49 protein-coding genes and 1 pseudogene (1 of these 50 only partly in view) are annotated in these 57,671 nt (G+C 62.4%); 22 read left to right on the top strand and 28 right to left on the bottom strand.

Going from position 1 to position 57,671, the window contains the following annotated elements:
• Both HT585_RS15720 and HT585_RS15715 read left to right on the top strand, forming a co-directional pair.
• Positions 1-538: the 3' portion of a hypothetical protein gene (locus HT585_RS15720; protein ID WP_176353806.1), read on the top strand. Its footprint begins 65 nt before the window's first position; 538 of the gene's 603 nt are visible here — the last part of the coding sequence; its start codon lies beyond the left edge, outside the window; it ends in the stop codon at positions 536-538.
• Between the two features lie 129 nt (positions 539-667).
• Positions 668-1,153 (top strand): pyridoxamine 5'-phosphate oxidase family protein, encoded by a 486-nt coding sequence (locus HT585_RS15715; RefSeq protein WP_176353805.1) that lies wholly within the window; start codon positions 668-670, stop codon positions 1,151-1,153.
• Between the two features lie 110 nt (positions 1,154-1,263).
• Here HT585_RS15715 and HT585_RS15710 read toward each other — a convergent pair whose 3' ends face one another.
• From HT585_RS15710 to HT585_RS15695, 4 genes are all read right to left on the bottom strand, one after another.
• Complete coding sequence (locus tag HT585_RS15710) at positions 1,264-1,626, bottom strand: hypothetical protein (RefSeq protein ID WP_176353804.1); 363 nt, start codon at positions 1,624-1,626, stop codon at positions 1,264-1,266.
• Between the two features lie 168 nt (positions 1,627-1,794).
• The gene (locus tag HT585_RS15705; protein WP_176353803.1) at positions 1,795-2,814 is read right to left on the bottom strand and encodes a Gfo/Idh/MocA family protein; all 1,020 of its coding nucleotides are present in this window, start codon (positions 2,812-2,814) and stop codon (positions 1,795-1,797) included.
• 12 nt (positions 2,815-2,826) lie between these two features.
• A complete protein-coding gene (locus tag HT585_RS15700; RefSeq protein WP_176354201.1) occupies positions 2,827-4,044 on the bottom strand; it encodes an adenosylhomocysteinase in 1,218 nt (405 codons plus the stop codon).
• Between the two features lie 17 nt (positions 4,045-4,061).
• The gene (locus tag HT585_RS15695) at positions 4,062-4,988 is read right to left on the bottom strand and encodes a LysR substrate-binding domain-containing protein (RefSeq protein WP_176353802.1); all 927 of its coding nucleotides are present in this window, start codon (positions 4,986-4,988) and stop codon (positions 4,062-4,064) included.
• 249 nt (positions 4,989-5,237) lie between these two features.
• Here HT585_RS15695 and HT585_RS15690 point away from each other — a divergent pair, with 249 nt between their 5' ends.
• The 6 genes and pseudogenes from HT585_RS15690 to HT585_RS15665 all read left to right on the top strand — a co-directional run bounded on the left by HT585_RS15690 (position 5,238) and on the right by HT585_RS15665 (position 11,443).
• Positions 5,238-6,188 carry a GGDEF domain-containing protein gene (locus tag HT585_RS15690; RefSeq protein ID WP_176353801.1) on the top strand — a complete coding sequence of 317 codons (951 nt, stop codon included), beginning with the start codon at positions 5,238-5,240 and terminating at the stop codon, positions 6,186-6,188.
• A gap of 318 nt (positions 6,189-6,506) precedes the next feature.
• Positions 6,507-6,818, top strand: coding sequence for a hypothetical protein (locus tag HT585_RS15685; protein ID WP_176353800.1), 312 nt, complete (start codon positions 6,507-6,509; stop codon positions 6,816-6,818).
• A gap of 586 nt (positions 6,819-7,404) precedes the next feature.
• On the top strand, positions 7,405-7,926 hold the full coding sequence (locus HT585_RS15680; RefSeq protein ID WP_176353799.1) for an RNA polymerase sigma factor: 522 nt from the start codon (positions 7,405-7,407) through the stop codon (positions 7,924-7,926).
• Positions 7,927-8,076: 150 nt separating this feature from the next.
• A pseudogene (locus HT585_RS32260) lies at positions 8,077-8,181 on the top strand (FecR/PupR family sigma factor regulator); the annotation flags it as partial.
• A gap of 117 nt (positions 8,182-8,298) precedes the next feature.
• Positions 8,299-9,015, top strand: a complete 717-nt coding sequence (locus tag HT585_RS15670; RefSeq protein WP_176353298.1) for a FecR domain-containing protein — start codon at positions 8,299-8,301, stop codon at positions 9,013-9,015.
• Positions 9,016-9,199: 184 nt separating this feature from the next.
• Entirely contained in the window at positions 9,200-11,443 is a 2,244-nt protein-coding gene (locus HT585_RS15665) for a TonB-dependent receptor (protein WP_246707697.1), read from the top strand.
• Positions 11,444-11,541: 98 nt separating this feature from the next.
• Here the strand turns inward: HT585_RS15665 and HT585_RS15660 are convergent, their stop codons facing one another.
• The 3 genes from HT585_RS15660 to HT585_RS15650 all read right to left on the bottom strand — a co-directional run bounded on the left by HT585_RS15660 (position 11,542) and on the right by HT585_RS15650 (position 13,600).
• On the bottom strand, positions 11,542-11,838 hold the full coding sequence (locus tag HT585_RS15660) for a DUF6894 family protein (RefSeq protein WP_176353798.1): 297 nt from the start codon (positions 11,836-11,838) through the stop codon (positions 11,542-11,544).
• Between the two features lie 223 nt (positions 11,839-12,061).
• Complete coding sequence (locus tag HT585_RS15655) at positions 12,062-12,370, bottom strand: putative quinol monooxygenase (protein ID WP_176353797.1); 309 nt, start codon at positions 12,368-12,370, stop codon at positions 12,062-12,064.
• A 216-nt stretch (positions 12,371-12,586) separates the two neighbouring features.
• On the bottom strand, positions 12,587-13,600 hold the full coding sequence (locus HT585_RS15650; protein WP_176353796.1) for a zinc-binding alcohol dehydrogenase family protein: 1,014 nt from the start codon (positions 13,598-13,600) through the stop codon (positions 12,587-12,589).
• A 100-nt stretch (positions 13,601-13,700) separates the two neighbouring features.
• Here HT585_RS15650 and HT585_RS15645 point away from each other — a divergent pair, with 100 nt between their 5' ends.
• The gene (locus HT585_RS15645; protein ID WP_077501117.1) at positions 13,701-14,054 is read left to right on the top strand and encodes a winged helix-turn-helix transcriptional regulator; all 354 of its coding nucleotides are present in this window, start codon (positions 13,701-13,703) and stop codon (positions 14,052-14,054) included.
• 56 nt (positions 14,055-14,110) lie between these two features.
• Here HT585_RS15645 and chrA read toward each other — a convergent pair whose 3' ends face one another.
• From chrA to HT585_RS15600, 9 genes are all read right to left on the bottom strand, one after another.
• A complete protein-coding gene (gene chrA / locus HT585_RS15640; protein WP_176353795.1) occupies positions 14,111-15,517 on the bottom strand; it encodes a chromate efflux transporter in 1,407 nt (468 codons plus the stop codon).
• 1 nt (position 15,518) lies between these two features.
• Complete coding sequence (locus HT585_RS15635) at positions 15,519-16,340, bottom strand: chromate resistance protein ChrB domain-containing protein (RefSeq protein WP_176353794.1); 822 nt, start codon at positions 16,338-16,340, stop codon at positions 15,519-15,521.
• 209 nt (positions 16,341-16,549) lie between these two features.
• A complete protein-coding gene (locus HT585_RS15630; RefSeq protein WP_176353793.1) occupies positions 16,550-19,786 on the bottom strand; it encodes an efflux RND transporter permease subunit in 3,237 nt (1,078 codons plus the stop codon).
• A gap of 2 nt (positions 19,787-19,788) precedes the next feature.
• Positions 19,789-20,844, bottom strand: coding sequence for an efflux RND transporter periplasmic adaptor subunit (locus HT585_RS15625; RefSeq protein WP_246707765.1), 1,056 nt, complete (start codon positions 20,842-20,844; stop codon positions 19,789-19,791).
• Positions 20,845-21,146: 302 nt separating this feature from the next.
• A complete protein-coding gene (locus HT585_RS15620) occupies positions 21,147-23,033 on the bottom strand; it encodes a bifunctional sugar phosphate isomerase/epimerase/4-hydroxyphenylpyruvate dioxygenase family protein (RefSeq protein WP_176353791.1) in 1,887 nt (628 codons plus the stop codon).
• Between the two features lie 25 nt (positions 23,034-23,058).
• Positions 23,059-23,919, bottom strand: coding sequence for a shikimate dehydrogenase (locus tag HT585_RS15615; protein ID WP_176353790.1), 861 nt, complete (start codon positions 23,917-23,919; stop codon positions 23,059-23,061).
• Positions 23,920-23,981: 62 nt separating this feature from the next.
• Positions 23,982-24,998 carry a TRAP transporter substrate-binding protein gene (locus HT585_RS15610; protein WP_176353789.1) on the bottom strand — a complete coding sequence of 339 codons (1,017 nt, stop codon included), beginning with the start codon at positions 24,996-24,998 and terminating at the stop codon, positions 23,982-23,984.
• Positions 24,999-25,064: 66 nt separating this feature from the next.
• Positions 25,065-26,345 (bottom strand): TRAP transporter large permease, encoded by a 1,281-nt coding sequence (locus tag HT585_RS15605; protein WP_176353788.1) that lies wholly within the window; start codon positions 26,343-26,345, stop codon positions 25,065-25,067.
• Between the two features lie 10 nt (positions 26,346-26,355).
• Positions 26,356-26,919 carry a TRAP transporter small permease gene (locus HT585_RS15600; RefSeq protein ID WP_176353787.1) on the bottom strand — a complete coding sequence of 188 codons (564 nt, stop codon included), beginning with the start codon at positions 26,917-26,919 and terminating at the stop codon, positions 26,356-26,358.
• Positions 26,920-27,198: 279 nt separating this feature from the next.
• On the opposite strand from HT585_RS15600, the gene HT585_RS15595 reads away from it, so the two are divergent.
• Positions 27,199-27,837 (top strand): TetR/AcrR family transcriptional regulator, encoded by a 639-nt coding sequence (locus tag HT585_RS15595; RefSeq protein WP_077501126.1) that lies wholly within the window; start codon positions 27,199-27,201, stop codon positions 27,835-27,837.
• 22 nt (positions 27,838-27,859) lie between these two features.
• On the opposite strand, the gene HT585_RS15590 is transcribed toward HT585_RS15595, so the two are convergent.
• Entirely contained in the window at positions 27,860-28,351 is a 492-nt protein-coding gene (locus HT585_RS15590; RefSeq protein WP_176353786.1) for an Lrp/AsnC family transcriptional regulator, read from the bottom strand.
• Positions 28,352-28,474: 123 nt separating this feature from the next.
• Here HT585_RS15590 and HT585_RS15585 point away from each other — a divergent pair, with 123 nt between their 5' ends.
• Positions 28,475-30,874, top strand: coding sequence for a transketolase-like TK C-terminal-containing protein (locus HT585_RS15585; RefSeq protein WP_246707696.1), 2,400 nt, complete (start codon positions 28,475-28,477; stop codon positions 30,872-30,874).
• Between the two features lie 60 nt (positions 30,875-30,934).
• On the opposite strand, the gene HT585_RS15580 is transcribed toward HT585_RS15585, so the two are convergent.
• The 7 genes from HT585_RS15580 to HT585_RS15550 form a co-directional block, all read right to left on the bottom strand.
• Positions 30,935-32,896, bottom strand: coding sequence for a glycosyltransferase family 2 protein (locus tag HT585_RS15580; RefSeq protein ID WP_176353785.1), 1,962 nt, complete (start codon positions 32,894-32,896; stop codon positions 30,935-30,937).
• Positions 32,897-32,904: 8 nt separating this feature from the next.
• Entirely contained in the window at positions 32,905-34,113 is a 1,209-nt protein-coding gene (locus HT585_RS15575; protein ID WP_176353784.1) for a hypothetical protein, read from the bottom strand.
• Positions 34,114-34,169: 56 nt separating this feature from the next.
• Positions 34,170-35,507 carry an HlyD family secretion protein gene (locus tag HT585_RS15570; protein WP_176353783.1) on the bottom strand — a complete coding sequence of 446 codons (1,338 nt, stop codon included), beginning with the start codon at positions 35,505-35,507 and terminating at the stop codon, positions 34,170-34,172.
• A 450-nt stretch (positions 35,508-35,957) separates the two neighbouring features.
• Entirely contained in the window at positions 35,958-37,082 is a 1,125-nt protein-coding gene (locus HT585_RS15565; protein ID WP_176353782.1) for a DmpA family aminopeptidase, read from the bottom strand.
• A 2-nt stretch (positions 37,083-37,084) separates the two neighbouring features.
• Complete coding sequence (locus tag HT585_RS15560; protein ID WP_176353781.1) at positions 37,085-37,915, bottom strand: ABC transporter permease; 831 nt, start codon at positions 37,913-37,915, stop codon at positions 37,085-37,087.
• A 9-nt stretch (positions 37,916-37,924) separates the two neighbouring features.
• Complete coding sequence (locus tag HT585_RS15555) at positions 37,925-38,824, bottom strand: ABC transporter permease (RefSeq protein WP_176353780.1); 900 nt, start codon at positions 38,822-38,824, stop codon at positions 37,925-37,927.
• A gap of 1 nt (position 38,825) precedes the next feature.
• On the bottom strand, positions 38,826-39,917 hold the full coding sequence (locus HT585_RS15550; protein WP_176353779.1) for an ABC transporter ATP-binding protein: 1,092 nt from the start codon (positions 39,915-39,917) through the stop codon (positions 38,826-38,828).
• A 165-nt stretch (positions 39,918-40,082) separates the two neighbouring features.
• Between HT585_RS15550 and HT585_RS15545 the strand changes: the two genes are divergently transcribed.
• The 8 genes from HT585_RS15545 to HT585_RS15510 all read left to right on the top strand — a co-directional run bounded on the left by HT585_RS15545 (position 40,083) and on the right by HT585_RS15510 (position 49,772).
• Positions 40,083-41,162 (top strand): polyamine ABC transporter substrate-binding protein, encoded by a 1,080-nt coding sequence (locus HT585_RS15545; protein WP_176353778.1) that lies wholly within the window; start codon positions 40,083-40,085, stop codon positions 41,160-41,162.
• A 102-nt stretch (positions 41,163-41,264) separates the two neighbouring features.
• Positions 41,265-42,119 carry a MurR/RpiR family transcriptional regulator gene (locus tag HT585_RS15540; RefSeq protein WP_176353777.1) on the top strand — a complete coding sequence of 285 codons (855 nt, stop codon included), beginning with the start codon at positions 41,265-41,267 and terminating at the stop codon, positions 42,117-42,119.
• Positions 42,120-42,571: 452 nt separating this feature from the next.
• Positions 42,572-43,408 carry a MurR/RpiR family transcriptional regulator gene (locus HT585_RS15535; protein ID WP_176353776.1) on the top strand — a complete coding sequence of 279 codons (837 nt, stop codon included), beginning with the start codon at positions 42,572-42,574 and terminating at the stop codon, positions 43,406-43,408.
• A 28-nt stretch (positions 43,409-43,436) separates the two neighbouring features.
• A complete protein-coding gene (locus HT585_RS15530) occupies positions 43,437-44,555 on the top strand; it encodes an ABC transporter substrate-binding protein (protein WP_425513761.1) in 1,119 nt (372 codons plus the stop codon).
• Positions 44,556-44,609: 54 nt separating this feature from the next.
• Positions 44,610-46,358: an ABC transporter permease gene (locus tag HT585_RS15525; RefSeq protein ID WP_246707695.1), complete on the top strand. Its 1,749-nt coding sequence runs from the start codon at positions 44,610-44,612 to the stop codon at positions 46,356-46,358.
• On the top strand, positions 46,355-47,455 hold the full coding sequence (locus tag HT585_RS15520) for an ABC transporter ATP-binding protein (protein WP_176353774.1): 1,101 nt from the start codon (positions 46,355-46,357) through the stop codon (positions 47,453-47,455). The genes HT585_RS15525 and HT585_RS15520 overlap by 4 nt, the downstream gene beginning before the upstream one ends.
• The gene (locus tag HT585_RS15515; RefSeq protein ID WP_176353773.1) at positions 47,452-48,057 is read left to right on the top strand and encodes a histidine phosphatase family protein; all 606 of its coding nucleotides are present in this window, start codon (positions 47,452-47,454) and stop codon (positions 48,055-48,057) included. The genes HT585_RS15520 and HT585_RS15515 overlap by 4 nt, the downstream gene beginning before the upstream one ends.
• 29 nt (positions 48,058-48,086) lie before the next feature.
• The gene (locus HT585_RS15510) at positions 48,087-49,772 is read left to right on the top strand and encodes a Na/Pi cotransporter family protein (protein WP_176353772.1); all 1,686 of its coding nucleotides are present in this window, start codon (positions 48,087-48,089) and stop codon (positions 49,770-49,772) included.
• 171 nt (positions 49,773-49,943) lie between these two features.
• Here HT585_RS15510 and HT585_RS15505 read toward each other — a convergent pair whose 3' ends face one another.
• The gene (locus HT585_RS15505) at positions 49,944-50,195 is read right to left on the bottom strand and encodes a hypothetical protein (RefSeq protein WP_176353771.1); all 252 of its coding nucleotides are present in this window, start codon (positions 50,193-50,195) and stop codon (positions 49,944-49,946) included.
• A 379-nt stretch (positions 50,196-50,574) separates the two neighbouring features.
• Here HT585_RS15505 and HT585_RS15500 point away from each other — a divergent pair, with 379 nt between their 5' ends.
• Positions 50,575-50,997: a RidA family protein gene (locus HT585_RS15500; protein ID WP_176353770.1), complete on the top strand. Its 423-nt coding sequence runs from the start codon at positions 50,575-50,577 to the stop codon at positions 50,995-50,997.
• Between the two features lie 127 nt (positions 50,998-51,124).
• Here the strand turns inward: HT585_RS15500 and HT585_RS15495 are convergent, their stop codons facing one another.
• Positions 51,125-52,138 (bottom strand): GlxA family transcriptional regulator, encoded by a 1,014-nt coding sequence (locus HT585_RS15495; protein WP_246707694.1) that lies wholly within the window; start codon positions 52,136-52,138, stop codon positions 51,125-51,127.
• 118 nt (positions 52,139-52,256) lie between these two features.
• Here HT585_RS15495 and HT585_RS15490 point away from each other — a divergent pair, with 118 nt between their 5' ends.
• Positions 52,257-52,733 (top strand): SRPBCC domain-containing protein, encoded by a 477-nt coding sequence (locus HT585_RS15490; protein ID WP_176353769.1) that lies wholly within the window; start codon positions 52,257-52,259, stop codon positions 52,731-52,733.
• Between the two features lie 230 nt (positions 52,734-52,963).
• A complete protein-coding gene (locus HT585_RS15485; protein ID WP_176353768.1) occupies positions 52,964-53,935 on the top strand; it encodes a 3'-5' exonuclease in 972 nt (323 codons plus the stop codon).
• Between the two features lie 255 nt (positions 53,936-54,190).
• Here the strand turns inward: HT585_RS15485 and dinB are convergent, their stop codons facing one another.
• Entirely contained in the window at positions 54,191-55,300 is a 1,110-nt protein-coding gene (gene dinB / locus HT585_RS15480; RefSeq protein ID WP_176354196.1) for a DNA polymerase IV, read from the bottom strand.
• A 31-nt stretch (positions 55,301-55,331) separates the two neighbouring features.
• On the bottom strand, positions 55,332-57,398 hold the full coding sequence (locus HT585_RS15475) for a UvrD-helicase domain-containing protein (protein ID WP_176353767.1): 2,067 nt from the start codon (positions 57,396-57,398) through the stop codon (positions 55,332-55,334).
• Positions 57,399-57,671 lie beyond the last annotated feature (273 nt).

Below are 57,671 nucleotides of genomic sequence, written 5' to 3'. Positions count from 1 at the left end.
AGCCTCGGGTATCCCGGATGGTGATGTCAGCATGGTCGCAAGCAATGCTGAAGGCCGGTACAAGAGCGATGACGCCGAAGGTGCCGCAGAAGGCGCTGGTGCCGGTGCAGGCATCGGTGCGGCCGTGGGCGGCGCAGGCGGTCTTCTGACCGGCCTCGGGCTGATGGCGATCCCAGGCGTCGGTCCGGTTGTCGCGGCCGGTTGGCTGGCGGCAACAGCCGCGGGCATGGCTGCCGGCGCGGTCGCCGGTGGCGCAGTTGGCGGTATCGTCGGCGCATTGACGGATTCCGGCGTGCCGGAAGAAGACGCCCACGTTTACGCCGAGGGCGTTCGCCGTGGCGGCACCCTGGTGACGGCGCGCGTTGCAGATGGTGACGTTGCGCAGGCAGAGGCTATCCTCAAGCGCTCCAACTGGGTCGATCTGGAAGACCGCCGTTCGGCTTACCGCGAGGAAGGCTGGAGCAGGTTCGACGAGACGCTTGATCCCTATAGCCCGACTGAGGTCGAAGAACAGCGGACACGCTACGCAAACCGCTAGCCGCACGGGATGAGTACTGCAGGTGGCCGGCCGATCGGTCGGCCCCTGTTTTTCGTTTCACGCCTGCCCCGGAGGTCATCCTGCAAGATGAGCCGTTCCGGCGCGATGAACCGTCAAGGAGACAGGACAGTGGCAAGCCCCGAAGAGCTCAAACGCAAATTCTGGAAAACGTTGAAATCGGACATGACCGTGATGCTTGGTCTGCCTGAAACAGAGCATGGGCACACACGCCCAATGACCGCGCAGGTCGAGGGCGAGCAAGGTCCGATCTGGTTCTTCACCGTTCGCAGTGCCGCCGTCGCCCAGAATGTGCGCACGGACACGCCGGCCATGTTCGCCTTCGCTTCGAAGGATCATGAGCTGTTTGCGACCGCTCACGGCACGCTTCGCCTCGACAATGACCGCGCCGTGATCGACCGGCTGTGGAACCAGTATGTCGCCGCCTGGTATGAGGGCGGCAAGGACGACCCCGAACTCGCCCTTTTGCGTTTCGAGCCGAGCGAAGCCGAAATCTGGCTCAATGAAACCAGCCTGTTCGCTGGCATCAAGCTGCTTTTGGGTAGCGATCCGAAGGAGGCGTACCGGGAGAAAACCGCGAAGGTGGAGCTCTCCTAGCTTCTCGCTAAAGACGCCTGCGTCGGGCAAATTACCGTCGCAGGCGTTTTGCTTGAGCGGCGAGGATTTCGTCCTCGCTCGTTTCCCACACGGCCATCCTGCCGTGAAGGCTACTTCGCTTCTGTCAGAGTTTCCGTACCGGCTCCATCCTTGCCGGTGATCGTCCAGGTGCCGTCCAGCGAGCCGTCGCCGTTGACCTTGTAGACGATGAGGCCGAGGGCATCACCGAGCACATAGGCTGCGGCAAAGGCATCCCCGTTCAGCATGCAGACACCGGTGGATTTCACCCCGGCCGTGTCCCATTCGATGACGCAGGTGGTTTCGCTGGCAAGCGTGATTTCCGCAGTCCCGGAATAGCTGGATCCGTCCAGGTTGGTGCCTTCGACGGTGTATTTGCCGGCGTTGACCGTCTGGGCGTTCCCGGCCGCGGCCGCGCCGAGAAACAGCGCCGCAGTGAGCAACAATCTTTTCATCAAGTCCCCCAATAGAACCGCGCGCCCCTCGCGCGGTTCGCAATTGTTACGCACAAACCATGACGGTTGGAACGGTCCGCAAGGTGGCCCCGCATTCATTTTTGGTGGCGTCGCCCGGTACCTGGCCGGGGCTACTGAGAATCGGCAGGCTGTGCGCCTCCACCATGATCAGGAGGAGCGCTGCGGGTCGTTTCCGCCGCCTGACACTCGTGCCTGCTCATCCCAGGTCGACAGCAGCGACATGATCTCCAGCGAATCGGATAGGCGTGGCGCCGGGCGCGACGCTTCCTTCACCCCCGCCTTCAAGCAGTTCTCGACCAGCCGCACCTGATGGCCGAAGGCGTCGTGATCGGAAGGCACGACGATCTCTTCGGGCGGAAGACCGTATTCGCAAAGCTCCATCCGGTTTTCACCCGCCGCCGGCAGCCAGGGGTTGGTGAGAAACCGCAGGCTGCCGCGCTCTCCGTGAATGGAGAAAGCGAAAGACATGCCGAAGCTGTCGGTCGATTGCAGCGTGGCGAGAACACCATTGTCGAAACGGACCGACAGGCTTGCATCGCAGATATTGCCGTCATGCGGCGAGACGTTGCCGAAAGCGCTGGTCACCCGTCTTGAAAAGGCATCCGGTCCGCAGGTCGTCTGGATCACGTAATGCAGCAGCGAGGCCGGGTAGCAGCCGAGATTGAAGATCGTGCCCTTACCCATCGGGTTGACGAATTTCCAGATGTCGGCGGCGTAGAGGCCCGAAACCGAGCGGATCGAGCCGAGCCGACCGGAGCGCAGGATTTTGCCGGCCTTGGCCATCAGTGGATGGCAAAGATACATCAGGCCTTCGAGAAAGAAGATGCCTGTGTCGCGCACCACCTGTGCCAGAGCATCGGCTTCGGCCATCGTCGTGGTCAGCGACTTCTCCGACAAAACTGCCTTGCCCTTTTGCGCGGCGCGGATCACCGCCTCATGGTGCATGTTGTTCGGCAGGCCGACATAGACGACATCGATGGCAGGGTCGTCGAGCAGGGCGTCGTAGCCGGAATAGTGCTTGGCAATACCGTGCCGGGCGGCAAAATCGGAACAACGCTGCGCATCGCGCCCGGCCACCGCCTCGATGCGTGAACCATCGCTTGCGTCGATAGCCTCGGCCATGGTGTCGGAAATGAAGCTCGTTCCAAGAATTCCCCAGCGCAGCATGTGTCGTTTCCCTCAGCGGTGCAGTTCGAGATAGGCAGATGCGACCATGGCGTCGATGTCCCCGGGGACCGGCACAACGCACATCGAAGCGTCGAGCGTCCGGCTCGCGACCCTCTCCAGGCAGCGGGCCTGGAGCGCAAAGCCGAGATCCATCGATTCGACCGAATTGCCAAGGGCCCTTGGCCCGGCAAGATTGGCCATGTGGCCCGCGCCAAGACTGTGGATGCGCCGTCCATCGGCAAGGGCGAGCGTCTCGATGCCTTCGTCCACGTAGCTTTCCGGCGACACCACCGCGGCGTCGGCGCGCATGCCGGCGATGTCGATCTCGTGCGGGAAATGCCCGCCGTTGAGGAGAATGACGCCGTCCTTGAGTGCTGCAAGGTCGGAAGCCGTCAGGATGTTCGCGGATCCGGTGACCGTGACGATGACGTCGGCCGAGCGGATGGCGTCATCGCGCCTGGGGGTCGAGAAGCCGTCGAGGTGAGCTTCGAGTGCGGAGATCGGGTCGATGTCGACGACGCTGACGGCGCTGTAGGCATTGCGGAAGCAGGCGGCGGTGCCCTTGCCGCAGGCGCCATAGCCGAAAACGGTGACGCGCTTGCCATTGGTCGAGCGATTTGTGAACCGCATGTAGCTTTCGAACAGGCTCTGGCCAACGGCATGGCGGTTTTCCGCGAACTGTTTGATGGGGCTGTCGTTGATAACAAGCACGGGCAGGCCAATTGCGCCGCGCATCGGCTGCAGCCGGGCCCGGCCGGACGTGGTCTCCTCCGTACCACCGAGCAGGCTCCCGTAAGGCCGTTCGGCGACGCGGGCGAAAAGGTCGCCGCCGTTGTCAAGCAGCAGGTCGGGCTGATGATCGAGCAATTGGTTGATGAAGCCGGAATGCGCGGCTTCATCCGTGGTCTGCCCACCGATGACGGTGATGCCCTCCCGTCTCAGATAATCGACCGTCGCCGGCTGGGTGCTGTTCAGATTGCCGGTCGCCACGAGTTTCGCGCCGCCGGCCTTGAGCGTCATCAGCAGCGCCACCGTCTTAGGCTCCAGATGGATCGCCGTTCCGATCGTCAAACCGTTAAACGGACGCGTTGTCTCGAACTCGGCGGCAATGGCGCGCAGCAGCGCGCAGCTTTGCCCGACCCACTCGATGCGGGAGAGGTGGCTGGAAGGGGTCATGGTGAGGGTCCTGACTGTCTGTCTGTGGTGCCGGCAGCTTAGTCCCGGCGCCATGCCCACGGGCAGAGACATTAAACTGCGGCGGAGGGCAGTTTTCCTTCCGGGTTCCGCCCCTCTGCGAGAAGCCAGGTCCGAAGCGCCGAGATCGGTTTGCGATCCCTGTCGGCGATGCGACAGCAGAAACGATAGCCTGTCGGCCGGCTAACGAGACCAAAGGGCGCTTCGAGCGCGCCGGCGGCAAGCTCTGCCTCGATCGATGCCGCCGGCGCGATGGTGACGCCGAGCCCGCTGCGGGCGGCGCTGAGCGCCAGCGTCAGGTCATCCACCTCGATGCGCTTGCGAAAACGGATGGGCGGATTTCCGCTCTCGCGAAACCAGTCGTCCCAGAGATACGGCACGTTGCGCGCGATCAGCGCCGTCATGTCTGCCAGATCGGCGGGCGATGGTTGTCCGGCGGCAAGCACCGGGCCGAACCGATCGGCCATGAAGGCGGTTGCCGTTATGTCGGGGAGCGGTCGGTACTCCCCGCCGACGATCAGGGCGTCGATTTCCGGCATGTCGGTCAGCGACTGGGCGACGGCAACCGGGATGATGTCGACCTCCAGCCCCGGGGCCGCGCTCGAAAGCGCCGCCAGGCGCGGCATCAGCCATGCGGATGCCATCGGCATCGGAACGCCGAGCCGCAGCCGGACCGTGCTACCGCTCGACGAAATCTCTTCCGCGGCGCGCGACACGATGGCGAAGGCGACGCCGACCGCATCGGCGAGCCGTTGCCCGGCCGGATTGAGCGTCACCCGTCCGCTTTCGCGATCGAGCAGTGCAAAGCCGAAATGGTCCTCAAGGCTCGCAAGCTGCTGGCGTACGGCGCCGGGCACGACACCGAGTTCGACCGCCGCCGCGCGCAGGCTGCCGCAACGGGCGAGTGCATCGAAGGCGCGCAGCGCGTTCAGCGGCGGCAAAGGACGTGGCGATTTCAGTTGCAGATCATCTGTTGGCATAATGCCCTCCGCCGACATCGGAGCCTGGTGCATAGACCAAGAGGCTGCCCGCTGTCGAACGCGGCATTGCCGCTAGTGACTTGAATGCCTCTGGGTGCCACGACAACGCTGATGGATGTAGCTTAGAAAAATTGAATATTTCGAAGGTTTTTTGCGACAGCATCGCCTTGAACCAAGTCAGTGCAGCCTGCTCTTTCGTTTGTGGGCAGATGAGACAAGGGAAGAAAACAATGCCTGGATGCCATCGTCATGAGCGTACCGCCTAGTCGTGCCGGCGCGGATGCACCCGTGAAAAACGCGGTGCGGTTCTCCCGCGATCAACTCAATCTCATCCTGGCGGCGCTGCCCGATCCCGCTTTCATCCTGACGCGCAGTGGGCGCTATGCCGCCCTGTTTGGCGGATCGGATCACCGCTACTATCACGACGGAAGCAATCTTGTCGGTCAGAGTGTCTTTGACGTCTTGGCCCATAACAAGGCGCTCTGGTTTGCTTTGGAGATCGAGAAGGCGCTTTCCTCGGGGGCCTTGCACATCGTCGAATACAGCCTCGCCGGCAGCGACGTTAAGGGCCTGGAGGCGGCCGGCCCCGACCACCCGATCTGGTTTGAAGGCCGAGTGCAGGCCCTCGATTTTCCCGTCGACGACGAAGACGCCGTGGTCTGGGTTGCCAGCAACATCACGGAAAAGAATGCCGTCGAGCATCAGTTGCGTCTGCAAAGCGAAACCGATCCGCTGACCGGGCTCTACAATCGCCGAAAGCTGCTCGACGTGCTTGCAGTCGAGTTCGACCTCTCCTCCAGCAGCCGCACGCCAACATCCCTGCTGATGTTCGACGTCGACAACTTCAAGGCGGTCAATGACGAGCTGGGGCATTCCGTCGGCGATGAGCTGCTGACGACGATTGCAACTGTATGCCGACGCGCATTGCGGTCCGGCGATGTTCTGGCGCGCCTTGGCGGCGACGAGTTCGTGGTGTTGATGCCGGCGACGGCGAGCGCCGAGGGCATTCTTGTCGCAAACGGGCTGCGCCAGCAAATCTCACTGGAACTGCAGAGCAAGTTGGCGCTTTTCTCCACGATTAGCGGTGGGCTCACCGAAATTTCCCGGTCCGACGCCAGCATCGGCGATATTTTGCGGCGGGCCGACGATGGCCTCTACCAATCCAAGCGCAGCGGCCGCAACCAGATCAGCATCGTTTGATGCAGTGCCGGCGAGCGCCCGGCGCTGTGGCATGTCTGCGACAGCTGTCGGTTGCGCAGCGGCGTGCAGACATGCGTGGATGTGACGGCGCGTGAGCTGGACAGAAGCGCCGGTAACGGCTTGCGAACACCTCCTTTTGCTCATCGCCCCACTCTTGCAGCGCGTAGCACGACCGGAAGGACTAAGCGTCCACCCGGATGACGGATGCATTGCGGCAGCCATGCCCGTTTTACTTAGTTGACCGCTGCGGGGCGTGCACCGATCCTGTCTGTCACGGACAGGATGGGGGCAGCTATGTGTGAGGCGTGGCAGCGATCGTTGATCGAAGAAGACGAACTCGTCAAAAAGGCGGCGACAACCATTCCAAGGCTTCTGCAGCATCCGGGCATCACGCTCGACCAGGCGTCCCGGCTGCATGTGAACATCGACGAGTGCGTCGAGCGCATGGATACGCTGATCTTGGCGCTCGAGGAGAACAGCGTCGACAGTTCCTGGATCCAGATGGCGACGACGATCAGAAACAGCTGGGAGACGCTTGCGGAAGACGCAGCGAAGAAGGTTCTTGTCTTCAGTGGCACCTCCGAGGCTTCCATCAGCAGCGACAGCATGCGGAAGGTTATGGGGGGCTAACCTCGCCTAGCGGCGCGGCCATATCCGGTAGCCGCATATCGGCCGCGGGCTATGGCCGCCGGGACGTGCGGTTCGCTCTGGTGTGGCGCGGGCGATCAACCGCCCGCTTCGCCCACTGGAGATGACACCGGCCACATCAGTCCATTCCCCTCCCCAGGCCAATCGTCACATGTCGTGCCTCGAGTGCACAGGGCTCATGGCCTGCTGATTCCGGCTGGAGACGTATCTGGCGTCACGCGGCGGCCCCCGCGCCTATTCAATGGCCGGCTTGCGGCGATGGCCCGATATCGGCGCTTCAGGCGTGCCGCAAGGCCATGACCACCGGTGGTTAGCGATGCCCGTTGGTTGTGGCGATAGCTATCCGGCATCTCTGGAATTGGGCGGCCTTGCGCCGTTCGCGTCGCCTGGCGGCGGCAAGGGCGGCCACCGCGACCATGGCGGCGATTGAGTCACACCCGCCTTCTTCCGCGGCAAAAGTTGGTGTTCGGTCGAATTTTAAACTTGACTATTATAGGCATGTTTTCAATTTTACGCCCGTTCGCGCAAAGCACCACGCGCGGGCGAACCCGCTCCCGGCCAGGATCCCATGACGACCGAGACCCAATCCGAAACGCGCGTCGATATCTTTCTTGCCCACCGTCCGGCGCTCATCGCCTATGCGGTTCGCCTGCTCGGTTCGCGCGATGCTGCCGAAGATATCGTCCAGGATGCGTTTGTTCGGTTCCTGCCCTCCAGCACCCGATCGGTTTCGAAGGGCCAGCTCCTCGCCTACCTCTACCGCACGGTCAGGAATCTTTCGCTCGACGTCTTGAGGCGCCGAAAGTTGGCCGCGATCGGTCATCAGGACGATGTGCCGTTCTGGTCGGTTCCCGCCGACGTGCCGACGCCGGAGCAATCGACTTTACTGTGCGACGACATCAGCCGGATCTCGCAGATCCTCTCGGAACTGCCGGTTGAAGCGAGGGTAGCCGTCGAGATGCATCGCTTCGGCGGCTACACGCTTGAGGAAGTCGCAGCGCATCTCGGCATCTCCACCGCCAGCGCGCATCGCTACGTCACCGCGGCGATGATGAAGATTGCCACGGCACTTCTGGTCAACGCGACTTAAAGTGGTCGCTCCCTGAGAAAAAGAAGCGCGTCATTCGTCTTTGTCAAAAGAGGGATTGTTCGGGTAGAAGTGCCTCTGAAGAGGCCAGACCGGCGTAGGATATCATTGACCCAAGATCAGCAAATCGCAGCTGTTACCCTGGAAGAAGCCATGGACTGGTTACTGCGGTTGAAGGCCGAGCCCAGTTGTCCCGACCTGGCCGCCGACTTCCAGCGCTGGTTGCATCGCTCTGATGATCATCGGCGGGCATGGGAGTATGCGCTTCGGACGTGGCAGCTTATGGGAGAAGTCGCTCCGGTGCATGAGCAACTATGGGCGCACGCGCCATGCGCCAATGTCGTTCCCATAAACCGGCGCCGTTGGCGCCGTCCCGTGATAGCCTCCGTCGCTGCCATTGCCGCCACTTTGTTCCTCGTCCTTGCAGCACCGTCGCTGCTGATCCGCCTTCAGGCGGACCACATCACCGCCACCGGCCAGAATGCCAGGGTGGCGCTGGAGGATGGAACAGTGATCGAGCTTGGTGGCGACAGTGCCATCAAGACCGAAATGACGACCGGCGGACGCCATGTCACCCTGCTTTCCGGCGAAGCGTTTTTCGATGTCGCACATAATCCGGCGCGTCCTTTCACGGTGGAGGCTGGAGGGGTCAAGGTCTTGGTCGTCGGCACCGCGTTCGACGTCCGGCTTGCGGGCGAAGAAACGACCGTCGAGCTGGAAAGAGGCGTCGTGCAGGTGTCGGTCGGGGAATCCAGGAAAACGCCGGACTTTCGGCTGCTTCCAGGCGAAATGGCGGTCGTGAACAGGAGCGACGGTGCCGTTACCCGCAACACCATCGAGCCCGATCAGGTCGCCGCCTGGCGCAGCGGACGGATCTTCGTCAAGGATGCTTCCATCGGCGCGGTCGCCGAACAGCTTCAGCGCTATCACTCGGCCTGGATCGCTGTGCCCGACCGAAAGCTCGCCGGTCTCAAGGTCACCGGTCTCTACGATCTTCACGATCCGGACAGTGCTCTGAAGGCGCTGGTCGAGCCCTATGGCGGCCGCGTGCGGACATTTTTGACCTATGGCCGGCTGCTGACGCACTACTGAAAATCCTGACAAAAAGATTCAATTTATCTGAGAAAAAAGATGGCGGTCCTCGTCTTTGTTGGAAAGCGCTCGGCAACGGGGCGTAGTTCAAGGAGATGAGAGTACGATGTGCATATCGCAAGGCCGCAAGGGATCCCGTCGTTTGAAGTGGGGCGACGCCGGCGGGCGTCCGATGGGACGGCTGATGGCAACGACGGCAATGGCGATCTGCCTGGCCTCGACGCTGAATTGGCCGAGCCCAGCCCTTGCGCAGGATGCAGCGGGACAAGTGAGCGCTGCACGCAGCTTCAACGTGCCGGCCCAACCGCTTGCCGATGCGCTGAACGCCTTCGGCCGGCAATCGGGCCTGCAGGTGACGCTCGCCGCTTCGGTCTCGCGCGGCGTCATATCCAAGGCCGTTGTCGGTTCCTACGCGCCGGAGGAGGCGCTTGCACTGTTGCTTTCGGGCACGGGTATTGAACATCGCATCTCGGGCGGGCGGACGGCTGTCATCGGGACAGGGGCGACCGGCAGCGGTGGCGCAATGGCGCCGGCCGACGGCTCTACGGCGCTTGATCCGATCTCGGTTTTCGGGAACGCAACCGGGGTCGGTGAAATCGTCATCAGCCAGAAGGATCTCGAACTGCGCAATCCAGCGACGATCGCCGACGTCTTTCGTGGCGAGCCCGGGATCTCGGTTGGAAGCTCGCTGCCGATGTCACAGAAGGTCTATGTTCACGGCATCGAGGAAACCAATCTCGCCGTTACCATGGATGGCGGCCGCCAGAACAACAAGGTCTTCCATCACAACGGCACGAACTTGATCGATCCGAGCCTGCTGAAGGCCGTGCGCGTCGACGCCGGCATCGCGCCCGCGGATGCGGGACCGGGCGCACTCGGCGGCGCCATTGCCTATGAGACGAAAGACGCGCGCGACCTGCTCGACGGCGACGGATATGGCGGCTTCGTCAGTTCCAGCGACAACTTCAACGGCAAGGTCTTCCAGACCGGGCTTTCGGCCTACGGCATGCAGGAAGGGCTCGAATTTCTCGGCTATTTCAACTTCGCCAAGGGTGACGAGTTCAAAGCTGGAAACGGCAACATCGTTGAAGGCACCAGTACCGACCTTTTGAGCGGGCTTGGCAAGGTCGCCTACGAGTTTGAGAGCGGTGACCGCTTCGAGATCAGCCACGAACGTGTCTACGATGACGCTCCACGCCCGTTCCGCGCCAATACCGGTTTCATCAGCGGCCGCCCGCCGTGGGAACCGCGCGTGCGCGACTATACGCTCGACCGGCAGAACACGGTCTTTTCCTACACCGACAGCACGCCCGAGGGCTGGTGGGATCCGACTGTGGTGCTGGCCTACAGCTCGACGCGGCTCGAAATCCCGATCTATCCGCGGCCTGTGGCGCCAAGCACGGTATCCGTTCCCTATCCCGGTGCTGGCGAAACCGGCACCTTCAACGGCAAGTTCGAGAACAAGTTCAGCTTCGATCTCGGCAGCATCACGGCCGGTGTCGATTTCTATAACGACAAGGCGGAACTCGAAGATCCGTCCGACGCCTCGACCGAGCGCGCCCGCAATGTGGGCATCTATGCGCAGGCGCGGCTGGAACCATGGGAACGTACCCGTCTTTCCTTCGGTGTTCGCGGCGACCAACAATGGTTCATCGGCACCACGGATGAGAAGTGGGACAACGCCGGTTTCAGCGGCAATGTTTCCGGCGAGTATGACCTGATCGAGGACCTTCTGACGGCCAAGGCAGGCTATTCGCGCGTCTGGGCCGGCGTTCCGCTTGCCGAAAACTTCATCATGAATCCGCGGTGGAATTATGGGGGCGGACCGGACACAAGCAGCGCCAGCAATTACGCCTTCGGCCTTGTCGCCAAGCATGAAGGCTTCACTTTGGAGGGCAGCCTTTTTCGCACCGATATCGACAACGCGCGCACGGCGAAATACGCGGTCGCAAGGGCAATCGAGAACCATGACGTGCGCTCGAAGGGCTTCGAGCTTGGCGCCGGCTATGACTGGGGTGACGGATACTTCAAGGTCAAGTACGCCAACATCGATGTTTCGATCGACGGCAAGCCGGCCGACTCCGACACCGGGATCTATCTGGCAGCGCCTGCCGGCCAGTTCATCACACTGGTGGCAGCGCATAGCTTCATCGATTGGGGCGTCACCGTCGGCGGCGATGTCGAGATCGCGCTCGACAATGATGATGTTGCGGTCGGGACCCCAACGCTCGAATCCTACAAGGTGTTCAATACCTTCGTCGAGTATCAGCCGCCGAGTCACAGCAATCTGACGCTGCGTGCCGAAATCAAGAACGTCTTTGACGAAACCTATTCGGAGCGTGCCACCTACGGCCAGGAATTCGGCACCGTCACGCCGCTCTACGAGCCTGGCCGCTCCTTCATCCTGAGCGCCAAGGCGACATTCTGAAATGGTATCAAAGGAAGAGGCATCACCGATGCCTCTTCCTCTTTGCCGGTAGTTTGCCCCAGCCGCTTGTCTAATGTGTTCGTACTGAAATTTTCACATTACAATTTACTGAAATCAATTCGCATTTCTGCCCAGGCATGCTCGAACCTTGATCGCGCGATCAGCCAGGGGGGCATGGCCCTGGAAGCCGTCAGCCTTGCCAGCAAGCGGCCCTCGGCATTCTCCACCGCGACGATGACGCCGCGGTAGTCATCCTCTTCGGCGATCTCGTCCGCAATCAGGCGGCCATGTTCAACTGCCTGACTGTCATCGGGAAGCAACGTGCCGACGCTGTCGCGGCTTGTGGCACCTGCCAGGTGGATGTGGAAAAGATAGCGTTGCATGATCTCACTCAAACCATACGGCGATTGACGAAAAACACTCGCGCCGCTTCGGGTATGGTTGTGGTAGCACGCCTCTTCTCCCTTTGCGCGTGACCGATGCGTGACACGCCTTTATGGGCCATCCGAACGCTCGCGCACGGGCAATCACTGCGGTGCTCGCCAGGTTGATGGCGAAGGCGGAAACATCCTGCCACCAGAATGGCAAGGCGCATCTCGCAGAACGAAAGCCCCGATTTCAGGTTGAAAGCTGGTCGAGAAAAACCAGTTGCAGCGGGCAGGCAATTAGATTGTCGACCGTCGCAGCGAAGGCTCGGAAATGTGGGGTCTGAAAGTGGGCGTCGAGTGCGGCGCGGCTCGTGAAGGCCTCGCGCATGTAGAACGTTCCCGGCGCGTCCTGCATTTCGAACAGGACATAGTCAAGGCAGCCGGGTTCTTTGCGGGTCGGCTCGACCAGGGCAAGCAGCCCGTCACGCAATGCGTCTCGGCTGCCGGACCGGGCTGTCAGGATTGCCAGAGAAACGAGCTTCTCCGTTGATTGTATCATCATTGTTTTCCTTGGATGACGGGCGAAGGGAGGGCGCGGGCAGTTGCATGCCATTGGGGGTTGCCGGGCAGCGCCCGTGTTATACCCGCGACCATCTCGCCGCCGTGTTCTCGGTTGATTTGCTTGCACGCGCCGGCCATGGCCGCCCGGACGGGGCGGCTTTACGGCAGGCGCCACGCTATTGAGGAGGAGACGGGGGCCGTTTCGCCCTCGCGCCTAGAAACCCGAAAGCACGATCTTGCCTTTGGCCTTGCCGGACTCGATCAGTGCGTGCGCGCGCTTGAGGTTTGTCGCATTGATCCTTCCGAAGTCCTCGTTGATCGTGGACTTGATCTTGCCCGCATCGACCAGCTCCGACACGCTGTTCAACAGGGCATTCTGCTTGTCGATGTCGGCGGTCGCAAACAGCGAGCGGGTGAACATCAGCTCCCAGTGCAGCGAGATGCTCTTGCGCTTGAGCGGGAGCGCGTCGAGCTGCCGGGGATCATCGATGAGACCGAAACGGCCCTGGGGCGCGATCAGCTCGACGATCTCAGCGATATGATCGTCGGTGTTGGTCGTCGAGAACACGAAGCCCGGCTGGCCGATCCCGAGGGCTTCGATCTGAGGGCCAATCGGCTGGCGGTGGTCTACGACGTGGTGGGCGCCGAGCGACTTCACCCATTCGACCGTCTCAGGACGCGACGCGGTGGCGATGACCGTGAGGTCGGTCAGCGCCCGCGCGATCTGGATGGCGATCGAGCCGACGCCGCCGGCACCGCCGATGATGACGATCGCATGGGCAGAACCTGGAATCGGGCGGGTGACGTCAAGGCGATCGAACAGCATTTCCCAGGCGGTGATCGACGTCAGAGGCAGAGCTGCCGCGGCGGAAAAATCCAGCGACTTGGGTTTGCGGCCGACGATACGTTCATCGACCAGATGAAACTCGGCATTGGTGCCGGAACGATTGATGGCGCCGGCATAAAAGACCTCGTCGCCCGGCTTGAAGAAGGACGCGTCTGGCCCGACGGCGCTGACAACGCCTGCCGCATCCCAGCCGAGAACCTTCCACTGGCCCGCTTCAGGCGTTGCGGCGCGTCGGATCTTCGTATCGACGGGATTGACCGAGATCGCCTTGACCTCGACGAGGATGTCCCGGCCCGTGGGCTCGGGCCGCGGCAGGTCGATATCGACCAGCGACATCTCGGCTTCGATCGGCTGGGGGACTTGGTAGGCTACGGCTCGCATTGAATGCTCCATCGGTTGAACGCAATCAAGATGCGCACTATGCTGCAAAATCGCAAGAACGCACATATAATGCTCATAGTGTCGAAAAGGGTACCATTGGATGGGACGCACGCGCCACGATCGTTTCGACTGCAGTCCGGGCTGTGCCGTGGAAGCGACACTCAGCCTGATCGACGGCAAATGGAAGGGCGTCGTCCTCTATCATTTGATGTCCGGCACCCTGCGCTTCAACGAAATCCGCCGCAAGCTGCCTAACGTGACCCAGCGCATGCTGACGAACCAGTTGCGCGAACTCGAGGCCGATGGCCTGATCACGCGCACGGTGTTTGCCCAGGTCCCGCCCAGGGTCGACTATGATCTCTCGGAGCGAGGCCGAACGCTGGAGCCGGTCATTCTGGCGCTGAAAGTCTGGGGCGACGCCAACATGCCGTCGGCGGGTAGTGCCGCGGCCTGATGGCAGCGACGTTCCGCTTGGCAGTCGCAGGCTTTCAGGCGCCCGGCGCAAATGCCCTATGCTGCGACAAGCACCCACGCCATGCCGGCCAGCGCCGAGGCGAGCAGCGTCGCGATCACCGAGGCGTTGAAGCGGAAGATCGCCAGTGCCGCCGCCAGCGTCAGCAAGAGTGATGGCAACACCAGTGAGCTTAAAACAGGCACGTCCAGTGCAAGATAGCCAAAGCGCCACGGGGCGACCTGCGAAAACAACGTGTGAAGTCCGAACCAGACCGCAAGATTGAGGATCACCCCGACGACTGCGGCGGTGATGGCCGACATGGCGCCGGTCAGGGCGATGTTGCCCCTCAGCTTCTCGATGAAGGGCGCGCCTAGGAAGATCCAGAGGAAGCAGGGCACGAAGGTCACCCACGTCGTCAACAGCGCGCCGAGCGTTGCGGCCGTCATCGGGTCAAGCGTGCCGGGATCGCGATAGGCGCCCATGAAGCCGACGAACTGGACGACCATGATCAGCGGCCCCGGGGTCGTTTCGGCCATGCCGAGACCGTCGAGCATTTCCCCCGGTCTGAGCCAGCCGTAATACTGTACGGCCTCCTGCGCGACATAGGCGAGCACCGCATAGGCACCGCCGAAGGTCACGACCGCCATCTTGCTGAAGAACCACCCGATCTGGGTAAAGACGTTGGTCGGACCCACGAGTGCAAACAGCAGCGCCAGCGGCACGAGCCACAGGGCGAGAAAAGCGGCCGAGATCTTGAGGGACCAGGCGAGGTTGGGGCGGGCATGGATCGGCACCTGCTCGCCGAGTGCCGAATCCTCATCCTTGAGGATCTGTCCGGTTGCCTTGCCGTGGCCGCCGCCGATGCGAAAGAGCGGCGAGCCCGCGCGTCCGCCGATGTAGCCGACGACGCCGGCTGTCAGGATGATCAGCGGGAAGGGTACGCGGAAGAAGAAGATTGCGACAAAGGCCAAGGCAGCGATGCCGATCATCAGCCTGTTCTTCAGCGCCCGGCCGCCGATGCGGAAAACCGCCTGGATGACGACGGCAAGCACGGCTGCCTTCAACCCGAAGAACAGTCCTTCGATCAGGCTGACGTTTCCGAATGCGGCGTAGACGTAGCTAAGGCCAAGGATGGCCAGGAAGCCCGGCAAGACGAACAGGATGCCGGCGACAAGACCGCCTGCGGTGCGATGCATGAGCCAGCCGATATAGATTGCCAGCTGCTGTGCCTCAGGCCCGGGCAACAACATGCAGTAATTGAGCGCATGCAGGAAGCGGTGCTCGCCAATCCAGCGCTTCTCATCGACGAGGATGCGATGCATCACCGCGATCTGCCCTGCCGGACCGCCAAAACTCAGAGCCGCGATCCGGACCCAGACCCAGAACGCTTCGGAGAATGAGATGCCGTGGCCATGGGGCACCGACGCCCGGCCGGCGTCGGTAGTGTGCGTGATATCGGTCATTTCATACCCCCTTCTTTGGCGAGGGCCAATTGTGCGTTTCGTCGGTAGCATCGCGGCACCAGCGGTAAAAGGCGTCATAGAGCAGCATGCCTGCCTGCAACTGCTCATGATCGTCCGCATACATGCGCGAGAGGCCGAGCGAAACGGCAAGCAGGCCCGCTGCTTCGGAAGCAAGGTCGAGGCGTGAGGTGTCTGCACCCCGCACGATGGTGGCGAGCCGCAGCATCGGTTCCGTTTCCAGTCCGAACGCCTGCACCATCACGTCGAAGGTGCAGCGGTCGCCCCGATGGCTCCATTGGATCGGGGCGTCGATATCAAACGGCGTGGCGTCGAAACGGTCTGCAACAGCTTCGACTTCCGCCGGCGCCACGAACAGGAAAACGGCGTTCGGATCGACGAAGCGCCGAATAAGCCACGGGCAGGCGATGCGGTCGATTTTCGGGCGTGCACGCGTAACCCAGAGCGTGTGGCCGCTTGCCTGGTGTTTCGGCATGGCGGAGACGGGCACAGCCGGATAGGCCGCCTCGGACCAGGCCTCAAAGCCGCCCTCCAGGACATCGGCTGGAATCCCCATATGCCGCAGCCAGGCGGCGACCCCATGGCTCAACTTCTTGCCGCGCAGGCAGACGATGACAGCGGACCGCCCGGCAAAATCGCTGCCCCAGTCCTGAACAAGCCGATAGTCACGCCGGAGCGATCCGGGGATCAGACGCGGATCGGCGTCGAAATCCTCGTCGGTCCTGACATCGATGAGCACAGGACATTTGGGCGTGCCGATGAGGCGGGCAAGTTTGTCGGGGGAAATTTCAAGAAGTGACGGCATGACGCGTCCTCCGTCTGAGCGGTTGAATGGACGCGATACTTCGGCTGTCGCCTCGTGGGGTGATCGCAACCCCATGTCGGATTATTGCCGCCGTTTCGCACAGGCTGTCAAGTCGCGGCTCTGCGCCTGCCGGAGCGATGGCCGCCGTCTTGCCTGCGGCCACACCGCATAATGTGCTTCTGTAAAACAGATGTGACGACGTGCTCGAGCTAAGGGCTATGTTGCTCGGCGGCGGCGCGAGGGGCATCCTCGCCAGCCTCTGCGGCAGCGGGCGTGGCTGCGGCATCGGTCTTTGCCGCTGTTTCATGGACGCCGCCCGTGGTTGAAAGCCCGGCAAGCCTGTGGCCACGTTCGCGCAACCATTGAAACGCCACGTAAAGGGCCGGGATGATGAAAATCCCGATCAGTGAGGCCGCAAGCATGCCGCCAGCGACCCCGGTGCCGACGGCTCGCCGGCTCAGCATGCCGGCCCCTTCCGCCGTCACCAGGGGAATGAGCCCGACGATAAAGGCGAAGCTCGTCATCATCACCGCGCGGAAGCGGGCGCGTGCGCCCTCGACCGCCGCCTCGACGATGCCGGCACCTTTCTCGCGATGGAACTTGGCGAACTCGACGATCAGGATCGCGTTCTTGGAGGCGAGCGCGATCAGCACGACGAGGCCGATCTGGGCGTAGATGTCGAATGACAGGCCGGCGATAAGGATCGAAACGAGGGCGCCGGCGACGCCAACCGTCACCGACAAGAGGACGGGGATCGGGATCGTCCAGCTTTCGTAGAGCGCGACCAGGAACAGATAGGCAAACAGGACCGCCAGCGCCAGGATGGCCGTCGTCTGTCCCGCCGCTTCAAGTTCCTGCAAGGCGGTTCCGGTCCACTCGTAGCTGTAGCCGGGGGGCAGCGTCGTGGCCGACAGCGCCTCCATCGCGGCAAGCGCCTCACCGGAGGACACGCCGGGCGCCGGCTGACCATTCAGCGTGATCGAGCGGTAGTTGTTGTACCTGACGATCGACTGCGGACCGATGACATAGTCGACGCGTGCGACGGAGGCGACGGGCACCATGCCGCCGGACGCATTGCGCACGTGCAGGCGGGCGATGTCGTCGACGGATGCGCGGTCGGCCTGGGCCGCCTGCATGTTGACCTTCCAGCTGCGCCCGAAGAGGTTGAAGTCGTTGACGTAGAAGGATCCGAGCGTGCCCTGCAGGGTAGTAAAGAGATCGCTCACCGAGACCCCGAGCGCCTGCAGGCGATCCCGGTCGAGATCGAGATAAAGCTGGGGCGCGCTTGCCGAATAGGTGGTGAAGGTGGGGCCGAGAAGCGGGCTCTGGTTTGCCGCGATGATCAGGCCGCCGGCCGTTGCCGCCAGCTCCGCCGGCGATCGGCCCTGCAGGTCCAGCAATTGGTATTCGAAGCCCGAACCGGTGCCCAGGCCCATGATCGGCGGCAGGTTGAAGGCAAAAATCTGCGCGCCGCGGATCGCCGTACCTTTGGCCATGGTCGTTGCGACCGCCGCGTCGACGGAACTCGCCTTACTGGTGCGCTCGGCAAACGGCTTCATCGTGACGATGGCAAAGGCGCTGTTCGATTTGGACAGGCCGTCGAGGAAGCTGTAGCCGGTGACGGTTATGACGTCGGCGACGCCATCGATACCGCCGAGAATTTTCTCGACGTCGCGCACGACCGCGTCGGTACGGTTGTAGGATGCGCCTTCAGGAAGTCTGATCTCGGTGAAATAGGCGCCCTGATCTTCGCTTGGAAGGAAGCCTGTGGGAACGACGCGGAAAAGCCAGCCGCTGGCGCCGATCGCAACAGCCAGGAGGAGAAGGCCGAGGACCGCCCGACGGGCGATATGCCCGGCGACATGGACATAGCCATCGCGCCCGCTGTCGATCCCCCGCGAGATCCAGCCGAGGATGCCACGCTTGGGCCCATGATGCGGCTTCAGGAGAATGGAGCAGAGAGCCGGGCTCAGGGTCAGCGCGTTGATCGCTGAGATCACCATCGACACGGATACGGCCACCGCGAATTGCTGAAACAGTTGTCCGCTCAATCCGGGAATGAAGGCGACCGGCACGAATACCGAAAGAAGCACGAGCGTGATGGCGACGATCGCCCCGGTGATCTCACCCATGGCGAGGCGCGCCGCCTCGGGTGCCTGCATGCCGGGGTTTTCCTCCATCACGCGCTCGATGTTCTCGACGACCACGATCGCATCGTCGACGACGATGCCGATCGCCAGAACCATCGCCAGCAGCGATACCGTGTTGAGCGAGAAGCCCATGGCGAGGATGACCGCGAAGGTGCCGATCAGCGCTACCGGCACGGCGACGAGCGGGATCAATGTCGCCCTGACATTGCCGAGGAACAAGAAGACGACGATGATGACGAGCACGAAGGCTTCGAGCAGCGTATGTACGACATTCTCCACACTCGCCTCGACGAACTGGGTCGTGTCGTAGGAGATCGAGTAGGTCAGACCCTCGGGAAACGACTGGGAAAGCCGCTCCATCGCCTGCTTTACGCCTTCGGCGGCGGCGAGCGCATTGGCCCCCGGCGCCTGATACGTACCAATCATCGCCACCGGCTTGCCGTTGAAGCGGGCGCTCGAGTCCGAACTCGCTGCGCCCAACTCGACTTTGGCGATATCACGAATACGCACGAACGACCCGTCCGGCTCGGCCCTCAAAACCACGTTCTCGAACTGGGAAGGATCGGTCAGCCGGCCCTGGGTCGTCAGATTGAGCTGAAACAGCGGGTCGTCGGTCATCGGCTGCGCGCCGATCCGGCCGATGGCGGCCTGGACGTTCTGTGCCTTCAAGGCGTTGATCACATCGGTCGGCGTCAGGCCGAGATTGGTCAGCCGGTCGATGTCGAGCACGATGCGCATGGCGTAGTCTTGTGCACCGAACAGCGAGGCGTCGCCGACACCCGGCACCCGCTTGACGGTGTCGAGCAGGTTGATCGTCGCGTAGTTTGACAGGAACAGCGAATCGAAATTGCTGCCATCCTTGCCGTAGATGGTGATTACCTGCATCAGGGCGGACGATTTCTTGCGCACGCTGACGCCGGTCTGCTTGACCTCCGCAGGCAGCCCCGCTTCGGCTAGCGACACGCGGTTCTGCACGTTGACGGTGGCGATGTCGGGGTCGGTGCCGACGGCAAAGGTGACGGTCAGCGAATAGGAACCGTCCGCACCGCTCGTCGATTTCATGTAGAGCATGTCATCGACGCCGACGATCTTGCTCTCGATCGGCTGGGCGACAGTGGTTTCGACCACCTCGGCGCCGGCGCCGGGATAGTTTGCGGTCACGCTCACCTGGGGCGGCACGATGTCTGGAAACTGCGCGATCGGCAGCCGGGTAAGCGCGATCAGGCCGGCGAGAGTCAATACGATCGAGATGACGGCGGCAAAGCGCGGACGATCGATGAAGATTTCAGAGATCATGCTCAGCCACCCGTCGCCGCTGCTGCGTCAACGACGATGCCCGGCCTGACCTTGCCGACCCCCTCGGTGATGACGTTTTCGCCTTCCTTCAATCCCTTGCTCACGACCGAGAGTCCGCGAGCCGAGCGGGCAACGTCGATGCGGCGCAATTCGACCTTCGAGGCGGCATCGACCACCATGACGAAGGCACCCTGCTGATCACGCTGCACGGCCTGCTCAGGGACTGCCAAGACATCCTGCTTGTCGGACTGTTCGAGTGTGACCCGCACCAGCGTCCCGTCGAGCAACAGCGCGTTGGGGTTGTCGAACTGCGCGCGAACGGTCACCGTGTCGGTTCCCTGCGCGACGTTGCTGCCGATGAAATCGATCGTGCCCTTCAGTGGATACTCGGTGCCATTTGGCAACGTCAGACCGACATTGGCGCCACCAGGTGTCATCCCCTTGAGCACGCGTTCTCGATAGGTCAGCAGCAGCGACGTGGAGACCGGAAACTCCACATAGATCGGGTCAAGCTTCGTCAAGGTGACGAGCGGACCGGTATCCGGGCCGACCAGCGCACCGACATCGGCAGAGCTCAGGCCCAGTACGCCGTCGAAGGGTGCGGTAATCTTGGTGTAGGAGAGGTTGAGATCTGCGCTCTGCTTGCTGCCCTGCAGCTTCACAAGCTCAGCTTCCGCCTTCTTGACTTCGGCATTGGCGGTATCGACCTTGGCCTGCGAGATCGTATTGGTCGCGATCAGTTGCTGGGCTCTGTCCCGTTCGAGGACTGCGAGATCCCGCTGTGCCTCGGCTGCCTCGATCGATCCCTCGATCTCCTGCACGGCCGCACGATAGGCGCCATCCTCGACCTGATAGAGCTGAGTCCCGGCCGTTACCTTCTGCCCCTCCTTGAAATTGACTGCCTCAAGGAAGCCGGCGACGCGGGCGCGAATATCGACCTTCTGGGTTGCGACGATCCGACCCGTCAGATCGACGCTTTCGCGCAGGTCCACGATCCGTGCGGGCGCGACGACCACAGCCGGCGCCTGCTGCGCGTAGGCAGCCGGTGCGCAGAACATGAACGCGAGAAGGACGAAAAAGGCAGAGAAGGCGGCTTTCGGCACGGTCATGCGACACCCTTTCGGCAATATAGCCAGGTTCAGTCCCACGGAGTCTGCTCAACCCGCACAGTAGTGACGAATACTCTGCCTTTGAAGCGTAAATCGCCCTTCCGTAACTGTTACATCGGCTTTCGAAGGAAAGTTACGCGATCCATCAACCCTGCGTGCGGCCCGATCGGAATGTCGTGCTGCCTGGTAACGGGCGTTGCGGCGCCGTGACCTGTCCATTGGGTAATCCGGGACATGCGCATGCCAGATGCTTAAGCGCTTGGCATGCCGGCCGGCTTAAGGAACTTGCGCAGCGCCGCGATGCGGAAGATCGCATTCGCCGCGCCATAGCCGCGGTATCCGCGCCGCTCGACGATCTCGAAGAAGAAGCCGCCGGAGAATGTCGGGCTGTAGAGCTGGAAATACTCGCCGTTTTCGTCTCTGTCGTAGAGGATGTTTTTTGCCTTCAGCTTTTCGGTGAAAAGCGGATCGAGCCCGAAGCGGGCTTCCAGGTCGTCGTAGTAATTGGGTGAGATCGCCAGCGAGACGAAGCCGCCCGCGGCAAGCGCGTCTGCCGTTGCGAAGATGTCGTCCGTCGTGAAGGCCAGGTGCTGGATGCCGGAGCCGAAGGTCTCGGCGATGAAGCGGCCGGCCAGCGTGTTGCGGTTCTCGGCACCGTTCATCGTGATGCGCAGGGAACCGGAGCCGTTTTCCACCACCTGGCTGCGCACGATGCCGGAGGGATCGATGATGTCGACAAGCGGGGTCTTATGGGCCTCCAGCAGCGAGGTATAGAACAGCAGCCACGTCAGCAGTTCGTCGTAGTGCATTGTCTGGGCGATGTGGTCGATAGAAAGCAGCCCGGCGGATATCGCGATAGGGTCTTCGATCTGCTCGAACTCGATGTCCCATATTCTCCCGAGGTCGCTGTTGCGATCAAGGAAGTAGAGGATGCCGCCGCCGACGCCGTGAACAGCGGGCATCTCGATCTCTCCCTCATCCACCGGCTGGACGAAGGTCTCGGCGCCGAGCGCTAGCGCCCGTCGATGCGCGGCGCGCGCGTCGTCCACGAGAAGCCCCATCGCATAGGCGGACGTACCGTGCACGAGATAGGACGAGTTGGCAAAACCGCGGCTTTCCGTGTTGATCACCAGCCGGATATCTCCCTGCTGGAAGACGTTGACGCTTTTCGTCTTGTGGCGTGCAGCCTTGCGGAAACCGAGGGTGCGGATCAGTGCCTCGAGGTGCGGCGCCTCGTCTTCGTCGATGGTGAATTCGATGAAGGCGATGCCCTCCACGCCCGATCTCGCCGGCATGTCGGGAACGGGAAGCGCGATATCCGGCTCAGCCCGCCGAACCTGATCGCCGAGATAAAGCAGCGAGCGCTGGCCGTCGATCGAGATCGCCGTTGCCGAGCCGCCGCGAAACTGATCGTTGAAGATCTCGAGCGAAAGGTAGTCGTCATATCCGGTGGCAGCCACCGCCCGCATGAACTCCAGAACGGGCAGGTCGCCTTCCCCAGGCATGTTGCGGAAATGCCGGCTCCAATAGAGCAGATCCATGTCGATCAGCGGCGCATCCGCCAGCTGGATGATGAAGATCTTCTCCTTGGGTATGGAGCGGATGGAATTGACATCGATCTTGCGTGCGAGCGTGTGAAAACTGTCGAGAATGAGGCCCACGTTGGGGTGATCGGCGCGGCGCACCACCTCCCAGGCGTCGCGGTGGTCGTTGATGTGGCGCCCCCAGGCGAGGGCTTCGTAGCCGACGCGCAAGCCCCGTCTGGCCGCCCGTTCGCCCAGCTCGCGAAAATCGGCCGCCGCCCGGTCGAGACCGCCGAGTGCTGCGGGAGAAACGTTGGAGCAGACGAGCACCAGATCCGTTCCCATCTCCTGCATCAGGTCGAACTTACGTTCCGCCCGGTCGAACGTTCGGCTTCTGAGAGGCTCCGGCATGCCCTCGAAATCGCGGAACGGCTGAAACAGAGATATTTCCAGGCCATGGTCGCGCACCATCCGGCCGACCTGGCGCGGGCTTTCATCGAAAACGAGAAAATCGTTCTCGAAGATCTCGACGCCGTCGAAGCCAGCCTTGGCGATCGCCTCCAGCTTGCTGCGCAGGTCGCCGCTGAGCGAGACGGTGGCGATCGACGTCTTCATGCGCGTCTCCTTCGTTGTTATGCCATCAGGCGGTCAGGGCGTTGAAATGGGCAAGCATGCGCGTCGCATCCGGCTCTCGCCCGGTAAACAGCCGAAACGCGCCGACCGCCTGGAACACTGCCATACCGCCGCCGTCGAGGGTGCTGCAGCCACGCTGCCGGGCTTCGGCCAGAAGGGCTGTCTCCAGCGGGAAGTAGACGACTTCCGCCACCCAGTGGCGCGCCTCGATCAGGTCGGCCGGAAGCGGCAAACCGGGGTACTTTGCCATGCCGGTCGGTGTCGCATGGATGAGGCCGTCGGCTGCCTGCATCGCCGATGCAAGGTCCGTGGCTGCGGCAATGTTGGCCTGCGGAAAGAGAGCCGACATGCTGGATGCCAGCGTTTCGGCGCGCTCCATCTCCCGGTCGAAAACAGTCAGCGACGTGAGTCCCATCGAAAGGATGGCGTAGGCGGTTGCAACGCCGGCGCCGCCGGCGCCAAGCTGGACGGCGTGCGACAGGGCCGCGTCGGGCAGGCCTCGGCGAAAGCTCTCGGCGAAACCCCAGCAGTCGGTGTTGTGACCGATACGGCGGCCTGCCTGAAATACCACCGTGTTGACCGCGCCGAGATCGCGGGCCTCGTCCGACAGTTCGTCGAGGAACGGCATGACCAGCTGCTTGCACGGATGGGTGATGTTAAGCCCGCAAAGCCCCCGCCGTTCCGCCTCGTCAAGCAATTGCGGCAGATCCTCAGGGCCGGCGCCACGCTGGGAGAGGTCGATCAGCTCGTATTCATAGGCAAGCCCCTGTGCCGCACCTTCGCGCATGTGCATGGCCGGCGTGAGCGAGGCTTGGATGCCCGCGCCGATCAATCCGGCTTTCAACGGTTTGAGAAGGGTCTCGGTCATCTCGACGGCTTTCATTATGGGATGGGTTGCCGGCCCGCCGTCACAGCGGGCCGGCTGCAGGCTTACTGGCCGCGAAGCGCCTGAAGCTCCTTGAAGAGCGCCGCGACCGTATCGGGGCCGATCTCGGCGCTGAACTTCTCGATCATCGGCTTGACCGCATCGCGCAGCTTCTGGGTCTCTTCCGGCGAGAGCTCGCTGACTTCCATGCCGGTCGCCTTGATGTCGGCGATCGCCTTGGCGTCGAACTCGCGCGATGCCTTGCGCTGATAATCGCGGGCTTCGGTCGCCGATGCCTGCAGCACCGCCTTTTCCTCGTCGTTGAGGCCGTCCCAGAACTTCTTGCTGACGAGAACGATCTGCGGATTATACTGGTGACGGGTCACCGTCATATACTTCTGCACCTCGTAGAATTTGGCGTTGAGAATGTTTGCGGCCGGGTTTTCCTGGCCGTCGACCGTGCCGGTTTCAAGCGCGGTATAAAGCTCGGTATAGGGCAGTGGCACCGCATTGGCGCCGAGATTGTTGAACAGTTCGATCGGGATCGGCGACTGGATGGTGCGGATCTTCAGGCCCTTGATGTCTTCGAGCTTGGTAACAGGATGGCGATTGTTGGTAAGGTTGCGGAAACCCAGCTCCCAATAACCGAGCCCGACGAGCCCGGTAGCGGGCAAGAGCTCGGCCAGGCTGGTGCCGAAGGGGCCGTCCATCACCTTGTCGGCCTCTTCGCCATTGTTGAACAGGAAAGGCAAGTCGACGGCGCCGAACTGCTTGACGTTGCTGGCAAGGATGCCGGCGTTCAGGACCGTCATTTCGATGACGCCGCCCTGCAGCGCCGAGACGGTCTGGACGTCACCGCCAAGCACGCCGCCCGGGAAGAGTTTGACATCGATCTTGCCACCGCTCTTATCTTTCACCAATTCGGCGAATTTCTCCATGCCCATGACCTGGGGATGGCCCTTGTTGTTGGCGGCGGCGAATTTGAGCTGCTGTTCGCGGATCTCGGCGAGCGCCGGGCTTGCTGCCATAAGCGCCACCGGTATTGCAACACCGAGCGCCATTTTCATCAGTCTGTTGAACATATTTCCCTCCCAGATTTGGCCGGTTTCTCCCTCCGGCCGGTTGAATTTTGCATATGTCTTCGGTGCCTACCGCGCAAACCAGGAGGCCGGCACGGTCACCAGTTGCGGGAACAGCACGAATAGGAAAAGCACGATCAGTTCGGCGATCAGGAACGGCATGACGCCCTTCATCAGATCTTCCATCTTCAATTTCGAAACGCCGCAGATGACGTTGAGAACGGTGCCGACGGGTGGAGTGATCAGGCCGATCGAGTTGTTGATGATGAACAGCACACCGAAATAGACCGGATCGATGCCCGCCTGCTTGATGATCGGCATCAGCACCGGCGTCATGATCAGGATGGTCGGGGTCATGTCCATGGCGGTGCCGACGACGACGACGAGTGCCATGATCGCCAGCAGAAGCAGCATCTGGTTGTCCATCAGCGGCTCGACCAGGGCTGCGAGATCGCCGGGAACATCGGCAACGGTGATCAGCCAGGCCGAGACCGCCGAGCAGGCAACAAGGAACATGACGATCGACGTGATCTTAGCCGCGGCCACGAAGACGTGAAAAAGCTTGGCCGGCGGCAGTTCGCGGTAGATGACCATCGACACGAACAGCGAATAGACGGCCGCGACGACGCCGGCTTCCGTCGGCGTGAACACGCCGAATTTCAAGCCGACGATGATGATGACAGGCAGGAACAGCGCCCACAGGCTGTCGATGAAGGTCTTCATCCTGACAGCGCCGCTCTGGCGCGGCGGCAGCTGGTGCTGCTCCTTGCGCGATACGATCATCCAGGTCACGCAGAGGGCGGCGGCAATCATCAGGCCGGGGAAGATGCCGGCCAGGAACAGCTTGGTGATCGAGACGCCACCGACGACGCCGTAGAGGATGAAGCCGATAGAGGGTGGAATGATCGGACCGATGACGGATGCCGATGCCAATAGTCCGCCGGCGCGAGCCGGGTCGTGGCCGGATTTCAGCATCATCGGCAGCAGCAGCGCGCCGAGCGCTGCGGCGTCGGCTACGGCCGAGCCCGAGAGGCTCGCCAGGATGCAGGCGGCGAAGATGGCAACGAAACCGAGCCCGCCACGGATGTGGCCGACCATCGCCATCGCCAGATTGACGATGCGTCGCGACAGCCCGCCGGTGTTCATCACTTCGCCAGCGAGCATGAAGAAGGGCACAGCCATCAGCGGAAAACTGTCGGCGCCGTTCAGCACGTTCTGGGCAACGATCTGGGCGTCGTAGAGGCCGAGATACATCATCAGCGCGACGCCGGTGATGATGAGCGCGAAGGCGATCGGCACGCCGAGCGCCATCGGGCCAAGCAGAGCGCCGAGGAAAATCGTTACGGTCATCGGTCTCTCCTCAGGGCTTGGCGGCGGGGTGTGCGAGCGAAGGCGCAGGGTGGTCGTCGAGGGTGATCTGTTCCTCGCTGTCGCGCACGAACTCGGCCGTCGCCACATCGATGCGGCCGGTCAGAACGCAGAACATGTCCCAGAGGATGATCAGAAAGGCGGGAATGCCGAAGGCAAGGCCTGCGCCGTAGAAGAAGCCCATGGAAATGCCGGTGGCGGGGGCGGCGACATGCAGGTTGATCAGGGTCTGGGTCCAGCTGCCACTGATCATCAGCCAGGTCGCGCCCAGCATCAGTGCCTGGCCTGAGAGGATGGCGACCTTCGCGCCGTTCGGCGGCAATCGCCGCAAAAGCGAGTCAACGCCGAGATGGGCATGCTCCCGCATGGCAATGACGGCGCCGAGAAAGGTCAGCCAGATGAAGAAGATGCGCGACAGCTCCTCGGAATATGTGATGCCGGTATTGAAGGCGTAGCGCAGCACGACATTGCCGAAGACCAGCACGACCATGCCCGCAAGCAGAAGCGCGATGGCGACCTTCAACAGCAGGAAGCAGAATTCGATTATCCTCACCATTTCGCTCCTCCCAAGGCGATCAACCGCGTCTTGCGGCCTGTGACGTCCGTCATCGGTCAGGACATCCAAGTGTGCAAGGCTGACATGCCGATCTCTCCTCCAAGCGACCGAATGCCATTTCAAAATGTACTAACTAGTTCGAATGTCAAGCGGCATGCCTTGAAAGAAGTGGGCAAGCCCAATATGACTTGGGGCGGGACGCGGAGTGGAGCCGTGGCCAAAGCGCGACGGCTATGGGCATTTCGCGTTGAGATTCAAAGGTGGAGGATGCGGCGGGGCATGGCGGCGCGAGCAGAGAACGGACGCAAGAACGATCCACAGCGCACGAAGGAGGACATCCTCATTGTCGCGACGGACGAGTTCGCGACCCATGGTCTGGCCGGAGCCCGCGTCGACGCGATCGCGGAAAAGACCCGGACCTCCAAGCGGATGATCTATTATTATTTCGAGAGCAAGGAGGGGCTCTATCTCTCGGTGCTCGAGCGGTCCTACCGCAAGATCCGCACCCTGGAGGCCGATCTGCAACTGTCGAGCCTTGCCCCCGAGGCGGCGCTGCGCACCCTCATTTCAACGACCTTCGACCACGATCAGGCCAATCCGGAATTCGTGCGGCTGGTCAGCATCGAAAACATCCATCATGCCGCTCACATGATGCGCTCGGAGGCGATCCGCGATCTCAATGTCTCGGTGATCGAGACCATCGCCGGCATTCTGGAACGCGGCGTTGCCGAAGGGGTCTTCCAGCGCACGGCCGATCCGATCGACGTGCATATGCTGATCAGCGCCTTCTGCTTCTTCCGCGTCTCCAACCGCTACACGTTCGGCACCATCTTTCGGCGCGACCTTTCCGAGCCGGAGACGATGCAGCGGCACAAGGGGCTGATCGCCGACGCCGTGCTGAGTTACCTTAAGAGCTAGAGACGAAGCTGCCAGACCGCGTTCAGCCGTTGCGCAGATGCTCTGTCGGCAGCGCGGTCGTATACTTGATCTGGCTGAGCGCGAAGCTCGATCGGATACTGGAAACGCCGGGGATCGTCGTCAGGAAATCGACCACGAGCGCCTGGTACTTCATCAGGTCCTCGACGACGACGCGCAGCATGTAGTCCGACTCTCCCGTCATCAGGTAACATTCGACGATTTCGGGCTTGGTCTTGATGGCAGTGCTGAAGACGTCGAGCGAGGCGCGGTCCTGCTGCTTCAGCGACACGTGCACGAACACGTTGACGGCAAGACCAAGCGCGAAGGCGTCGACGAGCGCGACCGAGCCCTTGATGACACCGCTCTCCTTCAGTTCGTTGACGCGACGCCAGCAGGGAGAGGCCGAAAGCCCGGTTGCCTCGGCTAGCTCGGCCGTGCTGATCTCGGCGTTCTGCTGCAAGAGGTCGAGGATGCGGATGCTCGCTGCGTCAAAGCTCGGCGTTTTCCTGGGCATGAAATTTCCTGAAATGGCGTATCAACGGTCAGTATTGCCGGAAATGACAAAATTTCCAACAAAGATAGACCGGATATTTCGCGCGGGCAGGTGTAGCGTTTCCAGGTTCTGGGAGGAGCCGACATGGAAGAGCAGAAACTTTCGACCGCCACGCTGAAATGCCTGAAGGATCTGGAGCGGCAGGTGCTGTGGCATGCGTGCTGGATGATCCACAACGCCAATCATATCCGGGAAAAGGGCGAGGTGAAAGTCGGCGGGCACCAGGCATCCTCCGCCTCGATCACGTCGATCATGACGGCGCTATACTTCCATATCCTGCGACCGGAAGATCGGGTTGCGGTCAAGCCGCATGCCGCCCCGGTCTTCCATGCGATCCAGTATCTGATGGGCAACCAGACGCGCGAGAAGCTGCAGAATTTCCGCGGCTTCGGCGGCGCGCAATCTTATCCGAGCCGGACAAAGGATATCGACGATGTCGATTTTTCGACCGGCTCCGTCGGACTCGGCGTCGGCATCACCGCCTTTGCCTCGATCATCCAGGACTACATCGCGTCGAAACCCTGGGCTCAAACGAAGAGCGACGGTCGGATGATTGCGCTGGTCGGCGACGCTGAACTCGACGAGGGCAATATCTACGAGTGCCTGCAGGAAGGCTGGAAGCATGACCTTCGCAACACCTGGTGGGTGATCGACTACAACCGCCAGAGCCTTGACGGTGTCGTTCGCGAGGGCCTCTGGCAGCGGATCGAAGCGATCTTCACCGCTTTCGGCTGGGACGTGAAGGTCGTCAAATACGGCTCCCTGCAGGAGGCGGCTTTCAAGGAGCCCGGCGGCGAGACCCTGCGTGGCTGGATCGACCGTTGCCCCAACCAGCTCTATTCGGCCCTGACCTTCCAGGGCGGGGCCGCCTGGCGCAAGCGGCTTCAGGACGAAATCGGCGACCAGGGCCCTGTCAGCAAGCTGCTTGCTTCGCGCAGCGACGACGAACTATCGGAGCTGATGAGCAATCTCGGCGGCCATTGCATCCAGACGCTGGCCGAGACCTTTGCCAGCATCGACCATGATCGCCCCACGGTCTTTCTCGCCTATACGATCAAAGGCTGGGGAACGCCGCTCGCCGGCCACAAGGACAATCATGCCGGCCTGATGACCAAGGCGCAGATGCAGGATTTCCAGCAGAAGATCGGTGTTCGGGCCGGGGAGGAGTGGGAGGAGTTTGCGGCGGTCGCCGATGCCGGGGCCGCTAAGAGCTTCCTGAAAAGCGTGCCGTTCTTTGCCAAGGGCACGCGGCGGTTCAAGTCGCAGCCGGTGCAATCGGCTGGTCCGGTTCTGCTCGACGACCGCGAGCTTTCGACCCAGGCAGGCTTCGGCAAGATCCTCGATGCGCTGGCGCAGCGCGACGACGCCCTCGCGGCCCGTATCGTGACCATGGCACCCGACGTGACCGTCTCGACCAATCTCGGGCCGTGGGTCAACCGGCGCGGGCTTTTCGCCCGCGATATGCAGGCCGATACGTTCCGCGACGAGAAGGTGCCCTCGGCGCAGAAGTGGTCTTTCGGTCCCAGCGGACAGCATATCGAACTCGGCATTGCCGAGATGAACCTGTTCCTGCTCCTGGGCGCAGCCGGCCTCTCCCACTCGGTGTTCGGCGAGCGCCTGCTGCCGATCGGCACGGTCTACGATCCCTTCGTCGCCCGTGGTCTCGATGCCCTCAACTATGCCTGCTACCAGGACGCGCGCTTCATGATCGTCGGCACGCCATCGGGCGTGACACTGGCGCCGGAGGGCGGTGCCCACCAGTCGATCGGCTCGCAGTTGATCGGCATGAGCCAAGACGGGCTTGCCAGTTTCGAGCCTGCCTATCTCGACGAACTCTCCGTGATCATGGACTGGTCATTCGACTACATGCAGCGCGATGGCGATGCCGTGCACGACGAACGCACATGGCTGCGCGATACGACCGGCGGCTCCGTCTATCTCCGGCTGACCACCCGCCCGCTCGAACAGATGCAACGCCGCGAGGATGCGACCTTCCGCCAGGGTGTGATCGACGGCGCCTACTGGCTGCGCGAGCCGCGGCCGAACACCCAGCTGGTTCTGGCCTATCAGGGTTGCGTCGCGCCGGAAGTGCTGATGGCGGCGGGGCGGCTTGCGGAACGTCACCGCGATGTCGCGGTGCTGGCGGTGACATCTGCCGATCGGCTGAACGCCGGCTGGACTGCGGCGCAGCGGGCACGGCGGCACGGCCACTACACGGCGGAAAGCCATATCGAGGCGCTGCTGGCGCCGTTGTCCGATGCCTGCGAGATCATCACCGTCACCGATGGTCATCCCGCAACCCTCGGCTGGTTCGGATCGGTGCACGGTCACCGCACCGTTTCGCTTGGGGTGGAGCATTTCGGGCAGACGGGCACGATCGCCGACCTCTACGCCCATTTCGGCATCGATACGGATTCGATCATCGAGGCTGCCGAAGCGGTCGCTCTCGGCCGCAATCGCCGCAAGTTCAGGCAGGCCGGATAGGATCGCCATACGCGATGACCGGGGTGCCGGAGCACCTCGCTCCCCGCTTGCAGATCAGGGTCAGCCGATAAAGGCGCGCCGCAGAAGGCCGGCCATCGATGCGCGCAAGCTGCCATGATCGGCAATTTGGGCGCGCGACACGCCGAACAGCAGGCGCAGGATGCCGTTTCGTTGTTCGGTTGTCGGCAAGATCGTCAATCCGCCGCCGGCGTCATGGATTTCTGCAATGCGGACCCAGCCGATCTGAGGCAGGTAGACCGCTGCATTATCCGTTCGCGCCGGGTCCAGGCCCGGAATGCGGACGCGGTCGGCCGAAAGTCCGCCTATCCTGACGTCGACGGTGTGTCCGGCCTGCCGATACTGGCCGTCCAGTGACACGTCGATGACCTCTTCCTGCCCGTATCGTGGCAGTTCGATGCAGACGAGCAGGCTGACGAAGGCGATGGTCATCGATACCAGGGACCAGACGAGATTGAGGATCTCGCGCTCGGAAAAATCCGTGGGCGCGCTCCACGCGAGCACCGTCTGCAGCACCGAAAGACCGGAAAGCACCGTTACCAGGCCGAAAAAGAGCGCCGTCGGCAGGTGTACGCGCATGCGCGCACGGTCGCCGCCTTTCTCCGTCACCTTGAAGGGGCGGCCGAACGGCCGGCGGATCGCCTGCAGCAGCGTAAGCGTGACCGGAAGCGCCGTAAGCGCGTGGGTTACCTCGGTAAACAGCGGCAAGGTCCGTTTTCCCGAGATCCAGGATGCGTAGACCCAGAACACCAGCAATGACGAGATGCCGTACTTCATGAACAGGAGCTCGTCGGCCTGAAGCGCGGAAATGCCGAAGAGCCAATAGATCGACGGCGCGAAAAGCAGGCAGAGAATAAAGGGCTTCGACAGCCAGCACAGCAATCCGTGCAGATAGTGAAAGCGCTGGCGCAGGGTGAAATGCCCTCGCCACAGCGGGCCATCCTTCAGGAGACCGATCTGGATCGTGCCGAGGCACCACCGGGTTCGCTGAGTGATGTATTCGGGAATGCCCTCGGCCGAAAGGCCGACGCTGAGTTTCTCGTTCAGCCATCGGGTCACGTAGCCGCGCTCCATCAGCCGATAGCTGAGCAGCATGTCCTCCGACAGGGCCTCATGCGGAAAGCCGCCGATTTCGTTGACGAGATCCCGGCGCACCACGAAGCTCGTTCCCACGCAGAAGGCGCACTCGACCGCATCCTTTGCCGGTTGGAACGTGTCGAAGAAGACGCGCTGATCGTCGACGAAGCTCGAAGCGATGTGCAGGTTGTGCTGGATCGGGTCGGCGTTGAAGTAGAACTGCGGCGTCTGGACGATGCCGATACGCTGGCTTCTGAACAGCCCGACGACGCGCTTGAGAAAGTTGGCCTGCGGCGCGAAGTCCGCGTCGAGGACCATGATGAAATCGGATGCTCGCTCCTTGTTCGTCAGTTGCAGCGCGTTGTTGAGATTGCCGGCCTTGGCATGCCGGTTGTCCGGACGCGTGATGTAATTGACGCCGATGGTCTCGCAGTATTCGCGCACTTCGGGGCGGCGGGTGTCGTCGCAGACATAGACCTGGAAATCCGGGTAATCCATCGCCTTGGCGCAAACGGCGGATTTTTCCAGAATATGGATCGGCTCGTTGTAGGTGCAGATGAAAACGGCAACCGATGGATAGCGGCCGCTTGCGGCAAGTTCGCTCTCTGCGGCATCCGCCTCGGCGGTCCAGTCCGTGGTGCGGCAAAGGATCAGGACGGATGCGACCGCGTAGACGATCGATATCGCCTCGAACGAAAAATAGACATAGGGCCAGAGGCTTTCCGCTGTCGGTTCGAGGTCGGGCAGGGTATCGAGCAGTCGCCAGCAAAGATAGAGCGCGAGCGATGTTGCAGTGACGATGCTGAAGGCAACCCTTTCCACCGGGTTGCGCGGATCCGCCAGGGCGGCAAGCGCCAGGAACGCCAGTGCAACGCCGAGATCAAACAGAAGGACGCTTGTGAGATCGGAATCGAGGTGGAAAAACATGACAGCTCTCAATTGGCTCGGAACGGATTGAAAGCCGTGGCCGCGAGGACGGCCCAGGCCGTGGCGCCCAGGTGTGGCCGTCTGTAGTAGCGAAACGCGCCCCCGACACCCGCAGCGTCGATCGTAAGGCCGGTCGATATTTCCTCGTCGCGGGTAGCAAACAGCCAACCCGAAACCGCGTCGCGATTGTCCATCACGCTTTCCATCAACCTTTCGGCGCGCTTTTCGTCACCCTCCAACCGAAACATCAATGCAGCCTGCGCCGTTCCTTCGATCCAGATCCCGTCCCGGTCGTCGTTGAAGTCGTAGCCGCCCGGGACTGCGAGTTTGGCATCGATGCGCAATGGCGCTTCGTTCCATCCCGCCGGTCGCTCGCCCGCAGGCACCACCATCAACGGCCATATCTGCACGTCGAGAACGGTGATGCCGTCGCGCACCGGCTTGCCCGATGGGTCCGTGCCGATCAGGAAGCCTTGCTCGCCGTCAAACATGCTCGTGACGAAATGCATGGTCGAGCGCGCAAGGAGGTCCCATTGCGGGTCTTCGGTTTCCGATTTCAGCCAGCGTGCGACGGCAAGCGCATCGATATTGTGTTCCGTCGATTTCCAAGGGATGGGTTTTGACGCCGGATCGAAGCCGAAATATCCCCCGGTCAGGCCGACGCCGTCCTCACGAAGTCCGCGCTTCAGCCACGCACCGAGATCCATGGCACCGTCGAGATAGGCGGGTTCGCGCGTGCGGGCATGAAGCTGGAGCAGGGCGAGTGCGGCCCAGGCGACATTTCCAAGGGCGGTGCTGACCTGATATTCGTCTTCGGCCCAATGGCCCCCCTCGGCGTCCCACCATCCGGGAAGGGCAACCGGCACGGTGATTTCTCCGCTCCGGTAGGCGTTGCGCAGGCGGCCGTCGCGAAACTGCCGATCTGTCTTCGTTGCGGCCAGCAATGCGTCACCGATCGATCTGGCTGCGGCAATCCTGCCGCAGGCTAGCAAGGCGATGGCTGCAAGGGCGTTGTCGTAGGTGAACGCCGCCGTCGCCAGCGGCTGCGGCAAGGCTGTTTCGTTCGGTCCCGGCCGATAGCTTGGGATGAAACCGACAGCCGGCGGCTGCCCGGCCGTGTCGTGCTGCACGGCTGCGATCGCATCGCAAAGCTCGCTTGCCGCGCCCTCGGCAGCTGTCGCGGGCGAGGCAAGGCAGGCAAGGCAGGCGAGCGCCATGGCCCGTGATCCCAGGGGAAGGGGTGAACGAGACATCAGCGGATACCTCACAAACGTCAGAGCGCTTTCTCACGGATGCGGGCGCCGTCGGGCTTCATCGCCACGGCCAGTGTGGTGGTGCCGGAAAGGCGGGCACCGCGGGGCGATACGCGCGTGATTCTCGCCTGCTCGCCCGGGTCTGTCACGGGAGCGTCCGTAAACGCCGCCAGGTGCTGACGGAGCTGGCCGGCATAACCGGCAAGCGCGCTCGACGTGTTGTCGAACTGGCGGCGGGTCCACACAACCCAGGTTTTCGGCATGCTGACAGTCACCCACGTGCCGACGCCGCAGAACTTGCTGACGACTCCATTGTCCGAATGCGCTGCATCGGGGGCTATGAAGGCGTAGAGTTCGCGCCGTTCCGTCGGCGGAAATGGCACGGCATAGTCGAGATCGACCCTCTCGGTCGTCTTTGGCACCAGTCGCTCGACGCGGCCAAGAACCGGACCGTCCCAGCCGTCGGCCTCCACCGTCACGCTTGCGCCCAATGACAGGCTTTGTGCCTGGCGCTCGGAAAAGATGGCAACGACGAAGGCGTCGGCACAGCTGACAGATTCGGCCAGCGTATCGCCACCGCTGACCTGCTTTCCGACCTGCGCCACGGTCTTGAAGAGCTTTGCCTGCGTGGAAATCGCCACATCGGCCCGAACGAGCTTGGCGATGCGTTCCTCTTCCGCATTCGCCAGAGCTTTCAGCTGGTCGATGCGCGCCTGGATGGTTGCAGTCTGGATGCTGATCTGCGAGCGGTCGGCCTTCACATTGCGGATCTCTCGCTGAAGGTCCTGCAACGATTGCTGTTCGCCGCCGACGAAGATGCCCGAGCGGGCATTGTCGAGATCCGCACTCAACATCTCGACCCGCAATCTGGCCGCTACGATCTTCGTATCCTCCAGCCTCAGCGTATTGGCAAGCTCATCCCGGTTACCGGCGATCACGCCCTTTTTCACGAGGCTGAGTTTCCGCTCCGCGGCGTTCTTCTCGTTGGCGGACGACAGGCTGACGATTTCCAGGTGCGCTTGCGCGTTGCGCAGATCGTTGTCTGAGCGAATGATGACAGCCGCCTGCTGGCGGTCCAAGTCCCGCTCGAGATCGGCGATGCGGCGGAGATAATCCGCATGAATCGACTGCTTGAGCGCCAGATCGTTCTGAAGTGACGTCAGCTCGATCGTCAGGCCGATCAACGTCGAGCGGTCGACACGGTCGTTTTCGATCGTTGCAAGCGGGAGGCTGCCGTCGCCTACCGTGTTGACCTCGACCACGCGCCCGCCGATCGGCGAGGTGATCGAAACGACCGGGGCGTTGGTGACGGCGCGTGTCGTCGATGATGAGAAGACCGGCGGTGCTATCGTCGTCATGAACGTAGAACCGACAACCCCGAGCACGCCAAGAGATAAAATTCTGACTGATTTAGTGTTATTTGTCGAAATGTCTTTGTTTGTCTTGGAAGACATAGCTTTAATCTCCAAAGGTGATTTTTATGCTACGCATCCTCCCATAGTTTTTAAGGGTTACACGCTGTTGGTATCTCGTCAAGACAGAATATTAGCAAATTATTGATGAATATATATTCATTTTCTGCATCGTTTAACGGCAACTGTCCTTGCGTTGATCAGCTGCACAAGAAATAAGCGGCGCGCCAAATCGACCGCTGGAGTTGACGCAAATGACAAGGAGTGCCTGCCGGCATGGGGCAGCCGATCTTGCGCCCGGCTGCGCACAGGCAGCGTCCGGCATCAGAGCCGCCTGTTATGGCGCTGCTCCTGCGCGGCAGCCACCTGCTGATGAAGGGCCGAGAGCGGCCGGCGTCAGCGCCCGTATTTTCGCATGATTTCGAGAAGGCGGCCGTGCTTGATCGCCTCGATCTTGAACCGGTCGTGCGCCGTACCGCCCGAATCGTCCGCCGCCAGCATGGCATTGACCACCGCCTCTTCGACGCTGTCGACCGTGGCCAGATAGACGGGGTCGAGCATTTCGTCATTGACGATTTCGAGCGTCAGCCTCGGCGGGGCACGGTGCGCCATCGGCTGCGGATTGGCGGTCGAAAACGCCAGGAAGATGTCACCGGAATTGTTTCCGCCGGGCGTGCCGTTGCGGCCGATGCCGATCGCCGCGCGGCGGGCAAGACGCTGAAGTTGGTGCGGCGCCATCGGCAGATCGGTGGCGATGACGACGATGATCGAGCCGCGCTCCTGCATCTGGCTCTGCGGCGTGCCATCGCGCATGTGCTCGCCGACCGGTACGCCGCAGATCGTCAGCCAGTCGCGCTGGCCGTGGTTGGCCTGCACAAGCGTGCCGATCGTGTAGTCCCGTCCGCCAAACTCGACGACCCGCGAGGCGGTGCCGGTACCACCCTTGAAGCCATAGGCGATCATGCCGGTGCCCCCGCCGCAATTGCCTTCCTCAACCGGTCCGCCGCTGGCGGCGTCGAGTGCGGCCTGCACCTCCGCTTCGCCGATAGGCTGGCCGTTGATGTCGTTCAAAACGCCGTCGTAGGTTTCGGCAACCACCGGCATGATCCAGAGAAAATCGTCGCTGTCATAGGTGGAGGCATAACGCTCCAGCATCCACTTGATCGTGGCGTGGTGGGTCATGCCGACCGCATGGGTGTTGGTGATCATCACCGGGCCGAGGAAATAGCCGCCATCCTCGATCCAGTGGGTTCCGGTCATTTCGCCGTTGCCGTTGAAACGATGCACGCCCGCATAGACGGGCACGGGTACATCCGAGCCCGCATGCGGCAGGATGGCGGTGACCCCGGTTCGGACAGGGCGCTTGCGTCCCGGGCGCGGTTCGTCCTCCGAGATGGTATGGAAGCCGACAGAAATTCCCTCGACGTCGGTGATGGCGTTGTAGGGGCCGGTGCGGCCCGTAAATGGTAGGCCAAGGTCGCGGGCGCGGGCTTTGGTGGCGGGGGTATTCTTGTTGTCCATGATCATTTCTGCCGGGAGCGGAGGTAGAGGCCAAGCGAGGCGACGACGAAGGAGAAGGTCAGCATCATCACGGCGATCGCGTTGATCTCCGGCTTGATGCCACGTCGAAGCATGGCGAAGATGAACATCGGCAGCGTCGTCACGTCGACGCCGGCGATGAAGTAGGTGATGACGAGATCGTCCATCGAGATGATGAAGGCGAGCAGGGCGCCGCCGACAATGCCGGGCAGAAGCTGCGGCAGCACCACGCGGCGAAAGGTCGTCCACTCGTCGGCGCCCAGGTCGGCCGAGGCATTTTCGAGTGTGCGGTCCATGCCGGCAAGCCGCGCCGAGACGACGATGAACACGTAGGAAATCAGGAAGGTGCACTGGCCGATGATGATCGTCATGAGGCCGAGGTGGATGCCCGAATTGACGAAGAAGATCAGAAGCGCGATGCCGAGCACGATGTCGGGCATCAGCATGGGCATGAACATGATCACCCGATAGAAACGCTGGCCGAGAAAGTCGAAGCGGTAAAGCCCGATCGCGATCGCCGTGCCGAAGACGGTGGCGATCAACGTCGTCGAGGTGGCGATGACGAGGCTGTTCCACACGGCCTGGAGAAGCTGTCCGGTTGATTCGATATAGAGCGCGTTTTCGGACACCGTGGTCTTGAACCCCAGCACCTGCGCGTACCATTCGGTGGTGAAGCCGGTCCAGGTCATCATGTTGACCGGGTTGGAATTGAACGAATAGACGGCGATCACCACCAGCGGGATGTAGATGAAGGCGAAGAAGAGGCCGGTGTAGGCAACGAGGCTGCCGCGGAAGAGGGATTGAGCGATCTTCATGGGGCGACCTCAGCGATTGAGCGCGGCGTCGGCGCCGCGCCGGCTAGACACGAACACATAGACGAGAAGCAGCAACAGCATCACGCTCATGACCATCATCGCGAGCGCCGAGCCGAACGGCCAGTTGCGGGCGGCGAGGAACTGCTGCTCAATCAGATTGCCGAGCATCATTACCTTGGCGCCGCCGAGAATGGCCGGAACGACGAAGTTGCCGAGCGCCGGGATGAAGACGATGATCGCGCCGCCGACGATACCGGGGGCCGTCAGCGGCAGGATGATGCGCCAGAAGGTGCGGATTGGGCCGGCGCCGAGATCGAGCGAGGCGCGCACCAGCGTCCAGTCCAGCTTCTCGACGCTGCCATAGACCGGCATGAACATGAACGGGATGAAGACATAGACCATGCCGAGAATGATGGCGCCGTCCGTATAGATCAGGTCGAGCGGCCGGGCGATCATGCCCGTCGACAGCAGCATCTCGTTGACGAGGCCGGTCTGGCGCAGGATCAGCACCCAGACAAACAGCCGCACGATCAGGCTGGTGAAGAAGGGCAGGGTAATGAGGAACAGGCAGAAGTTCTTCCACCGCTCCGACAGGCGGGCGATGCAGAAGGCCGCGGGATAACAGACGATGAGGGCCGCCAGAACGGTCAGCGCCGCGATCTTCACCGAGCGGATGAAGATGGCGATATAGACGGGATCGAAATCCTCGAACATCGGATCGGCAAAGCCGAGGATGCGGCCGAAGTTGTGCGGGTAGAAGGTCCACTCCACGCCGCCATAGAGCCCCGGCGCCAGAAAGCTGGTGACCATCATGATCGCGAGTGGACCGAGGAAGAACACGGCAAGGAACAGGGAAACGGGACCAAGCAGGACGGCAAGCTGGACGCGACGGCGAATGGCGATCGACATGTCACGCCTCCGCGCAAGCGTGAATGAGGTGAACGGCCGCCGGATCATAGGCAAGCCTGGCGCGGCGCGTTCGCTCGATGTCGCCGATCAGGCTGCGCCGGCCGGCCGGAATTTCGGCGATGACCTTCTTGCCAGCTGAGGTGCGGCCGAACAGTTCGAACGTCGAACCAACGAACACGATCGCCTCGAGGTCGACATCAAGGGTCGGGAACGGCTCGCCTTCGCCAGCGAGAAAGAACTGCTCGGGCCGTATCAGAGCCGTCGCCGCGCCCGATGCCGTCGACGGGGCTCGCCGATGGCGGATTTCGGTGCCGTCGCCGGTCATCAGCCTGTCACCATCGATCCGGCCGTCGAAGAGATTGCTCGCACCGATGAAGGTGGCCACGAAGCTGTTGACCGGGTGGTCGTATATTGCCCGTGGCGTGTCGAGCTGCTGGATGCGTCCGCCGGAAAGAACGGCGACGCGGTCCGACATGGTCAGCGCTTCCTGCTGGTCGTGCGTGACGAAAATGAAGGAGATCCCGAGCTCGTGCTGCAGCGTCTTCAACTCGATCTGCATGGCCTGGCGCAGGTTCTTGTCCAGCGCCGAAAGTGGCTCGTCGAGCAAAAGCAGTTTTGGACGCGCGATGATGGCGCGGGCAAGGGCGACGCGTTGCTGCTGGCCGCCGGAGAGCTGGCGCGGGCGTCGGCCTTCCATGCCCGCAAGGCCGACCATTTTCAGGGCGGCTGCCACCTGCTCGCGCCGCTTGGCCTTGGCGACGCCGGCGACCTCAAGCGCGTAGGCGGTGTTTTCGCCGACGGTCATGTGGGGAAACAGCGCGTAGTTCTGGAACACGGTGTTGACTGGCCGGCGGTAAGGCGGCCTGTCGGTCATGTCCTCCCCGTCGATCAGGATACGCCCGCCGTCGAGTTCGACGAAGCCGCTGATCGCCTGCAACAGCGTGGTCTTGCCGCAGCCGGAGGGCCCGAGAAGCGTCAGGAACTCGTTGCGCCGCACCTGAAGATCGATGGCGTCGAGCGCGGTCACGCTCCCGCCTTCCGGGGTGGCGAAGGCTTTGCTCGCCCCCTCCAGCCGGACAATGGAATCCTGCATCTGTCATTCCCCAAAATGTTATTTAAATAACGCTTGTGCGTTTTGGATATATGGATACCATTTGTTCATCGGTGTCAACGGCCGCAGAAGCCGGAGCCGGCAAGGACCAGGGAACGGTCCGACCTTGGGGCGCCAAGCCCCATGAACCATCAGAGGAGACTATCTATGACGAAAGCAAGCCGCGTCGTCCGGGCGACCAGGGCCAAACTCTTGGGCTCCGCGCGGGCCGCCGCATTTACGTTGTCCGCACTGATCGCCACCACGGCCCTCGGCCAGGCGGCCGAACTCAACATCTACAACTGGGGCGAATACATCAATCCGGCGGTGCTGAAGAAATTCGAGGAAGAGACCGAGATCAAGGTCAATCTTTCCACCTATTCCTCCAACGAGGAGATGCTGGCGAAGATCCAGGGCGGCGCCACCGGCTACGATGTCGTCTTCCCGTCGGTGCACATGCACGACATCATGTCCAAGCTCGACCTGCTGGAGAAGACCGACATCAATGCCTATGAAGGTTTCAAGAACATCGACCCGGCGTTCCTGAGGGCAAAGAGCGATCCCAAGGGCGAGTATTGCCTGCCCTACGCCTTCGGAACCGTCGGCATTGTCTACAATCGCAAGGTGCTCGGCAAGGACGTCGTCGGCTGGAAGGACCTGATTGCCACCGTCAAGGAAAAGGGCCTGAAGTTCACCCTGCTCGACGACATGCGCGAGGTTCTGGCCGTCGGCCTGATCCTCAACGGCCACAAGGTCAACTCGACCGATCCGGCCGAGTTGCAGCAGGCCGCCGATACGATCATCGCAATGAAGCCCGACGTTGCCGCTTTCACCTATGATACACGGCCGATGGTGCAGTCCGGCGATGTCGCCGCAGGGCACTTCTTCGTCGGCGCCATGGTCGACGTCTTCGCCAACCAGAAGGACCTTGGCTACGTGATCCCGGAGGAAGGGGCGACCATGTATCAGGAGGATATGTGCGTCCTGAAGACCGCGCCCAACAAGGACAACGCCATGAAGTTCATGCAGTTCTACACCCGTCCTGATATCGCGGCCCTCAACGTTTCCCAGCAGACAAACGGCACCGCCAACGTGCCGGCGCGGCAATTGACCCCCGACCAGATCAAGAATAGCAAGGAGATCAATCCGACGCCCGAAACGATGCAACGGCTCCAGATCTTCGAGGACCTGGGCTCCGGCGTGCGCCAGCTCGATCGTGTCTGGACCAAGGTGAAGACGGCGCAGTAACGGCGGCAGAGATCGGCAAATCCGCCCGCTCACAGCGTGATTTGCGTCTGATATCTGACGCGGGGCGCTGCAAGCGGGCGGGACTACCTCCGGGGAGGGGACGTGGCACAACGAATCCTGAAGCTCGTGCAGAGCGAGGAACTCAGGCGGTCGAAATCCGACAAACTGATTGCCCACTACATCGAGCGCAATCTGGCGGAGATCCCGTTTGAAACGGCAAAGTCGATCGCAAGTCGTCTCGAGCTTTCGCCGATGACTGTCGGGCGGTATCTCCGGCGCATGGGCTTCGATGGGCTCGAGCAGCTGAAGCACGAGTTGCGGCGCGGCAGTTCCAACCCGGCCTGGCAGGTGAAAGGGCCGGTCGACAGGCTGCGCGAAGACATTCGCGAGGGCAAGCTGCTCGCGGGCCTGATCCAGGAACAGATCAACAATCTCGGCATGGTCTACGAACTGACGACCTCGCCGGAGTGGCAGCAGGCGATCGACGCGCTGATCGGCGCCAGCGAGGTCTATGTCGCCGCCTATCAGAACGTGCGCGGCATCGCCCAGTATTTTGCCAGCCAGCTCTCCTATACCCGGTCGCGGGTGCAGTTTGTCGACGGCCTGAACGGCACCTATTCGGAGCTGCTCGACGGGTCGGTCGAGGGGCGCGTGCTCTTCCTGCATGACGTCAGGCGCTTTGCAGCCAAGGCGAAGCCGCTTGCGATGGAAGCCCGCCGCGCCGGCGTCAAGGTGATCCTCTATACTGACGAATATTGCCCCTGGGCAGCGGAAGTGGCGGATATCTGCCTCGTCGTCCCCGGCTCTCATGGCCCTTTGTGGGACGGCGCGGCGACAACGATCGCCGTCATGGACCTGATGCTGAGCAATATCATCGTTGTCCTCGGCGACGAGGTCAGCGAACGGGTCGGCATGCTGACGCGGCTCCAGGACGTGTTCGGCGACTTCGAGGCCTGAGCCTAGCGAAGGGCGCTTCGCTCGGCTGCCTTTCTTCGTCGGTGCGCAAATCTGTTGCCTCTCTCCCCGGAAGGCTTCCCCATTGGCCGTCGTTGACCGTCGAGGCGGCGTGAATGTCATGCTGCCCAGGTCGATGTTCATGTGCCGGCAGCCGTTGCAGCCGCCCGCGCCTTTGACCGCGTCCCCTGGCAAGCGGCAGCACGGCGTCCATTCCCTTGCGGGTCTTTGCAAAGATTTTTGTCGGCACCATTCTGCACTGTCACAAGCGCCAGTTTTCTGCCGTCATTGTCGTCGATTTCGTCCGAAAATCGCGGAAAACCCCAAAATTTCGACTGACTTTCGATTGCTGGGTCAAGCCTTGCAGGGGCTTGCAAGGATTCTTGCGGGCATTGCCTTGACTGCAATGTCATTTGCTTAAACGATGTGCCATGCAAAGAAACTTGTAGAGCGCCATGACACTCATCGATCGCATAAAGGCACAATCGAAAAGGCTGACCGAGGCGGATCAGAAGCTGATCGCGGCGATGCTTGAGAACCGGGCGGAGGCAGCCTTTCTGTCCGGGCCGCAGCTGTCGCAGCGCGCCAGCGTTCATGAGGCGACGGTGACCCGTTTGGCGCAGAAGCTCGGATACCGCGGCTTTCCCGACCTGCGGGCGCAGCTGCAGCGCGAAGTTCTCGATGATCAGGATGCCGCGACCCGCATGCGCCGCTCGGTCGCCAAGGTTGAGCATGGCGACTATCTGACAGATCTGATCGCAGCGGAGATTTCGGCGCTGGAGACGCTCGCGCGCTCGGTGCCGCAAGCTGATGTGGATCAGGCCGCCGACATGATCTTCGAGGGGCGCCGGGTGTTCGTGTTCGGTCAGGGGCACGCGCAGTCCGTCGCCGGCTTCCTGCAGCGTCGGCTCGACCGATTCGGCATGACGACGATCGCGCTGACCGGCCGCGGCCGCGATATTGCAGAGCGCATGGTCAGCATGGACAAGAGCGACATCGTCGTCGCGCTCGCCTTTCGCAAGCAACCGCAAAGCTATGCACCGCTGGTGCAGCATGCCCGGCGCGTCGGCGCACGCACGATTTTGATTTCGGACCTTGCCGGCCCGCTGATGGAGCCGGTTGCGGACTTGATGCTCGCAGCACCCCGCGGGCGTTCGGGAAGCGAGTTTCAGACGCCGACCATCCCGTTTGCGATCGTCAACGGCATCGTCCTGACGATCGCCGGCAGGCACGAGCGCGAGGTGATCGGCAGGCTGGAGAAACTGTCGGAGCTGTTCAACGACTTCGATTGACTGGGGAAAAATGGAGGAGGAAACCATGTTGAAGCGACTTATGAAGTCCGCCCTTGCGGCCTGCGTCGTGCTGCCGACGGCAGTGATGGCGGCAGATTTGGATAGCATGACACCCGAGCAGCTGCTGCCGCTCGCGCAGAAGGAAGGCAGCGTCACCGTCTTTTCGCTGTCGAGCCGGATCGCCAAGATCGAGAAAGCCTTCGAGGAGACCTATCCGGGCATCGATCTGATCGGTCTCGACATGAGTTCGACGAAGCAGATCGCGCGCCTGGAAGCCGAGCAGCAGGCGGGTGTGCATGCCGTCGACGTGCTCTACATCGCCGACACGCCGGTGGTATTCAGCAAGCTTCTCGAAGCCAAGCGCATCGTCAACTACGTGCCGCCGCGCGTGGCAGGCCAGATCGATGATCGTTACAAGGGGCCGCTGCTGACCCAGCGCTTGTCGACCAAGGTGTTGATGTACAACGAGAAGGCGTTTCCCGATGGTTCGCCCGTCACCAATCTGTGGCAGCTGACCCAGCCGGAGTGGCAGGGCAAGGTGCTGATGGTCGATCCGAGCCAGCGCGGCGAACTGCTCGACCTCCTGACCGAGATCGCGCTCCATCCGGACGAGATGGCGGCGGCCTACAAGGCACAGTTCGGCAAGGATATTGTCGTCGATGCCGATCTTCAGGGCGCCGGCGAGCAGTTCATCAAGGATCTCTTTGCCAACGACCTGATCCTCGTGCCGAACAGCGATGTGCTCAACAAGTCGGTCGGCGACGTCAATGCCAAGAACCCGCCAGTCGGCTTCGGCACCTATTCGGACCGCCGCGACAACGAGAAGGAAGGCTGGGCGCTGCAGGTCGCCAACAATGTCGAGCCCGCCAACGGAATTCTGTTTCCCGCGGTTCTGACGATCGCCGACAAGGCGCCGCATCCGGCCGCAGCGCGGCTGCTGATCGACTTCATGTTCGGCGACGACACGCCGACCGGAGGTGCCGGCTTCGAACCGTTCAACGTCCCCGGCGATTATGCCACGCGCACGACCATCGGCCATCATCCGGACTCGGTCAAACTTGCTGAGCTCAAAGCCTGGACTATCGACCCGGCCAAGACCGCCGCTGCCCGCGGTCGCGTCTCCGATCTCATCATCACGCTTCAATAACGGGTTGTCTTCCGGCGCAGTGGTTGCTGCGCCGGAAGACGCCGAGGTTCGCAAATGACATTCATATCGACCTTCGCGCCATCGGGCGGTCGCCGGCTGCTCCGATCAGGCTTCGTCATGCCGGCCATCCTCGTTGTTATCGTCGCCATCCTGGTGGTGGCGCCACTTGTCCGCATCCTTCTGTCGACGCTCACTCCTGAAGGCATCGCGGCCTGGCAGGCGGTGCTGGTCAGTCCGTTGTCCTTCAATCTTTGGTGGCGACCCCTGTTCAACACCATGGTTCTCGGTTTCGGCGTTGCCAGCGGCTGCCTCGTCCTCGGCGGGTTTCTGGCCTGGCTGGTGGTGCTCACCGATGTGCCGGGACGTCGCCTGCTCGGGCTGATGGGGACATTGCCCTATATGATCCCAAGCTTTGCCGCGGCGCTTGCCTGGGGAACGCTGTTTCGCAATTCCCGCCTCGGCGGCTCGGCAGGGTTCTTCGAGACCAATGGCCTTGCTATTCCCGACTGGCTCGCCTGGGGTCTGGTGCCGACCGCGATCGTGCTGATCGCCCACTACTATTCGCTCGCCTATACCATCATCGCCGCTGCCCTGAGCTCGGTCGGTGCCGATCTGGTCGAAGCGGGCCAGATGGCAGGCGCCAAACGGCCGCGCATCTTCTTCGGCATCATCCTGCCCGTCGTCACGCCGGCGCTGATCGCCGCTGCCTCGCTGACGTTTGCCGGTGCCGTCGCCAATTTTGCAGCGCCTGCGCTTCTCGGCCTGCCGGTGCGCATGCAGACGCTGTCGACCCGCCTCTTCGGCATGATCGAGACCGGTCAGAACGAGCGCGGCTTCGTGCTCGCTTTGCTTCTGATCACGGTCTCGGCGCTGTTTCTTTGGATGTCGGACCGTATCGTCTCCGGCCGCAAGGCCTTCATCACCGTCACCGGCAAGGGCGGTCGCACCAAGCGGTTTCCACTTGGCGCCTGGCGCTGGCCGCTCTTTGCCGTCGCCGTGGTCATCGGTCTTTTGACCACTGTGGTGCCGGTTCTGGTGCTTGCGGCCTCCAGCCTTGCCCCACAAAGCGGCGCGCTGTTTTCGAACTGGACGCTGCATTTCTGGATCGGCGAGGGTGGTGGAGAAATCGCGCAGGGGCAGGCGGGCATCTTCCGCAATCCCGTGCTGATCGACGCCCTCTGGAACACCATCCGTCTCGGCCTCGTCGTCGCCCTGACCACGATGCTGCTTGGCCTCGCGCTCGCCTACACCATCGTCCAGCGTCGCGGCAGCCTGCTTGCCACTATCCTTTCCCAGCTCGCCTTCGTCCCGCTTCTGGTGCCGAGCATCGCCTTTGCGGCGGCCTATATCGCGCTCTTCGGTGCGCCGATCGGTCCGCTGCCTTCGCTTTACGGCACCTTCGCACTGCTGGTGATTGCGGCCTCCGCGCACAATCTGCCCTTCGCCGTGCAGTCCGGCCGCTCGGTTCTCGGCCAGATCTCCGCCGATATCGAGGAAAGTGCGCGGTTGACCGGGGCGAGTCTGTTGCGCCGCCTGTTTGCGATCATCTTTCCGCTCGCGATCCGCGGCCTGTTTGCCGGCGCGATCCTCGTCTTCGTCAAGATGGTGCGTGATCTCTCGCTGGTCGTGCTCCTGTTCACGGCGACGTCGCCGGTTCTCAGCATGGTCGCCTATCGCTATGCCGCCGAGGGTTTCATGCAGTTTGCCAACGCCATCACCCTCGTCATCCTTATCGTCTGCCTTGCGGCCTCGTTTCTGGCCCACGGCCTCCAGAACCGCGTCCAGAAATGGAAAGAGTCATGAACGCACTTGCAACCGGCGCCGCGGACGCCATCGAGATCCGCAACCTCGTCAAGCGATTTGGCGCCTTCACCGCGGTCAAGGATGTCAACATTTCGGTGCCAGCCGGCTCATTCCTGGTGCTCGTCGGCCCGTCCGGCTGCGGCAAGTCGACCTTGCTGCGCATGTTGGCAGGCCTGGAAGGCCCGAGTGAAGGCGAGATCGCCTTTGTCGGCCAGACCGTGTCGAGCGGTGCGGGCGGCGTGATCGCCGATGCAGGCCGCCGTAACGCCGGCCTCGTTTTCCAGAGCTACGCCCTGTGGCCGCATATGACGGTCGCCGGCAACATCGCCTGGCCTTTGAAGGTTGCGCGCTGGCCGCGCGAGAAACGCGATCGCCGCGTCAAGGAGGTGCTCGCCTTGCTCGGCATCGGCACCCTTGCCGAGCGTTATCCCGCGGAAATCTCCGGCGGCCAGCAGCAGCGCGTCGCCATCGCCCGCACCATCGCGCCGGAGCCGAGCATTCTGCTGTTCGACGAGCCGCTGTCGAACCTCGACGCCAAACTGCGCATCGAGATGCGCAGCGAATTGATGCGCATCCACAGGGCAACCGGCGCCACGTCCGTCTACGTCACCCATGACCAGGTGGAGGCGATGACCATGGCGACGCATGTCGCCGTGCTCAACAATGGTCGCGTCGAACAGTTCGGCAAGCCGATCGAGCTATTGCGCAATCCGGCAACGACCTTCGTCGCCACTTTTCTCGGAACACCGCCGGCCAATCTTTTGCCGGCACGCCGGGTCGGAGACATGTTCGTCTTCAACGAGACGCCGCTGACCACCGGCTCAATCGCACCCGGCCATGACGCGGTGCAGCTTCTCTATCGGGCCGAGGACGTTTCCGTCGGCGCGGTGCCTGACAAGCCTTCGGTCGTCGCGCGGTTTGCCGAAGCCGCCCCGATTGCGGGACGCACAATGGTCACGGCCATGCTCGGCGAACTCAGGATCACCGGCATGGCGGAAGGTTATTTCAGCGCCATGCCTGGCGACCCCGTCACACTGTCATTCATACGGACCCCTGACGCAGTCTTTGCCGTCAGCGGAGAAAGGATAACTCAATGAGGCTGATCCTCATGCGCCATGGCGAAACCGAGTGGAACGCCGAACAACGATTGCAGGGCCAGGACAACTCGCTTCTGTCCGAGCGCGGCGTCGCCCAGGTCCGGCGGTTCCGTCCCTATGCCAAGGCGCTAAAGCCTGCCCGCATCATAGCGTCTGATCTCGGCCGGACGCGGCAGACCGTCGCCCTCATCGGGCATCCGGATGCGCCCTCCGATGAGCGGTTTCGCGAGCTCGACATGGGCGAGTGGACGGGGCGGCGCAAGCCGGAGCTGATCGCCGAGCGCCCGGAGGACTACACCGCCTGGCGCGCCGGTACATTCACGCCCGCCAATGCCGAAACGTGGATGGCCTTTCGCAAGCGCGTTGCCGACGGGGTTCGCGACTGGATGTCGCGCACGGACGGCGACCTTTTGGTGGTCGCCCATGGCGGCGTCATCCGCGCCGCCTGCCACGAGTTTCTGGACCTGCCGCCCTCGCGGGTCGTTCCGGTCACGCCGGGAACGGCCACCATCCTGAACTTCCCCGTGGCGGACCGGTCTGCAGCGCAGCTCGAAGGCTACAACATCGGATCTGTCGCGCCCGACATCTCCGTCGCCGATTGATCGCCTTTAAGCGCAAGGGCCTCGCAAACATGAATTCCGGAACGTTTGTCATTGTGGAACTGCTCGGCGGCGTCGCGCTGCTGCTCTGGGGCGTGCGGATGGTGCGGACGGGTGTCATGCGCGGTTGGGGCGACCGGCTGCAGCGCTTCGTCGAGCAGCGGCTCTCCAACCGGCTGACCGCGTTCGGTGGCGGCATCGCCGCCACCGCGGTACTCGGCAGCGCTACGGCGATGGCGCTGATCATCGCCGGCTTGGCTGGTGCTGGGGCCATCGGGGCGGCGACGGGCCTTGCGGTGCTCCTGGGGGCCGATGTCGGCTCGGCACTCGTTTCCGGCCTGTTCGCGTCCGGCTCGTCGCTGGCGACGACGATGGCGCCGATCTTTCTGTTTGCGGGCTATCTCACCTTCGGCGCGTCGAGCGAGTTTCGCCCGCGAAACGCCGGCCGCATCATGATGGGGCTTGGCCTCATGCTGCTGGCACTGAAGGTCATTGTTTCGGCGACCGCTCCCTTGCGGGAGGCCACGCTGTTTCACGACGTTCTGGCGGCGATTGCCAACGAGCCGGTCCTCGGCTTCCTCGTCGGTGCGATCCTAGCCTGGTTCTGCCATTCGACGCTCGCGGTCATTCTGTTGATCGCATCACTGATGACCAACGGCAGCCTGGAGGTGGCCGGGGCCGTGCCTTTGATCCTCGGCGTCAATTTTGGCGGCGGCCTGCCTGCCGTCAGCGCGACCCTCGACCAGCCGTCGGTCGCCCGCAAGCTTCCAGTCGCCAATCTGCTCTGTCGCGGCCTTCTGGCGGTCGCGCTGTTGCCGTTGTCATGGCAGATCGTCGATCTTGCGGGCCATCTGCCGATCGACCCCTTGCATGTCGCGGTCGGGCTCCACGCCGCGTTCAATCTTCTGGTGGCAGCCGTGTTCCTGCCGATCGCCCCGCTCGTCGTGCGTGTTGTCGACAGGTTGATCCCGAATGCTGCGGCCGCCGACGATCCCCTGGCAACGCCGCGCTATCTCGACAGCGTCTCGTTGGCGACCCCGGCCATCGCGCTTTCCAATGCGACGATGGAGACGATCCGAATGAGCGAGTTGCTGGAGCGAATGTTCCTGACGTCGCTGACCGCGCTTTCCTCCAGTCGGTTGGAGGCCTTGAAGGAGGTCAACGCCATCGATCTCAAGCTCGGTACCTACATGGGGTCGGTGCATGCCTATCTCGGCCGCCTTGCCCAGGGCGAGCTTTCGGCGGTCGACACCCGTCGTGCCTTCGAGATCATGCTCTTTGCCAGCAACCTCGAGCATGCCGGCGATGTCATCAAGCTCAACCTGGCTGACCGCATTCGAGCAAAGATCAGGCAGGACATCCAGCTCGCGCCGAGCCAGCGCGAAGCCATAGACAGGCTTTGCGAAGAGGTGGCCTCCTCGCTGCGCCTGGTGCCCGCTGCCCTTTCGTCACGTGACGTCGGTGCGGCCGCGCGTCTGGCTTCGCAGAAGGATCGCTTCCGCGCGCTTGAGGAGCGCGCAATCAACGGGCATCTCGGCCGGGAAGGCATGGAAAAGGGCGTCAGTTTGAGCAGCAACGCTCTGTTCATCGATCTCGTCGGCGACCTGCACCGGATCAATTCGCACATAGCCGCGGCGGCCTATCCGCTCATCCAGGCGGCGGGATTGCTCAACGAGACCCGCCTTCGCACATCTGCCTTAAGCGAGCGGCTCGCGTGAGAGACCAACCGGATCGGTGCAATGATCGGCTGGCTGGTCTTGTCGCTGCCTATCTACCGAGGAACCAGGTCGTCTGCTTCTGGCCACGGAGGGAGTGCAATAGCGAGGCGTAGAGGGCCACCCTGGCACCTCCTGTGGCATCTCGTGACGATCTATCTGGGCTGGCGCCTGTCAGTGTAGTGCAGAGGGCATCACGAACACGGACATGCCGTCCTCTTCGACGGCGCTTAGAAATTCGGCGAGCGCGGCGGCATCGGTCGCAAACAGATCTTCCCAGCGCGTCGACATGCCCTGGCTATCGATGACTTCGAGCGCCCATTCGTTGCCGTCCTCGGCCCGGGAGATTTCGACTGTGACGGTGATCCCGTCGCGCGAGAATTCCTGCGAGAGCGGGGACAGGACGATTTTCGGTTCTTCGTTCATGGAACACCTTTTGCCATGTCGGTTGGATCGCACCGACTGCCTCTAGCTACGCCATTGCCGCTGGGGCAATCAAGGCCGCCTTAGCGTAGCCGGAAGGCTATCCGACTTTGCCAGGGTGGAATCATTTCGACCATGGTGTCGCGGGGGGCGTCGCCGTCGGATCTTGCACGTTTCGCTGCGAAGGTTCCGGCAAGAGTGCCGATCAGTGTTCGGAGCCGCGCATGCGAAAAATCGTCACTCGACCGCGTCACAACGGGCGTTTCCGGTTCGTCAAAGCGATATGGAGCCGGAACGCGCCGCACGAACGACACATCGTATCGACGATCGTGCAGGTGGCGCTTTCCACGGCTTCTTCGTGCAACAAACGGAAAGCAAAGCAATGGCATCGACACTTTCGAAATCGCCTGTCCGTCTCCTTAATCCGGTCGGGCTCTATGATGCATCGGTCAATGGTTATTCCCATGTCGGTCTGGTTCCATCCGGCGTGCGGCTGGTCTTTATCGCTGGCCAGGGAGGGGAGGATGAGCACGGGACGCTAGATCCGGATTTCCGGCTGCAGGTTCGCCAGGCGCTTGCCAATCTGCGCACCGCGCTTGCCGCCGCAGGCGCTGGTCCAAGTGACATCGTCAAGCTGACGGTGCTGATCGTCGATCACTCCGAAAAACGGCTGCATATCTTCGGCGCCGAAATGGAAGCGGCGCTCGGCCAAGATACCAAGCCCACATGCACACTCATTCCGGTCCCGCGACTGGCGCTCGACGGAATGCTGTTTGAGATCGAGGCCGTTGCGGCGCTCGGTTGACCGGAACAGGGATGGGCGTCGCCGAGGGCGCCCGTCCAAAGCCTGGATGGCGGGAGGTGCATCGTGCCCACGATTCCCTTCGGCGCAAGCAGTGGGAAATGCCCTCTCCCGGATGGCGTGTGCGCGGCTAGCGTGTACGAAAACGCTGACGGTATTGCGCCGGGCTGATGCCCGCCATGCGCTTGAACAGCCGGCGGAAGAAGGTCGGGTCCTCATATCCAACGTCCGCCGCGACGTCGTCGATGCTGCCGTCGCTGGTTTCCAGGATCTGCTTGGCCTCCTCGATGCGGATGGCCTGCACGTAGTCGACAGGGGCGTAGCCGGTGGCCTGCTTGAAGCGACGTTTGAACGTGCGCTCGGGCAGCCCGGATTGCTCGACCATCCGGGTTACGGGATTGCTCACCGCATAGTGGTCGGCGATCCATATCTGGCTGCCGGCGATGATGGCATCCTCATGCCGCCTTGGCTGTGCCATCGCCGCAAAGGGCAGTTGCCCGTCCCGACGATCGCCGATCAGAAACAGCTTGGCGATCCGTGCGGCCTCCGTCGGGCCGCAGAAGCGGCCGATCAGGTAAAGCACGAGTTCCTGCCAGGCCGAGGCGCCGCCGCTGGTCATCAGTCGCCCATCGTAGCCGCTTTCACACAAGATGCGCTCTGGCCGGAAACGCACAGCGGGATAGAGGTCGCGGAAAAGCCCGGCAGCAGTCCAGTGCGAGGCGGCGTCCTTGCCGTCGAGCAGGCCGGCTTCGGCCAGCAGCAGCGAGCCGCTGCAGGTGGAGCAGACCGTCGCGCCGCGCTGCAACTGTTCCCGTACCCAGGCGATTTCTTGCGTCCAGCGTCCGCTGGGAGCCTCCGTCGACCCCAGTTCCAGATCGCAAATGATGATCAAGTCTGCAGCGACTTGCGTGTCGATCGTCTCCTGCGGCGCGATCGGCACGCCGATGGCGGAAGGAAACGGTTGCATCTGCCGCGCCACGATGCGAGGGCGCAGCCGGCGAACTGAAGGCCGCCTTGTGCCGGCATCAAACCTGCCGACATGGCTCATGACTTCGTAAAGGCCGTAAACCGCCATGGGGCCTGTTTCAGGCAGGACCAGAATGCTGACGGTGAGATCGGCGCCATCGGTGTTTTTCGGGAACATCACGCATGATTGGCATGAATGCCCCGTTCCTGTCCATATCGGCTCTAACAGGTGACCGGTCCGCGGCTTAGATTTCCTGCACACGGTCAATCCCGACCGGCATATCGAGGAGCAAGCTATGAACAGGTCGAAAGCCGAACACGCCACCGTCGTCGTCGAACGCATTTACGCAAGCCCGCCGCAGCTCGTCTTTGCCGCCTGGTCGGACCGCGATGCGCTCGCCACCTGGAGTGCGCCCGGCGATGGTTGGGAGCTGGCCTGGCGCGCCTTCGATTTCACCGTCGGGCACACGGATATCTGCACGTTCGGCGCGATCGATGCCGAGCCCTATATCAACACCACGCGCTATGAAGAGATCAAGCCGAACCAGCGCATCGTCTATGCAAGCACGATTTCCTATCTTGGCGACCTTATCTTTGCCGGTGTTGTCACCGTGGAGTTCTCGGCCGTCGGCGACGCGACACGTATCGTCATGACGGAGAATGGCGTCTATCTCGACGGCAGCGACAGCGCGCTCGGTCACGAAGACGGCTGGGCGGCGATGCTAGACAGTCTCGGTGATTATCTGAAGCGCCGCCTGCGGCATGCCGCGTGACACCATCCCTCCCCATGGCGGCTGCCATCTCTCCAAACCCGATGAAGCGCCGGATGTCTCTTCTCGTGACGGCAAGCTGCGGTCATCCGGCCCGCAGCTTACCGGCCCAATACAGGTTTTCCCGCCTTAAATCCGGCTCTCTCGACATAGGCCTGTTGACAGAGCGGGAAAGTGATGGCGCGATGGCCACTCGGTCTTCCCTTTCACCAAAAGTTCCGGGAGAAAGGCTGATGGCATTGCAATACGACATGTTTGTTTCGTCCGATCCGGACGAAAAGGGAGCCCGCTCCAAGCGCGCGTCTTCTCGCGCGGCTGCCGGCATGAGTGCCGGGGCGATGGTCGATCATCTCGAAGCCACGGGTCGCTACCGCGTGCTGCAGAAGCTCGAGGCGCGTCCTGTCGTGGCGGAGCCGCGGGCGGAGTTTCCGCTCGTCGGCGTCATTCTCGACACCGAAACGACGGGTCTCAACCATCGCAAGGACGAGATCATCGAGATCGGGGTGATCGCGTTTACCTTCGACGCCCATGGGGCGATCGGCGACGTCATCGACGTTTATGGCGGTCTGCGGCAGCCGAGCGCGCCCATTCCGGCCGAGATCACGCGCATCACCGGCATCACCGACGAGATGGTCGCCGGGGAGGCGATCGATATGACACGGGTTCTGGCGATCATCGAGCGCGCCGACCTGATCATCGCCCACAATGCCGGGTTCGACCGGCCGTTTTGCGAGGCCTTTTCGCCGATCTTCGAGAAAAAGGCATGGGCGTGCTCGGTTTCCGAGATCGGCTGGAGTGACCGCGGTTTCGAAGGCACGAAGCTCGGTTACCTCATCGGCCAGGCGGGATATTTTCACGACGGCCATCGTGCCGTCGACGACTGCTTTGCCCTGCTCGAAGTGATCGCCGGGCCCGAAGATCAATCGCAGCAGACACCCTTTGCCGAACTCTATGCAGCAAGCCAGCGCTCGCGCATCCGCCTTTACGCGGAAAACAGCCCCTTCGAGATGAAGGATCACCTGAAGGGCCGCGGCTACCGCTGGTCCGATGGCAGCGATGGCCGCCCGAAATCCTGGTGGATCGAGATCGGCGAAGAGGCACTGGACGAGGAGCTTCGCTATCTTAGAACCGAGGTCTATCGCTGGAGCGAGGCCGATCCGCCCATGGTGCGGCTGACGGCATTCGACCGCTTCAAGGCGCGTTGAACCGCCCGACCGGCGCTCAGCGCATGGCTGCCCTGCGAAGTCGGATCTACGAAAACGGCCGGCTTCCTGTATATTGCACTCATCGAAGTGATGCACCTCCTCCCGCAGAGCTTCGATGAAAGCGGGCGCTTTCTCCTCCTCCCAACGAGCGCCTGCCGGAATGGCAACACTCCTCCTCCCAGTTGCCATTCAATCCCTTTAAGAGCCTGCCGCACCTCCTCCCGCGGCAGGCTTTTTCGTTTCGGGCGAGACCGTTCAGAATGAAAGCTCGAGCTGCGGGCGTGCAGTCTCATCATTGCCGGCGAGCGTTGACAGGGTGACGCCAAGCAGCCGTACGCCGCGCTTGAACGGATGGACGGATGCGAGCAGCGCGACTGCAACTTCCAGCATCTCAGCCGCTCCGCCGATCGGTGTGCCGAGCGTCCTGCTTCGCGTCGCCTGGGTAAAGTCCGAATACTTCACCTTGACGGTCACCGTCTTGCCGCTCATTCCGTGCGCCTCGCAGTAGCGCCAGACCTTGTCGGCCAAGGGCAGCAATTCGGCGCATGCCGGTTCGAACTCGAAAATATCCTCGACGAAGGTGTCCTCCGCGCCCACCGATTTTCGCACCCGGTCGGGCTGGACGCGCCGTTCGTCGATGCCACGGGCGATACCATAGAAATACGGGCCGGATTTGCCGAAATGCTCCTGCAGGAACGCGAGCGACTGCTGACGCAAATCAAGGCCGGTCTCGATTCCCAACCGCTTCATCCGCTCGGCCGTTGCCGGCCCGACGCCATGAAACTTCTTCACCGCAAGCGCCTCGACGAATGCCGGCCCGTTCTTCGGCGTGATCACGAACAGTCCATCAGGCTTTCGCTGGTCGCTTGCCATCTTGGCGAGGAACTTGTTGTAACTGATGCCGGCTGAGGCCGTCAGGCTGGTCGCAGCCTTGATCTTTGCCCGGATCTCCTCGGCGATTTCCGTGGCGATCTCCATGCCTTTCAGATTGTCGGTGACGTCGAGATAGGCTTCGTCGAGCGACAGCGGCTCAATGACAGGCGTATATTCGGCGAAAATCTCTCGGATCTGTTGAGAGACGCCGCGATAGACATCGAAGCGTGGCTTGACGAAGATGAGGTCGGGACATTTTCGTTTCGCCGTGACAGACGGCATGGCGGAATGAACGCCAAACTTGCGCGCTTCGTAACTGGCAGCGGCAACGACGCCACGCGCTGCGGCGCCGCCGACGGCGACCGGCTTGCCCCGCAATTCCGGATTGTCGCGCTGCTCGACCGATGCATAGAAGGCATCCATGTCGATGTGGATGATCTTGCGCTGCCGCTCGGCTACTGACGCATTCGCCGCCGGCTGCCTTTCGTTCATGCTTTCGATAGGCTCGGCCACGTGCCGCTCCTTACTTCCACATGGTCCGCATGCGCGCGCCGACATCGATGCGGATCTGACGGGCGCTGCGCTCGGACGCGGAGGCGCTGACCAGTGGCCAGGAAGCCGTCTCGAAGAACTGCAGGAGGGTTGCCGGAATGAAGCGCGTGCGCGCGGCGTAGACGTGACGATCGCCTTGCGCGTGCTGGCCGCTCGTGAAGAACCGCTGCGGCGTGATCAGTGTCAGGCTGTCCTTCGCCCGCGTCATGCCGACATAAAGCAGCCGGCGTTCCTCCTCGAGCTCATTCGTCGTGCCGACGCTAAGATCGGAGGGGATGCAGCCGTCGACGACATTGAGCATAAAGACGGAGCGCCATTCCTGCCCCTTGGCCGAATGGATCGTCGACAGGATCAGGTAGTCCTCGTCGAGCAGCGGCACGCCAGCCTGGTCGCTGGTCGCATCCGGCGGATCGAGCGTCAGTTCGGTGAGGAACCGTTCGCGGCTCGGATAGCCGCCGGCGATCTGCTCCAGTTGCAGGAGGTCGGCTTTTCTTGTGTCCGCATCCTCATGGATGCGGTCAAGATGCGGCTCGTACCATTCACGCGCCTGGGCTATTTCGCCCGGCCAACCGCCGGCCTGTTTGCGCAGTCCTTCGATCAGGGTGACGAAATCCCGCCAGTTGTCACCGGAGCGCGGCGGCGCGGGGATTTCCGCAAGAGCCGTCAGCGGTTCCGGATCGGTGGCGATCGCGTCAAGGATCTTGCCGGCCGTCTGAGGGCCGACACCCGGGATCATGTGCAGCAGACGAAAGCCGGCGACCCGGTCTCGCGGGTTCTGGGCGAACCTCAGCACGGCCAGCATGTCCTTGACATGGGCGCTGTCGAGGAATTTCAGTCCGCCGAACTTCACGAAGGGAATGTTGCGTCGGGTCAGTTCGACCTCCAGCGGCCCGCTGTGGCTCGATGTGCGAAACAGCACTGCCTGCTGTTTCAGCGTCATGCCGATCTCGCGGTTTTCCAGAACCTTCTCGACGATATAGCGCGCCTGGTCGGCCTCGTCGGCGACCGCCAGCAGTTTCGGTCGTTCTGGTGACTGGCGCTCGGTCCAGAGGTTCTTGGTGAAGCGCTCGCGGGCGAGATCGATGACACCATTTGCGGCGGCGAGGATCGTCTGGGTAGAGCGATAGTTTCGATCAAGCGTGATGACGTCGGCCGGCGGGGTGAACGTTCCCGGGAAATCCAGGATGTTGCGCACGGTCGCCGCCCGGAACGAATAGATAGACTGGGCATCGTCGCCGACAACTGTCAGGCCCCGACCGCCCGGCTTCAACGCCATCAGCACGGAAGATTGCAGGCGGTTGGTATCCTGATACTCGTCGACCAGCACATGGTCGAAGCGGCCGCCGATGTCTTCGGCGAGTTCAGGCACGCTGACGGTTTGCGCCCAATAGAGCAGCAGGTCGTCGTAATCGAGCACGTTCTGCGCTTGCTTTGCCCCGACATAGCAGGAAAACAGCTCCTTCAGCTGTTCTTCCCAGCCAGAGACCCAGGGGTAGTGCGCGCGCAAGACTTCACCGAGCGGCGTCTCCGAATTGACCGCCCGCGAGTAGATCGACAGACAGGTGCCCTTGGTCGGAAAGCGTGTCTCGGTCTTGGAGAAGCCCAACTCATGCCGGACGAGGTTCATCAGGTCGGCGCTGTCTTCACGGTCGTGGATGGTGAAATCGGCATTGAGCCCGATCTGCTCTGCGTAAATGCGCAGCAGTCGCGCGCCGATGCCGTGGAATGTTCCGGCCCAGGTGAGCGCGTCTGTGGCAACAGAGGCATTGGCCCCAAGCACCTGGGCGCAGATGCGTTCGACCCGTCGGGCCATTTCGGTTGCGGCGCGGCGCGAAAACGTCATCAGCAGGATGCGGCGCGGATCGGCGCCATTGACGATGAGGTGGGCCACGCGATGGGCAAGCGTATTGGTCTTGCCCGACCCGGCGCCTGCGATGATCAGCAGCGGTCCGGCGATCGTTTCACCCGGTGCAGTCACGCCAAATTCGACGGCATCGCGCTGTCGGTCGTTCAATTTTTCCAGATAGGCCGCCGCCACGCCGAAGTCCCCGGTAAGTCTCTGCCGATTCTACCCCATGCGCCGAGCGCCGGCGCAAATAGCCCGGCGCTCCGGGCAATGCCGAGGCATCCCCGCGCACGAAATGAGAGATGCATGGCGGGGAACGAATAAGGAACATATCAGTCGGGGGACATATTGCAAAGGCCCCGTTGGCAATGGCCACAAATGCTGCTGCGGTTTCCGGTTGCGAAATTGTCGATCTGGCGGCACGACAGTCGATCCCATCGCTGGCGACTGCCGACGCTGCATGTT

The sequence above is a fragment of the Ensifer oleiphilus genome, assembly GCF_013371465.1.
GTDB lineage: Bacteria > Pseudomonadota > Alphaproteobacteria > Rhizobiales > Rhizobiaceae > Ensifer > Ensifer oleiphilus.
This window is presented reverse-complemented; position numbering and strand designations above follow the sequence as displayed.

Excerpts from the sequence above, each read along its gene's own strand:
- HT585_RS15710 (WP_176353804.1), bottom strand. The coding sequence starts at position 1,626 with ATGAAAAGATTGTTGCTCACTGCGGCGCTGTTTCTCGGCGCGGCCGCG.
- HT585_RS15705 (WP_176353803.1), bottom strand. The coding sequence starts at position 2,814 with ATGCTGCGCTGGGGAATTCTTGGAACGAGCTTCATTTCCGACACCATG.
- HT585_RS15700 (WP_176354201.1), bottom strand. The coding sequence starts at position 4,044 with ATGGCGCCGGGACTAAGCTGCCGGCACCACAGACAGACAGTCAGGACC.
- HT585_RS15695 (WP_176353802.1), bottom strand. The coding sequence starts at position 4,988 with ATGCCAACAGATGATCTGCAACTGAAATCGCCACGTCCTTTGCCGCCG.
- HT585_RS15690 (WP_176353801.1), top strand. The coding sequence starts at position 5,238 with ATGAGCGTACCGCCTAGTCGTGCCGGCGCGGATGCACCCGTGAAAAAC.
- HT585_RS15680 (WP_176353799.1), top strand. The coding sequence starts at position 7,405 with ATGACGACCGAGACCCAATCCGAAACGCGCGTCGATATCTTTCTTGCC.
- HT585_RS15665 (WP_246707697.1), top strand. The coding sequence starts at position 9,200 with ATGGCAACGACGGCAATGGCGATCTGCCTGGCCTCGACGCTGAATTGG.
- HT585_RS15655 (WP_176353797.1), bottom strand. The coding sequence starts at position 12,370 with ATGATACAATCAACGGAGAAGCTCGTTTCTCTGGCAATCCTGACAGCC.
- HT585_RS15650 (WP_176353796.1), bottom strand. The coding sequence starts at position 13,600 with ATGCGAGCCGTAGCCTACCAAGTCCCCCAGCCGATCGAAGCCGAGATG.
- HT585_RS15645 (WP_077501117.1), top strand. The coding sequence starts at position 13,701 with ATGGGACGCACGCGCCACGATCGTTTCGACTGCAGTCCGGGCTGTGCC.
- chrA (WP_176353795.1), bottom strand. The coding sequence starts at position 15,517 with ATGACCGATATCACGCACACTACCGACGCCGGCCGGGCGTCGGTGCCC.
- HT585_RS15635 (WP_176353794.1), bottom strand. The coding sequence starts at position 16,340 with ATGCCGTCACTTCTTGAAATTTCCCCCGACAAACTTGCCCGCCTCATC.
- HT585_RS15630 (WP_176353793.1), bottom strand. The coding sequence starts at position 19,786 with ATGATCTCTGAAATCTTCATCGATCGTCCGCGCTTTGCCGCCGTCATC.
- HT585_RS15625 (WP_246707765.1), bottom strand. The coding sequence starts at position 20,844 with ATGTTCTGCGCACCGGCTGCCTACGCGCAGCAGGCGCCGGCTGTGGTC.
- HT585_RS15620 (WP_176353791.1), bottom strand. The coding sequence starts at position 23,033 with ATGAAGACGTCGATCGCCACCGTCTCGCTCAGCGGCGACCTGCGCAGC.
- HT585_RS15615 (WP_176353790.1), bottom strand. The coding sequence starts at position 23,919 with ATGACCGAGACCCTTCTCAAACCGTTGAAAGCCGGATTGATCGGCGCG.
- HT585_RS15610 (WP_176353789.1), bottom strand. The coding sequence starts at position 24,998 with ATGTTCAACAGACTGATGAAAATGGCGCTCGGTGTTGCAATACCGGTG.
- HT585_RS15605 (WP_176353788.1), bottom strand. The coding sequence starts at position 26,345 with ATGACCGTAACGATTTTCCTCGGCGCTCTGCTTGGCCCGATGGCGCTC.
- HT585_RS15600 (WP_176353787.1), bottom strand. The coding sequence starts at position 26,919 with ATGGTGAGGATAATCGAATTCTGCTTCCTGCTGTTGAAGGTCGCCATC.
- HT585_RS15595 (WP_077501126.1), top strand. The coding sequence starts at position 27,199 with ATGGCGGCGCGAGCAGAGAACGGACGCAAGAACGATCCACAGCGCACG.
- HT585_RS15590 (WP_176353786.1), bottom strand. The coding sequence starts at position 28,351 with ATGCCCAGGAAAACGCCGAGCTTTGACGCAGCGAGCATCCGCATCCTC.
- HT585_RS15585 (WP_246707696.1), top strand. The coding sequence starts at position 28,475 with ATGGAAGAGCAGAAACTTTCGACCGCCACGCTGAAATGCCTGAAGGAT.
- HT585_RS15580 (WP_176353785.1), bottom strand. The coding sequence starts at position 32,896 with ATGTTTTTCCACCTCGATTCCGATCTCACAAGCGTCCTTCTGTTTGAT.
- HT585_RS15575 (WP_176353784.1), bottom strand. The coding sequence starts at position 34,113 with ATGGCGCTCGCCTGCCTTGCCTGCCTTGCCTCGCCCGCGACAGCTGCC.
- HT585_RS15570 (WP_176353783.1), bottom strand. The coding sequence starts at position 35,507 with ATGACGACGATAGCACCGCCGGTCTTCTCATCATCGACGACACGCGCC.
- HT585_RS15565 (WP_176353782.1), bottom strand. The coding sequence starts at position 37,082 with ATGGACAACAAGAATACCCCCGCCACCAAAGCCCGCGCCCGCGACCTT.
- HT585_RS15560 (WP_176353781.1), bottom strand. The coding sequence starts at position 37,915 with ATGAAGATCGCTCAATCCCTCTTCCGCGGCAGCCTCGTTGCCTACACC.
- HT585_RS15555 (WP_176353780.1), bottom strand. The coding sequence starts at position 38,824 with ATGTCGATCGCCATTCGCCGTCGCGTCCAGCTTGCCGTCCTGCTTGGT.
- HT585_RS15550 (WP_176353779.1), bottom strand. The coding sequence starts at position 39,917 with ATGCAGGATTCCATTGTCCGGCTGGAGGGGGCGAGCAAAGCCTTCGCC.
- HT585_RS15545 (WP_176353778.1), top strand. The coding sequence starts at position 40,083 with ATGACGAAAGCAAGCCGCGTCGTCCGGGCGACCAGGGCCAAACTCTTG.
- HT585_RS15535 (WP_176353776.1), top strand. The coding sequence starts at position 42,572 with ATGACACTCATCGATCGCATAAAGGCACAATCGAAAAGGCTGACCGAG.
- HT585_RS15525 (WP_246707695.1), top strand. The coding sequence starts at position 44,610 with ATGACATTCATATCGACCTTCGCGCCATCGGGCGGTCGCCGGCTGCTC.
- HT585_RS15520 (WP_176353774.1), top strand. The coding sequence starts at position 46,355 with ATGAACGCACTTGCAACCGGCGCCGCGGACGCCATCGAGATCCGCAAC.
- HT585_RS15515 (WP_176353773.1), top strand. The coding sequence starts at position 47,452 with ATGAGGCTGATCCTCATGCGCCATGGCGAAACCGAGTGGAACGCCGAA.
- HT585_RS15510 (WP_176353772.1), top strand. The coding sequence starts at position 48,087 with ATGAATTCCGGAACGTTTGTCATTGTGGAACTGCTCGGCGGCGTCGCG.
- HT585_RS15505 (WP_176353771.1), bottom strand. The coding sequence starts at position 50,195 with ATGAACGAAGAACCGAAAATCGTCCTGTCCCCGCTCTCGCAGGAATTC.
- HT585_RS15500 (WP_176353770.1), top strand. The coding sequence starts at position 50,575 with ATGGCATCGACACTTTCGAAATCGCCTGTCCGTCTCCTTAATCCGGTC.
- HT585_RS15495 (WP_246707694.1), bottom strand. The coding sequence starts at position 52,138 with ATGTTCCCGAAAAACACCGATGGCGCCGATCTCACCGTCAGCATTCTG.
- HT585_RS15490 (WP_176353769.1), top strand. The coding sequence starts at position 52,257 with ATGAACAGGTCGAAAGCCGAACACGCCACCGTCGTCGTCGAACGCATT.
- HT585_RS15485 (WP_176353768.1), top strand. The coding sequence starts at position 52,964 with ATGGCATTGCAATACGACATGTTTGTTTCGTCCGATCCGGACGAAAAG.
- dinB (WP_176354196.1), bottom strand. The coding sequence starts at position 55,300 with ATGAACGAAAGGCAGCCGGCGGCGAATGCGTCAGTAGCCGAGCGGCAG.